The following is a 55996-nucleotide window of genomic DNA, read 5'->3' as shown; positions in this document are numbered from 1 at the left end:
CTGTTGCCGCTTCGCGCCGACGCGCTGCGGCAGGATATCTGGCTGGCGATGACGCTGCGCCTGCGCCACCGGCATGGCCGCTACAACGCCATTCAGAAACTGATGTACCTCGGCGTACTGGCGCTGGGGCTATTACTGGTGCTGTCTGGCCTGGCGATTTGGAAACCGGTTCAGCTGCAGGGATTGGTCGCGCTGTTTGGCGGCTTCGACTTCGCGCGCTACGTGCATTTCTTCGCCATGGCCGGCATCGGCCTGTTTGTGGCGATCCACGTCTTTATGGTGGCTGTCGTGCCTAAAACCCTGTGGGCGATGATAACGGGTGGCAAACATGAATGAGAAAAAACAGCGGGCAACCGCGCCGACGCTGGAACCGGACCAAAAAAAGCAGCTGGTCAATCTGCAACGCCGGCTGATGTTGCGCTCCGGGCTGACGCTGGGCGGCATCGCCATGCTGACCGGGTGTAATCTGCAAGACGGCGATCGGGTGGATAAGGTGCTGTGGGCTATGTCGCGCTGGAACGACCGGGTGCAGGCCTGGCTGTTCAGCGGCCAGCGGTTGGCGCAAACTTACCGGCCGGACCAGATCACCCACCCTTTCCCCTTTAACGCATTTTACCCGGAATACAACGTCCCCGAGATCGATCTCGCCGGCTACCGGCTTGAGGTCGCGGGGAAAGTGGAGAAAAAAGCGCCCTGGACGCTGGAACAGCTGCAGCGGCTGCCGCAGCAAAGCCAGATCACGCGCCTGATCTGCATTGAGGGCTGGAGCGCCATTGGCCAATGGGGCGGCGTGCCGCTGCGCACCTTTCTGCAGCACGTCGGCGCGGATCTGAATGCCGGTTACGTCGGCTTCAAATGCGCCGACCGTTACTACGCCAGCCTCGACATGGCCACCGCGCTGCATCCGCAGACCATCCTGGCGCTGGATTTCGGCGGCAAGGCGTTGCCGGCGGACTATGGCTACCCGCTGCGGCTGCGCGTGCCGACCAAGCTGGGGTTCAAAAACGCCAAACATATCGCCGCGATCTTCGTCAGCGACGTCAATCCGGGCGGCTATTGGGAGGATCAGGGCTACAACTGGTTCAGCGGCATTTAGTTTTGCGCGGCGCTGCGCACAACCTTCATCGGCGGCTGGAGGATCGTCTCCGCCGCGGTTAATAATCTGTTCGTCACAAAGGGGATAACTATAGGAAAAATAATAGTAAAAAGGATTTTATCATGGATATTGATGTGAGGGAGTCACACACTGGAATAGCAGACACATACAGATATCAGATTGCCGTCAGAAAAGGTGATGGTAAATCGGCCATCTATCATTTGGATTTCAAGAGAATTGGGCAAAACATGCGCCATTGGTTTGCCCCAGTGTATGTGGACACTGCTCTCCTCAATAATGCTTTCTCTCTGGAATTTTATGATGTTAAGGCGTTGAGCGACGTGAACAGGCATCGGCGCTCAGCTTTCGATACCTATACCGCAATGCATTATACCCTTCTCCAACGCGAACGCTTATTCGTTGTTGGCATCGGGGAAACTCTTCTCAAGTTTGCCTATCAGTATCATGCCAGGATCATCTTAAGTGCACCGTTAAGGCCAGCATTAGCTAAAATTTATGATTTTTTGTTGAAAAAATACGCGCACAAAGGGCATTATTTATACAAAATAGAGTTTATAAAGGACGGCCTCTATGTCATCGAAATCCCACGTAGCCCCCATAGCATCCCATACTTGCCAACAGCACGTTAAGGAACAGCGCCTGAAAGAGATGCAAGCCTTCCACGAAGAGTGGTGGGAACAAAGGCGCCGCGAATGGCGTGAACGCGGCGGCGTTGAAGCCAGTGAACCGCCCGCGCGTAGCATCGATACCGAACTTTCATCCTGATTCCGGTTCGTTCTTATTCTTCCGCCGTCAGCAATGCAATCCCCGCTTGCTCAATGGCCTCCCGCGCGGCGGCGGGCAACCCTTCGTCGGTAATGATGGCGTCAAAGGCAGCGATCGGCAGCGCCAGATAGGTGGCGACTTTGCCGTATTTGGACGTATCGCTGAGCAGAATGCGGCGGCGGCTGGCCTCGACGATGGCCTTCTTCACCATCACCTTATCTTCGTTCGGCGTCGACAGGCCGCGCATGCTCCACGAAGAGGCGGAGATGAACGCCAGATCGATAAACAGACCGCGCAGCGCCTGCGCCGCCGCCTCGCCGACGCAGGAGCGGTTTTCCCGGCACACGGTGCCGCCGGTGTGGATGATTCGGCACTGGCTATGCTCTATCAGGAACCCGGCGATGACAAAGTCGTTGGTCACCACCGTCAAATCGTCACGTTCTCCGATCTGTTTCGCCAGCGCCAGCGTGGTGGTGCCGGCATCCAGATAGATACAGCTATTGGCGGGAATTTGCCGCGCCGCCAGCCGGCCGATGGCGATTTTCTGCCGGCCGAACATCCCCTCTTTGGTCTGGTGAGAAGGTTCGCTCGCCACCCGTTCCGGCGCCTGCACGCCGCCCGAGACCGACTGCACTGCCCCCTGCTCTTCCAGCTTTTGCACGTCACGGCGGATCGTCATATGCGACACCCCCAGCCGTTCGGTCAGCTCGGCGATGCTGACGACGCCGCGTTCGGATACCAGCGCAAGAATTTGTTGATGGCGTTCTACAGGTATCACGGTTCCCTCTCGTTGCTGCGGTGATAATAATTGTGATTTTACGTCAATTTTCGTTCGCCGATAGCCCTAATTTCTCGCAGCGTGACGGCGAGCGCAGTTAGGCCAGCCAAACATAAACTTATTAAAAACATAATAGTAATGTTGCTTCAGGCCAGAAATCGCACGAAAAACCCGTTTTACGCATTGTTAATTATTGTGATATCGATCGCGGATAATCGGCCGACAAGCGCTTACATTTAACACAACAAAACAAATTATCACTAAAATTAACAGGAGTGCAGTATGACACACCCAGGGAATTATGCCGTTTGCGTCATCGGGCTGGGGGCGATGGGCATGGGCGCCGCGCGTTCATGCCTCCGCGCCGGATTGACCACCTACGGCGCCGATCTCAATCCGCAGGCGCTGGCGGCGCTGCAACAGGCCGGCGCGAAACAAGCGTCTACCAGCGCCTGCGACTTCGCCGCCGAGCTGGACGCCGTGTTGCTGCTGGTGGTGAACGCCGCGCAGGTGAAGCAAATCCTGTTCGGCGAGCAAGGCCTGGCGCCGCAGCTCAAGCCGGGCACGGCGGTGATGGTCTCTTCGACCATTTCCGCCGATGACGCCAAACAGATCGAGCAACGACTGCTGGACTACGGCCTGGCGATGCTGGACGCGCCGGTTTCCGGCGGGGCGGCCAAGGCGGAAGAAGGCCAGATGACGGTGATGGCCGCCGGCGCCGACGCCACCTTCGCGCGCCTGCAACCCGTGCTGGACGCCATCGCCGGCAAGGTTTACCGCATCGGCGAAACCATCGGCCTGGGCGCGACGGTAAAAATCATCCACCAGCTGTTGGCCGGCGTGCACATCGCCGCCGGAGCGGAAGCCATGGCGCTGGCCGCCCGCGCCAACATCCCGCTGGACGTCATGTATGACGTCGTCACCCACGCCGCCGGCAACTCCTGGATGTTCGAAAATCGCATGCGCCACGTGGTCGACGGCGACTATACGCCCAAATCGGCGGTGGATATCTTCGTCAAGGATCTGGGGCTGGTGGCGGATACCGCCAAGGCGCTGCATTTCCCGCTGCCGCTGTCCTCCACCGCCTTCACCATGTTTACCGCCGCCAGCAACGCCGGCTACGGTAAAGAAGATGACAGCGCGGTAATCAAAATCTTTGCCGGCATCGATCTGCCGCAGAAAAAGGAGACGCTCTGATGCAACTCGGCGTAATCGCGGATGATTTTACCGGCGCGACCGACATCGCCAGCTTTCTGGTGCAAAACGGCCTGCCGACGATGCAGTTGAACGGCGTGCCGCAGGACGAAACGCCGGTCGACGCTCAGGCGGTCGTCATCAGCCTGAAATCGCGCTCCTGCCCGGCAGAACAGGCAGTCGAACAGGCGTTGCAAGCGCTGGCCTGGCTGCAAAAACAGGGCTGCCGCCAGTTCTACTTCAAATACTGCTCCACCTTCGACAGCACCGCACAGGGCAATATCGGCCCGGTGACCGACGCCCTGCTCGCCGCGCTGGGGGAAAATTTCACGGTTGTTTCCCCGGCGCTGCCGGTAAACGGCCGCACGGTCTATCAGGGCTACCTGTTCGTCGGGGAACAGATGCTGTCTGAGTCCGGCATGCGTCATCACCCGGTCACGCCGATGACCGACAGCAACCTGCTTCGCCTGATGGAATCCCAGGCCGCCGGACGCTGTGGGCTGGTGACGGCGGCGGAAATGGATCGCGGCGCCGAGGCAGTCAGCGAGAAGCTGCAGCAACTGGCGCAGGAAGGCGTGCGCTACGCGGTGCTGGACACGCTCAACGAACGGCATCTGCTTACCCAGGGTGAAGCGTTGAAAACGATGAAGCTGGTGACCGGCGGTTCGGGCCTGGCGATCGGTTTGGCGCGGCAATGGGCGCAGAACGGCGATCGCGCGGCAGAAGCGGCCGGCGCGCCGCTGGGGGAAAAGGCGGCGGTACTGTCTGGCTCCTGCTCCGTCATGACTAACCGGCAGGTGGCGCACTATCGCGAACGCGCGGCGGCGCAGGCCATCGATATCGACCGTTGCTTCGATCCCCAGACGCGCGCCGCCTACGCCGTCGAGTTGGCGCACTGGGCGCAGCGCCATGCCGGAGAAGCGCTTGCCCCGCTGATCTACGCCACTGCATCGCCGGAGTCGCTGCAGCAAACGCAACAACGGCATGGCGCCGCCGCCAGCGAGGCGGTGGAAGCCTTGTTCGCCGAGCTGGTGGTGCAACTGCGCCAGTTGGGATTCAGCCGCTTTATCGTCGCCGGCGGCGAAACCTCCGGCGTGGTCACGCAGGCGCTGGGTATTCGCGGCTTCCATATCGGCCCCAGCATTTCCCCCGGCGTTCCCTGGGTGCGTGCCAGCGATCGAGCCATTTCCCTGGCGCTGAAATCGGGTAATTTTGGCGATGAAGCCTTCTTCGCGCGCGCGCAAACGGAGTTCCCGGTATGAGCATGACGATTGAACAGCAGGCGCGTGAAGAGATGGTGCGCCTGGGCGCCTCGTTTTTCCAACGCGGCTACGCCACCGGCTCCGCCGGCAACCTCTCGCTGTTGCTGCCGGACGGCGCGCTGCTGGCGACGCCGACCGGCTCCTGTCTCGGCGAGCTGCAGGCCGATCGCCTGTCTAAAGTGAGCCTGAACGGCGACTGGCTCTCCGGCGACAAACCGTCGAAAGAGATCAGCTTTCATCGGGCGCTCTATCTGAACAACCCCGAATGCAAAGCGGTCGTGCACTTGCATTGCACCTACCTCACGGCGCTCTCTTGCCTGCAGGGGCTGGACGCCGACAACGCCATCAAACCGTTCACCCCCTATGTGGTGATGCGCGTCGGCAAGGTGCCGGTGGTGCCTTACTACCGGCCCGGCGACGAAAGGCTGGCACAGGATCTGGCCCGCCTGGCGCCGACCCACCGCGCCTTTTTGCTGGCTAACCACGGGCCGGTGGTGACGGGTAAAGACCTGCGAGCGGCGGCGGACAATACCGAAGAGATGGAAGATGCGGCTCGGCTGATCTTCACCCTCGGCGATCGTCCGATCCGCTATTTGACCGCTGATGAAATTGCCGAATTACGGAGCTGAACCATGCCTAAATTTGCCGCCAATTTGTCGATGATGTTTACCGAGGTGCCGTTCCTCGATCGCTTTGCCGCCGCTGCCGCACAGGGCTTCAGCGCGGTGGAATTCCTGTTCCCTTACGAGCATCCCGCCGATCTGTTGGCCGAGAAACTGCGCGAACACGGCCTGCAACAGGTGCTGTTCAACACCGCGCCCGGCGATGCCGCCGCCGGCGAATGGGGGCTGGCGGCGCTGCCGGGCCGCGAACGGGATGCGCGCGCCGATATCGATCGCGCGCTGGCCTACGCCATCGCCCTTTCCTGCCCCTGCGTGCACCTGATGGCCGGCGTAGTGCCCGCAGGCGCGGATCGACGGCGTTATCTCGACACCTTTATCGCCAATGCGCGTTATGCCGCCGACGCTTTTGCGCCGCACGGCGTCAAGGTGCTGATCGAGGCGCTCAGCCCGCCGGTCAAGCCCGACTACCTGTTCGCCAGTCAGCATCAGGCGGCGGAAGCGGTGGCGGCGATCGAAAGACCGAACGTGTTCATCCAGTTCGATTTTTTCCACGCGCAGTTGGTGGACGGCAATATCAGCGGGCTGCTGGAGACGCTGGCCGGGCGCTACGCGCATATCCAGATAGCCTCGGTGCCGGATCGCCATGAGCCGGACGAGGGCGAACTGAATTACCCGTGGCTGTTCGACAAGCTGGATGCGCTCGGCTATCAGGGCTGGATCGGTTGCGAATACCGCCCGCGCGGCGACACCGCCGCCGGGCTCGGCTGGCTGAAGCCTTACCGCTAAAGCCGCACGCCGACACCAGGAAATCGATTTTATAACAATGAAACGCACCCGTATCGCCACGCGGCGATCGCGGTGCCCAACGCTTACCCAACGAAAGGCTTTTTTCATGTCTACCTCTCTGCTGTTGCTGATTGCCGTACTCGGCGTGGTGCTGCTGTTATTGATGGTGATTAAGGCGAAGGTGCAACCCTTTGTCGCGCTGTTGGTGGTCAGTTTGCTGGTGGCGCTGGCCAGCGGCATTCCGACCGGCGAAGTGATGAAAGTGATGACCGCCGGAATGGGCGGCGTGCTCGGCTCGGTGACCATCATCATTGGTCTGGGGGCGATGCTCGGCCGCATGATCGAACAATCGGGCGGCGCCGAGTCGCTGGCGCAGCGTTTCAGCCAGGGTCTGGGGCCGAAACATACCGTCACGGCGCTGACCCTCGCCGCGTTTATTCTCGGCATTCCGGTCTTCTTCGACGTCGGCTTTATCATTCTGGCGCCGATTATCTATGGCTTCGCCAAGGTCGCCAAAGTGTCGCCGCTCAAGTTCGGCCTGCCGATGGCCGGCGTGATGTTGACGGTACACGTCGCGCTGCCGCCGCACCCCGGCCCGGTCGCCGCCGCCGGCTTGCTCAACGCCGACATCGGCTGGCTGACCATTATCGGCCTCGCGATCTGTATTCCGGTCGGCGTTATCGGCTATTTCGCCGCCAACTACCTCAACCGCAAAACCTATCCGTTATCGATAGAGGTTCTGGAACAGCTGCAGCTGGCGGCGCCGGAGCCGCGTCCGGAAGATCACGCGCCGCTCAGCGATCGCATCAACCCACCCGGCGCCGGCCTGGTGGCGGCGCTGATCGTCATCCCGATCGCCATCATCATGCTCGGCACCGTCTCCGCCACGCTGTTGCCGGCCGGCTCGGCGCTGCGCGATGCGCTGTCGCTGCTGGGCTCGCCGGCGGTGGCGCTGATGATCGCCCTGCTGTTGGCCTTCTACTTCCTGGCGCTGCGCCGCGGCTGGAGCCTGCAACACGCCAGCGACGTGATGGGGGCTGCGCTGCCAACCGCCGCAGTGGTGATCCTGGTAACCGGCGCGGGCGGCGTGTTCGGCAAGGTGCTGGTGGAATCCGGCGTCGGCAAGGCGCTGGCGGAAGTGCTGACGGCCATCGGCCTGCCGCTGGTGCCCGCCGCCTTTATCATTTCGCTGGCGCTGCGCGCCTCGCAGGGTTCCGCCACCGTGGCGATCCTGACCACCGGCGGTCTGTTGTCGGAAGCGGTCAGCGGCTTGAATCAACTGCAGCTGGTGCTGGTAACGCTGGCGACCTGTTTCGGCGGGCTCGGGCTTTCGCACGTCAACGACTCCGGTTTTTGGATCGTCACGCGCTATCTGGGGCTGTCGGTGGCCGATGGCCTGAAGACCTGGACGGTGTTGACCACCCTGCTCGGCCTGAGCGGCTTCCTGTTCACCTGGCTGTTGTGGCTGGCGGCGTGATTTCTCTGGCATACTGAATGCCGTTGTTTTTCATCGCCTTTCACCCTGTGCAGGAGCAGCAACATGACCGTAATCAACACCGCGCCAACGCTTATCACCGAACGCCTGCGGCTGGACGCGCACACGCTGGACGACTTCGACTCGCTGGCCGCGCTGTGGGCCGACCCGCTGGTGGTGCGCTATATCGGCGGCACCCCGCGCGACCGGGAAGACTCCTGGGGGCGCCTGATGCGCTACGTTGGCCACTGGGCGCTGTTGGGATACGGGTATTGGGCGGTGCGTGACAAGCAGAGCGGCGAGTACCTCGGCAGCATCGGCTTTTCCAACTTCCTGCGCGACATCACCCCGGCGCTCGATGCGCCGGAGATGGGCTGGACGCTGGTGAGTTCGGCGCACGGCAAAGGCTATGCCACCGAGGCGCTGCGGGCGGCGCTGGCCTGGGGGAAAACGCACCTGCCGGGGGAAAAAACCGTCTGCATCATCTCGCCTGAAAACCAGGCTTCGCTGGCGTTGGCGAAAAAGGTCGGCTTCAGCGAAAGCCACCGCAGCGAGTACCATCAAAACCCGATCGTGGTGATGCACTGCCCGCTTTGAATGCCTAAGCGCGTTGCACCGCCAACGCCGTCTGAATGAAGTTGTCCCGCAGCGCGTCGGTGCGCTGCGGATCCCAGGCGATACCGACCTGCCACTCCGTCTCCTCGCCGCTCAGCGGTAAAATGTCGATGCCGGCCGGCGCGATATGCGTGATGCTGTGCGGCAGCAGCGCGACGCCGACGCCGGCGGCAACCAACGCCAACAGCGTCTGGATGTCGCCGGCCTGCTGCACCACGTTCGGCGTCAGGCGGTGAGCGGCGATAAACCGCAGCGACTGATCGCTCAGCCCGCGCCCGCGTTTAGGGGTCAATTGCAACAGCGGCAGCTGATTGAAACGCGTCATCAGCTCGTCGGCGCGCAGCGCCAGCGCGCCCGGCGCGGCCAGCACCAACCGATCACTCAACAACGCGACGCCGTGCAGCGGCGTATTGACCGGCAAGCGCACGAACCCCGCCTGCAACTCTCCCTGCAGCAACAGCTGATACTGCCGCTCCGACGGCAGATCTTCGAGGCCAATCGCCACCTCGGGAAACCGTTGGCGAAAGGCGGCCACCAGCTGCGGCGCCAGATGAAAACTGGACAGGCCAAACCCCAGCGCCAGCCGCCCCGCTTCCCCGAGCGCCACCCGCCGCGCGCGCCGCTGAAACTGCTGATACTGTTCCACCAGCGCCTGCGCCTCCGGGTAAAGCCGCCGCCCGCCGGCAGTGAGCACCGCCCCTTGTCGGCCGCGCTCGAACAGCCGAACGTCAAGCTGGGCTTCCAGCGCCTGAATTTGCTTGCTCAGCGCCGGTTGGCTGATGCACAGCAGGCTCGCCGCCTGCCGATAGTTGCCCTGCTCCGCCAGCGCCACCAGGGCGCGCAGTTGTTTTATATCCATTCCATTAGGTTATCAAATAAGGAATTTAATTGATTATACAGTAATCAATTCGCCTGCTGTAATCAATGCAGACCCCAACCGGAGAGATCCCATGACCACCTCATTACGCGCCGCCACGGTGCAATTCCAGCATCATGCCAATGACAAGAATTACAACCTGTCGACCATGGAACGCTTTATCGCGGAAGCGGCCGAACAACAGATACAACTGTTGGCATTCCCGGAAATGTGCGTCACCGGCTATTGGCACGTGCGCCATCTGTCCGACGCCGAAGTGCGGGCGCTGGCGGAGCCGATCGTGAGCAGCCCTTCGCTGGCGCGCATTCGCCCGCTGGCTGAGCGTTACAACATGGCGATTGGCGTCGGGCTGATCGAGCTGGGCGATGACGGCCGGTGTTACAACGCCTATGCCGTTTGTCTGCCGGACGGCGAACTGCATGTGCACCGCAAACTGCACGCCTTCGAGCACCCGGCTATCGCCAGCGGCGACCGCTATACGGTGTTCGATACCCCCTGGGGCGTACGCGTGGGCGTATTGATCTGCTGGGACAATAATCTGGTGGAGAATGTGCGCGCAACGGCGCTGCTGGGCGCGGAGGTGCTGATCGCCCCGCACCAGACCGGCGGCACCCATTCGCGCAGCCCGCACGGCATGAAGCCGATCCCGCAGGCGCTGTGGCAGCGGCGCGTGGAAGATCCGCAGGCGATAGAAGCCGCCTTTCGCGGCGAACACGGCCGCGGCTGGCTGATGCGCTGGCTGCCGTCGCGCGCTCACGACAACGGGCTGTTCTTGCTGTTCAGCAACGGCGTGGGCCGAGATGACGATGAAATACGCACCGGCAACGCGATGATCCTCGATCCTTACGGCCGGATCGTGGCGGAGACCTGGGTGGCGGAAGACCGGATGGTCAGCGCCGAGCTCGATCTGACGCTGATCCCGCTCAGCACCGGTCGCCGCTGGATCTACGGGCGGCGCCCCGAGCTGTACGGGTTGTTGACCGAGCCGCAAGGCTACGAGCGCGATGCCCGCAGCGCGCGCTTTTCGACGCAGCCGACGGGGCGCGGCGGTGAATGACAGATAAAAAAAATCCGCCCGGAGGCGGATTTTTTATGGGTGCGGCAAACAAGGCCGCAGGTTCATGCCCGCAGGCACGAACACACTTAGAAGCGGTAGCCTACGCCAACGTTCCAGGTGCCAACGTCAACGCTGCGAATGCGGTTCTGCTCGTAACCGACATCCAGGGCAACGTTCTCGATTGGGTTGAACTGCAGACCGGCGCCGTAGGTGAAGCCGTAGTCAGCGGTGTCGTGACGAGAAGTGCCGTTCTGAGCGTTGGTAGTGAATTTACCGTAACCCAGGCCAACCAGACCGTAGATGCTCGCCCAGTCATTGATGCGGTATGCTGGACCGGCAGAGATAGAGTTGTACTGAGCTTTGTTATAGAAACCGTCCTGAGAACCGTCCTTTTCCAGGTGGGTAAAGGAACCGATTACGCCCAGTGGGTTGTTGTCGAACTCGTAACGGTATTTCAGGTTGAAACCGTCGGCTTTGTTAGCAACGCCTTGGAAATCACCCTGCGCATAGCCAGCGGATACGGTGCTCTGACCAGCGAATGCGGTACCTGCGCTAACTGCTAATACGCAAGCTGCTACTGCGGAAAGACATGCAATTTTTTTCATAACCACCTCAAACGCGTTTTATTATTAAGTACATCCATTTGTTCATGCTTTGAAAATATAACAAAAATTAGCGTGAAACTCTGCCTTGAAATGAGTGTCTAATGCTTTATATCGTGTAACAGAAGATTTCAAGAACAGTGTATCTTCTTCTTTTCGCTCTATTTTCGGCCGTATTCTACGACTTTCTGTGACAAAAATCACCTATTTAATATCCAGATAATTCTTAAGAAAAAGCGCATTTTTTGACCAAATCCGCCACATCTCATCCGAGGATCGGCGGATTTCACCGCGATGCGCGCTTTTCTCAGACAGATTTTCGCCATTTCATTTACACTGCTCGCATCCCCGTTTCGACCGTTTTCTCAAGGCTGAGGAACGGCGCATAAAAGGCCCGTTAAGGATGTCGTTATCTACTGCCGGCAGAGCGCCCTCCGCGCTGCTGCCCATTTGTCTGTTAATCATCGCCATGGTGTCGATCCAGAGCGGCGCTTCGTTGGCCAAAAGCCTGTTCCCGATCGTGGGCGCGGAAGGCATCACGACGCTGCGTCTTTTCATTGGCACCCTGATTCTGTTCATCATCTTCCGCCCGTGGCGCATGCGCATCGCCGCCGGCAACCGCTTGCCGCTGTTGATTTACGGCCTGTCGCTCGGCGCGATGAACTACCTGTTCTACCTGTCGTTGCGCACCGTGCCGCTCGGCATCGCCGTGGCGCTGGAGTTTACCGGCCCGCTGGCGGTGGCCATGTTCTCGTCGCGGCGGCCGATCGACTTCCTTTGGGTGGCGTTGGCGATCGCCGGGCTGTGGTTCCTGCTGCCGCTTGGCCACGGCGTAGGCGGAATCGACCCGTTCGGTGCCGCCTGCGCGCTCGGCGCCGGCGCCTGCTGGGCGGTCTATATCATCTTCGGCCAGAAGGCCGGCGGCGATCACGGCCCCGGCACGGTGGCGCTCGGCTCGCTGATCGCCGCGTTGGTGTTCTGCCCGATCGGCGCCTGGCAAACCGGCAGCGTGCTGTTCAACGTTGAGATTCTGCCGATAGCGCTGGCGGTGGCGATCCTCTCCACCGCGCTGCCTTATTCGCTGGAGATCATCGCGCTGCCCAAAATTCCGGCGCGCACCTTCGGCACCTTGATGAGCCTGGAACCGGCGATGGCGGCGTTATCCGGCATGCTGTTCCTCGGCGAACACCTGAGCGGCGTGCAATGGCTGGCGCTGGCGGCGATCATCGCCGCCTCCATGGGCTCCGCCCTCACCATTCGCCCCAAACCTCGCCTCGAAAGCCTTTCCTGATGACCCGACTCGCCTGCAGACCGCAACGCCGGAATGCAGGCGGGTTAACTGTTTTCCTCGTGACAAGTCGGCATACTTCCCCTTAGCCTGTATCGCAGGCTCTTTGGACTTTCGCTCACATGGAGAATAACAGTGATTCACAACAGCCTGTTCAACCCACGCTTCGGCCGCGGACTCGCGCCGGCGCTGGTTTCAACCCTGACCGAATTGCGCCGATGCGACCTGCCAGAACTGGCGCTGGGGCATCACCCGATCGACGGCGACAACATCTTTATGGACGTGATGACGCTGACCACCGCGCCGGCGGCGGAAAAGCGCGCCGAAATGCATCAGGAATACATTGCGCTGCATCTGCTGATCAGCGGTGAAGAGCGCATCGAATACGGTCTGGCGGGCAACGGACATCGCGAACAACCCCACGCGGAAAATAGCGATCTGCTGCTGCTGGACATCAAACGCCACCCGCAAACGCTGCACATGACGCACGGCATGTTCGCCCTCTTTTTCCAGATGGAGCCGCACAAGACCGGCTGCGTGTGGCAGCGGCCACAGCAAATCAAGAAAGCGGTGGTGAGGATCCATCACCGTCTGCTGCTGTGAACCTGCGGCAGCGCCCGTAGAAAATCGGCGGCCTGGCGGGGAGAACGCAGGCGCACGAAACGGCGTCCGGCGTCGGGACGAGCCATCTCCGCCAGGTATTTTCGCCGGTTCTTCGAGTAAGTGCGGATCGTCCAGAGCACGATCGACTCGCGGCTGAAGAAAGAACGGCGGAAGCTTTCCCGATTGCCGGTGCCCGGCCACAGCTCGCTTTTGCCGGCCGCGCGTCGGCACGCGCGGCGCACGGCCTGCCACAGCGTGCGGCCGAAACCGTAGTCCAGCCACAGAATATAATCGACCTCGCGCCACTTGATCGGCTGCGTGCGGCTGTAATTGCCGTCCAGCACCCAGCCCTCCCCCGCTTCGGCCAGCGTCTGTTCAAGCCGCGCCAGGAACGCGTCATCGGGCGTTCCCTGCCATTCGGGCCGCCAATACAGCCTGTCCATCTCGATATAGGGCACACCAAGCCGTTCCGCCAGTTGACGCGCCAGGGTACTTTTACCGCTGCCGCTGGTGCCGACGACGTTAATTTTCATTATTCGCCTATAAAGAGAGAGGATAATTGCCCTACTGTAGCGGCATCAATTACCGCTATCAATATGAATGGATGAGAAATTAACACCACGATAACAAAGCGGATATTTAGCCGAAGCCCGCAGGCGAAAAAATAAAATAACCAAGGTAAATTTTCACAGCCATAAACAATAAATCAGCGAATGATAAATAACTATATTTTTCATGGTGTTGCATTAATTAAAAATTCAACCAGATCCATTATTCGTAGGCTAACCCTATTTGTGCAATAGCCATTTTCGTCCGGCAAAAATAAACAGCCCTGCTATAATTGATCCCGTAACGAAATAGGACAACGACTAATCAAGAGGATATCTGATATGAGTACCGCTAAACTGGTGAAAACGAAATCTTCTGATCTGCTGTATACCCGTAACGATCTGGACGAAAAAATCAAACTGGCCGCCATCAAGGCGCTGAACCATCAGGTCGTGCAATTCATCGATCTCTCGTTGATCACCAAACAGGCGCACTGGAACATGCGTGGCGCGAACTTTATCGCGGTTCATGAAATGCTGGACGGCTTCCGCACCGCCATCATCGAGCACCAGGACACCTTCGCCGAGCGCGTGGTGCAGCTGGGCGGCGTGGCGCTGGGCACCGTACAGGTGGTGAACGATCGCACGCCGCTGAAAAGCTATCCGACCAATATCCACAGCGTGCAAGAACACCTGAAAGCGCTGGCCGATCGCTACGGCGCGGTGGCGAATGACATCCGTAAGGCCATTACCGAAGTGGAAGACGAAGACACCGCCGACATGTTCACCGCCGCCTCGCGCGATCTGGACAAGTTCCTGTGGTTCATCGAATCCAACATCGAATAACGCCGCAGCGCGTTGCAGACCGCCCGTTGTGCCGGGCAGAACAGGCTGGGCTTCGCCCGGCCTGTTTTCTTTTGCGCGGCCGTTGAATTGTGCAAAAAACGGCCCATATTAAACGGTAGGTTTCCCTTGTCAGGAGGTCATGATGGCCAGCGGCTGGGCGGCGGACGGCGCCGTACAAGATCAAATTGATTCTACCGTCGACGATGCGGTGCAGCGCGCGCGTGATGCGCTCGGGCATGGCGAGAGCGAGCGCTATTGCCAGGAATGTGGAGAACCGATCCCCGAGGCGCGCCGCAAGGCGCTGAAGGGGGTGCGTTTTTGTGTCACCTGCCAGGCCGAACAAGACAAAAAACACGCGGCCAGCAGCCTGTACAACCGGCGCGGCAGCAAAGACAGCCAGTTGCGCTAGCATTATCTGCTCCCCTTTTTCCCCTCTCGCGGTCACGCTTGCACCGTCAATGGATCATGAAAGTTAGAGTTAGTTATCAATATTGAAGCAAAAACGTTAAAGAACGGTTGTTTCACAGCCAAAATTTGGTTAATGATAGCCCCGTGCACCAAGATAATTCTTACGCACCATTTCGGTGCCTCATTGTGGTGCATAACCATAACTATTCGCCGTCACGGCACAACATCACGCAGTAACTCTTTGTTTTTATATTAGTTGAAAACATGGCACGATTTTTTCATGGCACCAACTGCAATATAAAAAATGGGTAATCCGCAACCTGTACAGGAATTCCTCTCATGAAGTCGATTTTTAAAGTCTCCCTGGCCGCACTCTCCCTGGCCTTTGCCGTAAGTTCCCACGCAGCAGACAAACTGGTGGTCGCCACCGACACCGCTTTCGTTCCTTTTGAGTTCAAGCAAGGCGACAAATACGTCGGCTTCGACATCGACCTGTGGGCCGCCGTCGCCAAAGAGCTGAAGCTGGACTACACCCTGAAACCGATGGACTTCGGCGGCATCATTCCGGCGCTGCAGACCAAAAACGTCGATCTGGCGCTGGCCGGCATCACCATCACCGATGAGCGCAAGAAAGCCATCGACTTCTCAGACGGTTACTACAAAAGCGGCCTGCTGGTCATGGTCAATGCCGACAATAACAGCGTGAAAGGCATCGACGATCTGAACGGTAAAGTGGTGGCGGTGAAGAGCGGCACCGGCTCGGTGGATTACGCCAAGCAGCACATCAAAACCAAGGATCTGCGTCAGTTCCCGAACATTGACAACGCCTATATGGAACTGGGCACCAAGCGCGCCGACGCGGTGCTGCACGACACGCCAAACATCTTATACTTCATCAAGACGGCCGGCGCCGGCAAGTTCAAAACCGTCGGCGATTCGCTGGAAGCGCAGCAGTATGGCATCGCCTTCCCTAAAGGCAGCGATGCGCTGCGCGAGAAGGTGAACGGCGCGCTGAAAACCCTGCGCGAGAACGGCACCTATAACGAAATCTACAAGAAGTGGTTCGGCACCGAACCTAAGTAAGCGGTGAACTTGGCACGCTATTAACTTAAGCACAGGGGGTCGCTTAACCCCCTGCGCTTCGTTGTATCTGATACCCACGTTTGGGATCACCGGGAGAAATATCATGCAGTTCGACTGGAGCGCCATCTGGCCCGCCATTCCTATCTTGTTAGAGGGCGCCAAAATGACCCTGTGGATTTCGGTCCTCGGTCTGATTGGCGGCCTGATCATCGGCCTCGTCGCCGGCTTTGCCCGCACCTACGGCGGATGGATCGCCAACCACATCGCGTTGGTGTTTATCGAAGTGATCCGCGGCACGCCGATCGTGGTGCAGGTGATGTTCATCTACTTCGCCCTGCCGATGGCGTTCACCGATTTGCGCATCGATCCGTTCACCGCGGCGGTGGTGACCATCATGATCAACTCCGGCGCTTACATCGCGGAAATCACCCGCGGCGCGGTGCTGTCTATCCATAACGGTTTCCGCGAAGCCGGGCTGGCGCTCGGCCTGTCGCGCCGCGAAACCATCCGCTACGTCATTATGCCGCTGGCGCTGCGCCGCATGCTGCCGCCACTGGGCAACCAGTGGATCATCAGCATCAAAGATACCTCGCTGTTCATCGTGATCGGCGTAGCGGAGCTGACCCGTCAGGGTCAGGAAATTATTGCCGGTAACTTCCGCGCGCTGGAAATCTGGAGCGCCGTGGCGGTTATCTACCTGATTATTACTCTGGTGCTGAGCTTCGTGCTGCGTCGTCTGGAAAGAAGGATGAAAATCCTGTGATTGAATTTAAAAACGTCTCCAAGCATTTTGGCCAAACCCAGGTGCTGCACAACATCGATTTGAAGATCGACAAAGGCGAAGTGGTGGTGATCATCGGGCCGTCCGGCTCCGGCAAATCCACCCTGCTGCGCTGCATCAACAAGCTGGAAGAGGTGACCAGCGGCGATCTGATCGTCGATGGCCTGAAAGCCAACGATCCGAAAGTAGACGATCGGTTGATCCGCCAGGAAGCCGGCATGGTATTCCAGCAGTTCTACCTGTTCCCGCACCTGACGGCGCTGGAAAACGTCGCCTTCGGCCCGATCCGCGTGCGCGGCGCGAAGAAGTCCGATGCGGAAAAGCTGGCGCGCGAGCTGCTGGCCAAGGTCGGTCTGGCTGAGCGCGCCCACCACTACCCGTCCGAGCTGTCGGGCGGCCAGCAGCAGCGCGTGGCGATCGCGCGCGCGCTGGCGGTGAAGCCGAAAATGATGCTGTTCGACGAGCCGACCTCCGCGCTCGATCCGGAGCTGCGCCACGAAGTGCTTAAGGTGATGCAAGATCTGGCCGAGGAAGGCATGACGATGGTCATCGTCACCCACGAAGTCGGCTTTGCCGAAAAAGTGGCGTCGCGCCTGATCTTTATCGACAAGGGCCGGATTGCCGAAGACGGCAACCCGCACGATCTGATCAATCATCCGCCGAGCCCGCGTCTGCAGGAGTTTCTGCAGCACGTGTCCTGATCCTGACGGTTCCACGGCGGGCGTTGCACACGCCCGCCGCTTTCATTCCGCACGCTCTCCCACGCCCCATCGCGCTTCCTTTCCTACTATATTGATTGTTTTTCATCGTATTGCTCTGACATCCGCCGATCACAGAACGCCAAAGAGAGGAACCATGCCGCCAAATGCAGACTCCCGACGAGGTTCTCATCTGCGAGAACACCTGCTTTCCCTGCTGCTGTTGACCCTGAGCGTCTTCGCACCACCGGCGCTGGCGCAAAACGCGCCGCCTGCGCCCGCCGACAAGAGCGAGCAGCAGAAAGCCGCCTACGCCGCGCTGGCCGATCTGCTGCAAGACGACCAAGCGCGCGCGGAACTCATCGACCACCTGAAACAGACCGCCGGCGACGCTGCGGCCGCCGCGCCGGCAACGCCGGAAGAATCGACGCCCGTTACGCTGAGCGACAGCCTGAACTCGCTGGCGCAGGAAGGCATCGGCACCTTTAACCAGAAGCTCGGCGCGCTGCAAAAGCTGATCGATTCCGGCCCGAAGCGCGTTTTCAATCCCGCCGGCTTTTTCCGCGCGCTGGGCTACTTTCTGCTGACGGTGGCGGTCACCTTTGCGCTGTTCCACCTGATCCGCCGGCTGATCGCGCCGCTGTACAAGCGCATGGGCAGTTGGGGGCACAACGCCAGACTGCAGCGCGGCCCGTGGTATAAGCGCCCCGCCGCCATTCTCGGCGCTTTCGCCATCGATCTGCTGGTGCTGCTGCTGGCGCTGGCGGCAGGCAACCTGTTTGCCCGCCACGTCCACGCCGACAGCGCCACCATCCTGCGGCTGCAGACCCTGTTTCTCAGCGCCTTCGCGGTAATTGAATTTTTCAAGGCGGTGCTGCGGCTGATTTTCGCCCCCAGCTTCGACTATCTGCGCCCGTTCCCCTTCAGCGATCGGAGCGCGCGCTATTGGAACACCCGCCTCGCCTGGCTCAGCGGCCTGATCGGCTATGGCCTGATGGTGGTGGTGCCGGTGGTGGCGGTGCAGATCAGCTATTCGGCCGCCGCCGCCGTCAACCTGGTGGTAATGCTGGCGCTGACGCTATACGCCATTTGGCTGATCCTGCACAACCGCAAACCGATACAGCAACAGATCAACCTGCTGGCCGAACGGTCGATGGCGTTTTTCAGCGTGATCCTGCGCGGGCTGGGGCATGTCTGGCACCTGCTGGCGATCGCCTATTTTCTGGTGCTGTTCGTGCTGTCCCAGTTCGACATCGGTAACAGCCTGCGCTTTATGATGAGCGCCACGGTAAAAAGCCTGCTGGTGGTCGGCGTCGGCGCCCTGCTGTCCGGCATGCTGACCCGCTGGATTTTCCGCCGCATTTCGCTGCCGACCGACGTCAATTTGCGCTATCCGATGCTTGAGCGGCGCATCAACTCTTACATCCCCAACGGGTTGAAGATACTGCGGGTGATGGTGGTGCTGGCAGTGACGCTGTTTCTGCTCGATGCCTGGCATCTGATCAACCTGTATCAATGGGCGGGCAGCGAAAATGGCCAGCGGACGCTCGGCGGGCTGGTGCATATTCTGCTGATCCTGTTGATCGCCGTGTTCAGCTGGACGCTGATGGCCAGCATCATCGAGCACCGCCTGGCGCTGGAGCTGAGCAACGGCGTGCGGCCGAGCGCGCGCGAACGCACGCTGCTGACGCTGTTTCGCAACGTGTTGGCTATCGTTATCAGCACCATCACCGTGATGATCGTGCTGTCGCAGGTCGGACTGAACATCGCGCCGCTGCTGGCGGGCGCCGGCGCGCTGGGGCTGGCCATCAGCTTCGGCGCCCAGACGCTGGTGAAAGACGTGATCACCGGCGTGTTCATCCAGTTTGAAAACGGCATGAACACCGGCGAATACGTGACCGTCAGCGGCATCACCGGCACCGTGGAGCGCATGACCATCCGCTCGATCGGCCTGCGCGACGACTACGGCGTCTATCACATCGTGCCGTACTCTTCGATCACCACGCTGGCCAACTATGCGCGTGAGTTTGGGGTATACCGCGCCAATTACACCGTCAGCCGCGACGAGGACATCGATCGGGTCAATGAGGTGCTGCATCAGGCCATCGAGGCGCTGAAGCAGGATGAACAGGTGAAGCATTTCCTGATTGGCGAGCCGGTCTTCAACGGCGTGGTGGCGCTGGGCGATCGCTCGTTCACCACCCGCGTGACGGTGCGCACGCAGGCGCTGAAACAGTGGGTGGTGCAATACGCCCTCGACCGGCTGGTGAAAATCCATTTCGATCGGGCCGGCATCGGCATGCCGCAGCAGGCGATGCAGATTTCCCGCGCGCCGCAGCCGCATGACGAGCAGGCGCCGCCCGCGGCGATCTGAGGTTAGCGCCCGCGCCCGCAGGGCTGAGCGGCCAGGAAGGCCGCCACGTCCTGCCGGTAGGCGTCGTATTGCACCGAGCGCGGGGCAAACAGGCCCACCACGTTGATCAGCCACGGATGGCGCGCGAACAGCGGCTTGACCATCACATGATCGGCCTCGTCGATGCGCGTCACCGTCAGCAGCGAGGCCGGGATCGTTTGCCGATACACGCGCTCGGTTTCGTCCGCGTCCACGTTGACGTCGCGCCCGCCCAGGATCAGGTGCACCGGCGTGGCGAAATGCCGCAATCCCGCCGTCGCGTCGCTGGCCATGTTGGCGCGAATAAAGCGCCAGCGGCCGGCGCTCAATGCAGCGGCGGCGCCAGACTCACGGCGGTACTGTTCGTAACCGTCCGGCTGTTCGAGCAGCGTTTGGATGTGGCGCCAGTGCGCCTCGCGCGCGGCGATCGACGCTTCATCGTCCCCTGCCGCCGCCATCGCCGCCCGGGTGTTGTAGCGCCCCTGCCGCAGCCAGTTGATCGCCGGCGCCACCGCCAGCGTAAACGCGATGTCGGGGCGCAAACGCGCCACCTCCGGCATCACCCACCCCGCCTGACTGGTGCCCCACAGCCCCACGCAGCGCGCATCGAAGCGCCCGTCCCGCCGGGCCCAGTCGATGATATCGGCGGTTTCCCGCGCGCGATCCGCCATGGTCTGATGCAGCCAGTTGCCGCCGGAGCCGCCCACGCCCGGCTTATCGAAGGATAAAACCGCATAGCCCTGCTGCGCCATCGTCTCCCAAATGCCGTAATAGCCTTCGTCGCGGCTGGCGTTGGCCGGCCCATCGCCGTGCACAAACACCACGACGCCGGGCTTGACTGGCGCATGCTCCGGCAGCACCAGCGTGCCGGTCAGCCGATTGCCGCCGGCGGTCACCACGACCGGTTCGGTGACAAAGCGAAAGTCGTTGACGTAAATCACCCAGCCGAGCACCGGCAGGAGCAGCGCCACGAGACACAGCCCTATTCTGCGCATGTCGCCTCCCCGCTGCGTTTCTCCATCAACACCCAATCGGCCTGGCCGAACAGCAAGCCCAGCGAGGCGTAATGTTCTTCGCGCCGCACCTGAAAACCGCAGCGCTGATACAGACGCTGCGCATCGACGTTGCGCCGGCTGACGTGCAGGCTCAGGCGCCGGCCTGCGCCTTGTTCGGCGGCGTAGTCGTTCATCCACTGCAGCAGTCGCCTGCCCACCCCTTTGCCGCGCTGACTCTCGGCCACCGCCAGGTAGGAAAGATACAGCTCATCGGCCGCCGGGGTGTGCTGCAACACCGCAATTTGCAGATACATACGCCAAACGTTTAGCCAGCCATAGCGGCGACACAGCCGCCAAATCGGCAAGGCGCGCGGACGTGGCCCAGCGCGGTTCTCGCCATCGATGGCATTCAGGGCAAAGACCGCCACCACCTGTTCATCCTGTTTCACCACGAAGCTGCGCTCCCGGCTGCCGCTTTGCTTCCAACTCCACAGCCGATAGAACAGACGCCACTGAAGGCGGGCGCTCAGACGGCGCGCGCGCTGGAATTTGTCGCAGAACGCGGCGTAGATCAACGCCGCCGTTTGCAGGCGGTCAGCGTCGCGATAAGGCTCAATGTGCAACATATCAACCTCGACTAGGGTTGGCGGTAGAGCAGTTGCTCCAACAGCCGCACCGGCGTGATCGCCTCCGGCGAAGGCGACGCGAAGATCGCCTGCCGCCAAGCCTGGCTTTCGATCACGTCCAGCACCAGCTGCGCGAGCGGCAAGGGCGCTATCGCCGGCGCGATCTCGCCTATTTGCTGAGCCTCGGCGATCGTCGTCGCCAGCGCCTCAATCAACTGCCGCTGGTTGGCGCTGAACGGCTCGGCCAATGCCGGGTTACGCGCCACTTCAGCCACAATCTCCGCCGACAGTTGCACATTGTCCGGTTCGGCGACAAAAGCGTGATAGGCGGTGAAAAAGGCCGACAGCGCCTCTTTCGGCCGCTTTTTCTCGGCCCGCAATGCGGCGGCGAACTCGGCGAATACGCCGTTTTCCAGCAGCGCGATCTCGCCGATCAGCGCCTCCTTGCCGGAAAAATGGTTATAAAGGTTGCCCACGCTAACGCCCGCCGCTTGGGCGATATCCCGCATGCTGGTCTGGTGAAATCCCTTATGGGTAAAGCTGTGCAGCGCAGCGTCGACAATCTTTTCTCGGTTTCCCATCGGCAGCTCCCGAAACGGTGAAGGGGCGCTGGGCGCCGTAAATTGACACAAATAAATGAACGAACGTTCATTCACATTTAAGGATAGCATAGGCCGGTAAAATTGAACCGCGGCTCAACGGCGCAGAGATCGGTGGGAAGAGACAAACGCCGCCCCGCTTTCAGGGGCGGCGCCCGGCAAACTCAGTGCAGCGCGTCGCCCTGCTTCACCGACGTAAACGCCTGCATCAGTTTCACGACGTCATGCATGCCGATGTTGACCTGGTTGATCACTTCTCCGGCGTCATGGGTCAATGCCACACCGCCGCCGGCCTGTTCCACGCAGGTCGCCATGCCGGCGATCGCCGCCGCCACGCCTTGCTGGATAGACTTGGTCATGCGTTCGATCTCGGTCGCCGCCTTGCGCGACTGTTCCGCCAGCGTGCGCACCTCGTTGGCCACCACCGCAAAACCGCGCCCGTGCTCACCGGCGTGGGCGGCTTCGATGGAGGCGTTAATCGCCAGCAGATTGGTTTGCGAGGCAATTTTACGAATGGCTTCGACGATGGTGCCGATCTGCTGAGAGCACTTGCCAAGCTCGGTGACCACGTCCGACGTTTCGCGCGCCGCCGCTTCGACCTGCTGCATGCCCTTCACCGCCTGCTGCACGATGACCGCGCCCTGCGCCGCCTGCCGGTCGGTATCGAGCGACAGATGATGCGCGTTGCGCACCATCTCTTCTTCATGCTGCTGCTGTTGCATCAGCCGGGTGATGTCCTGGGCGATCTTCACCACTTTCACCACCTGGCCGTCGTTGTCGAGGATCGGGTTATAGCTGGCCTCCAGCCAGACCCGTTCGCCGCGCCGGTTGACGCGCTCAAAACGCCCGGTGATGAACTCGCCGCGCGCCAGGCGCTGCCAATGCCGCCGATAGTCGTCGGAAGCGGCGAACGCCGGTGGGCACAGCACCGCATGCGACTGCCCGCACGCCTCATCCAGCCGATAGCCCATCAGCGCCAGCATATTGTCATTGGCGCTGACAATGTCGCCCTGCGGCGTGAAAGAAATCATCGCCATCGAGCGATTCAGCGCCGCCAGCAGGCTGCGGTGTTCCTGCGCCTGGGTCACTCGCTCGGTCACTTCGCTGGCGATCTTGACGATTTCCACCACCTTACCCTGTTTATTCAGCACCGGCGCATAGGTGCCCTGCAGCCACACCGCCTCGCCGTTTTTCGCGATGCGCTTTATCGTGTCCGTGATGGGTTGCCCTTTATTCAGCGTCTCCCAATGTTCGCGATATAACGGGCTGGCGACATAGTTCGGATCGCAGAAAATACGATGATGCCGGCCTATCACATCATCGCGTTGAAATCCGAGCGTGCTGAGAAAGAGATCGTTGGCGCGCAATACCGTGCCGTCGGGCGAGAATACAATCATGGGAACGGCGTGTTCTATCGCGCTCAACTCGGCGCCTTTGTGGGTAGTTAACTGACTGAATCGTAACAGCATAGGGTGTAGTCCTTGTGGCAGATGATCGCGCTTTTCTTATTTTGTCTGGCCACATGCCGCGCCCACACGCAGACGTGCCATCGCGGAAGGAGCGGGCAGCGCCGATCCTTCTGGTTATTGCTCTTAACCGGATTAAATTTATTTATTCAGTAAAGTAATTATTCGAATTTAAATAAACCAACAACCTAAGATTTTTATTATGAACAACTGTATTGAGAATAACGTAAGTGATGAAAATTGAAAGGTAAAATGCGGATTTTTGTCGGCGCCGGCAGGATAACCGGCGCCGTTAAGCGAAAATATCGCCAGTTACGCGACCAGCGCTTCTGGCTCAACCACGATGCCATTGAGCATGATTTCCGGAACATATCGCAGTTCGTTGAGCAAACTTTGATGATTCTGCCCCAGGAGCAGGATCACGCTGTCGGCCTCATCCAGACGGTGGTCATCATTGTTATCGACGATAAGATAGCTGCCGCTTTGCCCACCGATAACGCTGCTGATCCCGACCTTGGCGCTCAATGCTCCGGGCTGACCGAGATCGAGCAACGCGGCCAACAACTGACTGGCACTGCCGCCCTGCTCGGCCGTCAGGGCGCTGATTCTCGCCTCCATGCTTTGCGCATCGCTGACCCCATAATCCGCCAGCTTACCGCCGGCGCCATGGACAATCCGCAGACCCGAAAGCACATCGTCGATACTTCCCTGTGTCAGCGAAAAGTCTTTTAACGTCACGCCTGATGCTGCCTTGCTGCTCTGCAGCGTAACGTGGCTTTTCCCTGCGTCGGCGACGATCGTCGTGTCCCCCATAACGTTAAATTGATCGCTGCCTCCCCCGCCTTTGACCAACAGCTGTTCGCCCCGTAGCCCGAGATCTTGCAGCAGCGGCGCCAATTTGGCCTGCGCGTCGCCACTCAAGGGCAGTAAATCCAGCATTTGAACGATCGTGCCGTCACCGCTGCCGCCATGAGACGACGTGAGGGTGAACCCATTTCCGGTGAAGGCCGAAGCGTCAATGTGGCGAACCTGGGTATACCCTTCGGTTAGCGTCAGATTGAAATTCGCGCCGCCGAGCAGCGTAATGTCTTGCACCTGAGCATTTTGCCCCGTCAACGTCAGCGCGCCATTTCCCCAAGCGCCGGTGCTGATGGCGATCAACGTCAATGGCTTTTCATCCCCATGCGAGTCAAGCGCCAACGAGCCGGCGTTGCCGCGCCCGGAGAAAAGCAGATCGAAACGATCGGTGGCATTCTCCAGGAAGGCAATCTCCAGCCTGCTGTCCGCATGATCGCCGATGCCGCTGATTTCAAGGCGTGCCGCATCGGCATTGGCGTTGATCACCTTGACGTTGTCCGTCCGGCCGGACAACAGCAATCCCTCACGGCCAAGCGCCTGCGCCGCCCAACTCTGCACGATCTTCCCACCGTCCGTTCCCTCTACGGTGGCGTTGCCGCTCAACACCCCGTAGTCAAACACATGAGCACTCGTCGCCAGCGCTTTTGTGCTGTAACCGTTCCAACCGATTTGCGTCAGCGTAGCTTCCGCCTGGCCGATGTAACCCGCCATATCTATCTGTTCGAAATGACTGAAATGGGCGGCATTGCTGCTCACCGTACTGATGCGCACGCCAAAAAGGTCGAGCGTCGAGGTCATTTTGACGATCAGATTAGCGGACAAAATATCGCGCCCGGCACCACCATCGGCGCTGAACATCCACCCCACACGATTGGCGCCGCCATCGGCATTGCCTCCCCATAGCAGGCTGTCATTGCCGTTGTTCAGATAAAAGTGCCCTTGGGCGGTGGCGAGATCGGCCTGCGAGGTGAGCTGCACCCGATCGTCGCCATAGGTGCCATGCACTGTCACATTGGCATTGTTTACCGTCATGTCCACCCCATACCGAGCCGCAGGGTTATTATGCAGCCAGATATCCGCCGCAGCGTCGCCATTGACGATCAGGTAAGAAAGCTGCGAGGCATAGCTCAGGTCAACCGTGACGTCCGCGTCAGCATCCAGGAACACCCTGAACAGCACGGCGGTTTCCGCATTGCTCAGCGTATGGTGAGCATGCGTATTCACCGTACTCGACGCGTTGCCGCCGCCCTCGCTGGTGGCGAGAAAAGCGGTCGTTTTATATGCCAGGCTGGCGCCGACATCGCGCGCAAACATCCACTGTTCATACTGAACGTCACCTGCCGGCGGCGCATTGATCAGATCGGCAATCACCGCCTGCGTGACCAGTGCCTTGTCGCCGCCCAACGCCCGGTAGTGGTCCAACTGCTGTTCATTCGCCGCCCGGCCATGCACCGCCTGATAGACGTGCTGAATAAAGTCGTCCCCCTGTAAACCACCGATCTGCGCCTGAAATTCCGGCGTCGCCAGAAGGGCCGTGACCAATTCGGTATAGCTCAAGGTGCCGGAGGCCAGCGTCTTGCTCCAATTGTCCAGCGAGACGCTGTCCACCGCCCGCTCAGGCAATGCACGGAACAGCGCCGCTATCTGCTCCAGATACTCGGTCGCCGGCAGTTCGCCCGGCGAATATTCCTGGCCCGCCGCATTGAAATGCTGTTGAGCCGCCGCATCTTCCGGCGCCACCACCCCGCGCAACTGCGCGATCATATCCACCAGCAGATCGCCACGCGTCGCGCCTTCCGCCAGCCGTTGCTGGTAAGCAGCCAACTCTGGCGCCGTCGGCGGCCGTTCGAATCCCTGTGCGAACAGATGCAAAATGAAGCCATGATCGGAAAGATCGTTGAGTGGCAGGGTGGCAATCTTGCTCTGCGCCAACGCAGCCAGATCGCCCCCCTGATTGAGCAGCTTGCCGTCATGCGCAATTTCATCGGTCTGCCAGGGCGCTCGCAACAGATAAAACATCGCCTGCGCGTCGCCGCTCCCGCCGGCGGCATCAGCGGCCGTGCCGGGATACAAACCTTCTGCAATGCGCTGATCGAGCGCATCACGCTGCGCCAGCATCACCGGATCGTCCCCCAGATAGTTAAAGAGATCGATGACGACGCTGGCGACAGCGCTGTTGAAATGCCCCAGTTGCAGTAAGGCATTGATGTAATCCGGATCGGGAGCGGTATTGTAAACGGAGAAATAAACCTGGCTGAGAATGTCGTATTCGCTTTGGCCGCTCATCCAACCGGCATCGGGTTGGCTCATTAAAATGCTGGCCATATAGGCGGGCGGCTGGCTGCCGATATCAAATGCGCTGTCGTAGTAATCGATTTCCGCCGCCGTCGGCAAACGCCCGAAAATGCCGATGATTAAGGCGCCGACCTCTTGTTGCGTAGCTAAAGGAATCATAATAAATCCCGTCAGTGTGATGGACTAAGTTCGCGGCATGGCTGCGCCGCGGCCTGTCTCCTACATCGTGAAGAGAGACATTGCACACTGCCTGGAGGGGTTCTTATAGGTATGACTACAGTTAAGAAATGCTGATGCGATAAGTCAATAAAACGGGGAAAACCGGTCCTCGGTATGGGACTTTGCTCCCATACCGAGGCACCTGAAGACTTAACGCCAGCGCTCGGCTGCCCAGGCGGCCTGTTGCTCGGCGTCATGGAAGGTCCAGGCGACGAAGCGGCTGATCTTCTGCCCTTGCGCCATCTCGATGGTGCGCACCTCGGCCGCCCCCGCCACTTTCAGCGCATGGTAGATGGCCGGCAACGTGGTGTTTTTCGAGATAAGCGAGGTGAACCACAGGCAGTTGTTGGCCTTGCTGACGCTCTCTTCCACCATCTTGCGCACAAAGGCTTCTTCGCCGCCTTCGCACCACAGCTCGTTGTTCTTGCCGCCGAAGTTTTGCACCGGCTTGTCGGCCACTTCCCCTTTGCCCAATTTATGCAGCTTGCGGCGGGTGCTGGCGCGCGCTTCCTGCTCGGACGCGTGGAACGGCGGGTTGCACAGGGTCGCGTCGAATTTCTCGGCCGCGCCGATGATGCCGCTAAAAATCAGCTCAGGCTGTTTTTGCAGCCGCAGACGCACGCTGTTGCGCAGCGTCGGGTTCATCTCGACGATCATTTTGGCTGCGTTCAGCGACACCGGATCGATTTCGGAGCCGGTGAAACGCCAGCCGTATTCGCGCAGGCCGACGATCGGGTAAATGCAGTTGGCGCCGACGCCGACGTCGAGGATCGCCACGCCCTTGCCGCGCGGGACCTCGCCGCCGTTGCTGGTCGCCAGCAGATCCGCCAGGTGGTGCAGATAGTCGGCGCGGCCGGGGATCGGCGGGCACAGGTAATCAGCCGGAATATCCCAGTGTTCGATGCCGTAAAAGTGTTGCAGCAACGCACGGTTGAGCATTTTCACCGCCGCCGGATCGGCGAAGTCCACCGAGACATCGCCCCAGGCGTTCGGTTTTACGAACGGCGCCAGCGCCGGGCAGCTGGCGATCAGCGCCGGGAAGTCGTAGCGCGAACGATGACGGTTGCGCGGATGCAGGCCGCTTTTCTGCTGCGGGAAGGTTTTCTTTTTTTCCACCGTGACGGGCTCTCTTGAAGGTATTTCCGGCGCGTAAGATAACACATCCGGCCCGGAATGGCGCAGCGGCGGGAAACCCGGCACAATGAAAGCTTCATCGATTGCCACAGGGGTCCCCATGAGCCGTGAATCTCGTTATTATTATGAACCCGCCGCCGGCCACGGCCTGCCGCACGATCCGCTGAACGCCATTGTCGGCCCGCGCCCCATCGGCTGGATCTCTTCCCGCAGCGCCGCCGGCTTGCGTAATCTGGCGCCCTACAGCTTTTTCAACTGCTTCAACTACCGCCCGCCCATCATCGGTTTCGCCAGCACCGGCTGGAAAGACAGCGTGGCGAATATCGTGGAAACCGGCGAGTTCGTCTGGAATCTGGCGACGCGCCCGTTGGCGGAAGCGATGAACAACAGTTCCATCAACCTGCCGCGCGGTGAGGACGAATTCGCCTTCGCCGGCGTCACGCCGCTGCCCGGGCGCCGGGTCAAAGCCGAGCGCGTGGCCGAAAGCCCGGTGAACTTCGAATGCCGCCTGACCCAATGCATTCAGTTGCAAACCGCCGCCGGGGAACAGGTGGAGACCTGGCTGGTGTTGGGCGAAGTGGTGGCGGTGCATCTCGATCCGGCGCTGCTGGATGAACACGGCGTTTACCAGACCGCCGCCGCCGAACCGATCCTGCGCGCCGGCGGCCCGAGCGCCTACTACGGCATTTCCGAGCAGCACCGTTTCGATCTGACGCGCCCGACGCGCTGATCGTCTCCCCCGTTTATACAGAAGATGAACGGGGGAATTAACAATCAAAAAATCTGAATAAAACCGTCAACACTCTCCGATTTCATCACGTCTTATCCTGCGCAATAATCTTCCCATCGAAAGGCACTCCCTTTCTCCCTAATCCGCTTTGACAGGAATGACGAACATGAAAACCATCAAAACTTTTGCTGCTGCTATCGCTCTGGCTACCGTTTCTTTCACCACTTTCGCCGCTGAACACGTCAGCGCGCAGGATGCCGCCCAATTCGAAAAAGCCGGCGTGATCGTCGCCAGCGGCGCGACCGACCTGAGCAGCCTGAAATCCCAGTTGGCCGCCAAAGCCGATGCGGCGGGCGCCAAAGCTTTCACCATCACCTCCACCAGCGGCAATAACCTGATGCACGCCACCGCGGTTATCTACAAATAATCGCCGCCCCAGACGTCAAAAAGCCCGCCGGCTATCACCCCGGCGGGCTTTTTTTATGTTCAAGTACATTAGCGCTGAATGGGTAAGACAGCGAGTTTTTTGCCGTCCGCTTTGTCAGCAACCAATGTAAATTCAGTCCAATATTTGCGCGGTGCCTCATTTGACGCATTGCCGACCGTCGCAATCTCAACCGAATAGCTATGCCCAATCTTGAACCCGTCGAAAGCCTCCGTCAGGCATTCGCCAGGCATGACCGCTATCGGCTGCTGGCCCGGCGCAACCGACGTGGACCATTCCGCCTTCCCTCCGGCCCCCGGTTGATAAATTCCGATGCCCACCAGCTCGCGTTTTCCGTCAATATCGTCCGGCACACTAATGCATACGCGATTGTTTTTAACGCTGACGTTTGCCGGATAGAACCAGGGACGTTCCTGCACACAGCCGCTCAGCAATGCCAGCGCCAATAAAAAAGTCAGTTTTTTCATTTCATCGCCTTAGGATTACGCGGCTCTCGAAGGAACAACCGTAACACGGTTTCATAGCGAGTTTTAAATAGATACGACAGCTATTTTCCTATCGTCCGCTTCGTCAGCCCCCACGCGTAAACGAGCCGGAAAATTCTGTCGCCAACAGGCAGAAACCCTGTATTCAATGGGGTTTGCACACACATTTTTTTACCTGCCCATAGCTGGACTAACGGGAGAGGATGATTATCATGTTACGCAGACTACAGATGCAGAGAGCGTTGTATGCAACATATCATTGAAGGTTTCCTCAGTTTCCAGAAAGAGATTTTCCCGCAGCGCAAGGAACTGTTCCGCAGCCTTGCCTCCAGCCAAAATCCCAAAGCGCTGTTTATCTCATGCTCTGACAGCCGTTTAGTGCCCGAGCTGGTCACACAGCAAGAACCTGGGCAGCTTTTCGTTATCCGTAACGCCGGCAACATCGTCCCTTCCTTCGGCCCGGAGCCGGGCGGCGTCTCTGCCACCATCGAGTATGCAGTGGTGGCGTTGGGGGTTACCGATATCGTGATTTGTGGCCACTCGAACTGCGGCGCCATGAAAGCGATAGCCTCCTGCCAGTGCCTCGATCCCATGCCTGCCGTGGCCCACTGGCTGCACTATGCCGATGCGGCAAAAGCGGTGGTCGAGAAGAAAACGTGGAATAGCGAAACAGACAAAGTTAACGCTATGGTCGAAGAGAACGTTATTGCTCAGCTAAATAATATTAAAACCCACCCTTCTGTGGCGGTGGGTCTGCGCAACAGCGGGCTGCGCCTGCACGGCTGGGTGTACGACATCGAAAGCGGCGAAATTCGCACGCTGGATAGAAACACCAAGAGCTTCGTGTCTTTGGCCGATAATCCCGACGTCTATTTCGAATAAAATAGCGTCCGGTTTAGCCATTAAATAAAATCCACGCCGCGGCGTGGATTTTATTATCCGCCTTAAGCCAAGCGCGCCTCTATCGCCGCAGCGAAGTCGCGGCACATCCGTTCGTCACCCTCAGCGTTGTCCGCCAATACCGTCTCGCCATCCACCACCCGGATGTGCGCCTGCAAATCGAAATCTGCCGGCGGCTGCGGGCGCTTGGCCGCGGCGGCCATCGTCTGCTGCGCCTCGTGCCACGCCTGCGCCACCGTCTGGTTGCAGGCCTGCGCCAGATAGTCCGGATTAAACCCTTCGCCGGTCAGGCTGCGCAGCGTGTCGTCATGGCTGACGCTGTTGCCCGGCAACCAGTAGTGTTGCGCCAGATCCGGGCCGATGGCCGGGTTGTCCGTCAGGTAACCGTCGCGTTGCAGGAAGAAGTGACGGGTTTGCTCCACCGCCATCATCGCCAGCAGATAGCCCTGATAGGAACAGGCGGACTCCAGCGACAGCAGGTGCGGGATCGCCAACGTCGGGCGCGGGCTGCCGCTGATGCCGAGGATCTTTTGCTCGACCTCGCGCGCCAGCGCGGTGATGGCTTCCGGCGTGCGCTGCTCGTCATCCCACTGATACAACGCCCACTCGAAGTACGGCACCAGCAGGATATGGCGTTCGTTGAACGCGCGCATCGGCTGGCGCGCCGCGATGCCGGCCTCAATCAGCGCATCGGGCACCGCTTCGCCGGCGGCGTTTTTCGCATAGCGTTTCAGCCAGTCGGCATCGTCCAGCAGGCTGTCGCAGAACATCGACTGGGTTTCGGCATAGGCCATCGAGGTCGGCGGAAACTCCTGCGAGAAGCACGGCGCATTCTGGCGGATGTTGGCGAAGTGCGCCGCGTGGCCGCCCTCGTGGAACAGGGTGTTGAGCCCGGAAGCGCCGCTGCCCACCTGCCCCGGCTGCGCCAGGCTGGTGAAGTTGATGCGCGCCGGCACCCATTCCTCCTGGCGCACAAACGGCGGCACCGGGCCGTGCATGAAGCCGTTCTCAAACTTGCCTTTGCGCACCAGCAGATCGAGATTCATCTCGGCGCCGCCAAAACCGATGTGCAGGCGTTTGAAGCTGTCGACCCAGCGTTCCAGCGAACGAGAAAACGGGAAGTAAGGATCCAGTTGACGGGTAACGTCGCCGGCGCTGGCGAAGCGTACGTTCCACGGCTCCAGCGCCTGGTCGCCCTTGTCGGCCGCCAGCTGCCGCAGGCTGCGCACGTTGGCCGCGCGGGTTTCCCGCTCGAAGCGATCCAGAATGGCGAACAGCTGCTCAGGCGTCATGCGCTCGGTTTTGTTCACCTTGTAATCGAAGTAGTTGCGATAGCCCATCTGGCGCGCAAAGCGGTTGCGCAGGCCGATCAGCTCCGGCAGGCCGTTATGCAGCAGCCATTGCTCCAGATCGCGCAGCGCCTGCTGCGAGCTGCGGCGAGAGTCTTCGTTCGGGTTGGTCGCCTGGTTGGTCAACAGCTCGCCGAGCGAGGCCGCCACCCGCCGCCCGTCGGCGTTCAGATGCGTGACCTGATAGCCCTTGCGACGCGAGTAGAGATCGGACTCGGCGTGGATGATTTGATCCAACAGCGCCTGCGCCTGCGAGTCTTCAATGGCGTTGCAGTCGAAGAAACGCAGCCAACCCTGCAGGCCATGGATCAGCGCATCGCGCTGCGCCTCCTGCGGCAATGCTTCGAGCCCGGCAAGCAGACTGCGGATCTCGGCCAGCCGGCGCGGTTCGGCGACGAAGCGCTTATAGGCGCTTTCCGCGGCGGAAAAGCGCGCCGAGACGTCTTCATCGCCGGTGCCCATGTAGTTTTGCCAGAACAGCTCTTCTTTGGCGCGGTGAACGTCGAGGTAATCCTGGTTCAATTGATTGAAGTAATCGAGAGCCTGTTGCATAACCGTCCTTCTCAGCCGATGAGGAAATATCCCAGTATAGTCGCGCTTAGGCCTGACGCAGGCGCTGCAGCCCCTGCTCCAGCGTCTCGCTCTCGCCGGCGGCCACCAGGCAACAGGCGACCTGCCGCTGGATGGCCTGCGGGATCGCCACCTCGCCAGCCAGACAGCGTTCAGTCCAGCGCGCGGTGGTTTCCGCGTCTTTCGCCGCCGGCAATGCCGGCGTTTCGTCCGGCAAGGTGCGCTCCAGCAGCACCTGCTGTTCGCCGCCAACGATGTGGTGAATCTGCGGACAGCGCAGCGGGTTGGCGTAGGCCTCGCCTTCCGTGCCGTGCATCAGCAACCCGCGGGCGCCAATCTGGCGGAAAAACGACGCCACCCGGCCAACATACTCCGGATGAGAGACGCTGGCGAGGCGCAACGCATCCTGTTCGCCAAACGGCGTCGCCAGCTTGGCCAGCGTATGGGCGCTGTTGCGCACCCCCATGCGCCAACGCAATCCGAGCTGCCGTGCCAACGGCGCCGACAGCGTGGAAACCGGCATGAATACCGCCTCGCCGTTATCGAGACGCCGCTGGGCGTGAGCGGCCTGTTCCGACCACGGCAGCCCCAGAGCGCGGAAAATCTCGGCGCTGGTCACGCGGGTGCTGTCGTCCAGGACGCCGTGCACCACCACCGGCAGGCCCACTTTCGCCAGCAGCAGCGCCAGCAGCGGCGTCAGGTTGGCCTGCTTGCGCGCGCCGTTGTAGCTCGGCAGCACTACCGGCAGCGGGCGCCCTTGCGGCGCCTGCAGCGACAATACCTGCTGCTGCATCGCCTGGTAGAACCCCAGCATCTCCTCTTCGGCTTCGCCCTTGATGCGCAGCGCGATCAGAATGCCGCCAAGCTCAAGTTCGGGGACCTCCCCGGCCAGCATCGCCTGATACAGTTGAAAAGCGGTCTGTTGATCCAGGTCGCGCGCATGATTTTTGCCGCGGCCTATTTCTTTGATAATTTTGGTGTAATCCATCCGAAGGTTCCCCTGGCTGCCCTTCAGTTAGCATACCCTATCCGCGCCGCCGCTCAACCTCCTGCGCCAGTCGCCGCTGCGCGTCATCGCCCTCGCGCAGCCCGGCGATGACCCCGCCGGCGTCGTCGGCGCGGCGGTTTTGGCTCATCTTCCATTTGCCTTCACGCCGGGTGACGGCGATCTCGATGCCGACGATGCCTTTAAGCTGCGCGGCGATGTAGTTGGCCGGTGCATCATCGAGTCGCCAGGGTTCCGGGCGTCGCCCTTCCTGCTGCGCGGTAAGAGCGATCAGTTGGCGGCGCAGCCAGGCCGGATCGTCCGTCACCGTCGGCACGCCATACAGCTGCACCACGCTGTAATTCCAGGTCGGCACCACCTTGCCGGTCTGGCGTTTGCTCGGGTACCAGCCTGGCGACACATAACCTTCCAGACCTTGAAAAATCACCAGGCATTCCGCGGCGTGCCGCAACCGCCGCCAGTGCTCGTTGGCGCGCGACAGGTGCGCCCGCAGCCGCAGCTGCCCCTGCTCGACATCAGCCACAAACGGCAGCGGGTCGGCCGTCAATCCGTGCTGGCCGTGGCTGACCAACAGCCCCAGCGGGTGGGCGCGGATCAACGCCAGTTGGGCATCCAGATCGTCTTCGCGAAATGCGGCGGGTTGAAACATCAGTGGGGCTCCTTATCGCTCTCTCATGATGACGACAGTAAAGCACCCGCCGGCGGCCTACTTAAGATCCGCTTTCTGAGTATTTCGAGTGATCCGCTTTAACAACAACAGGGCCACGCCCATCGCCAACAGATTAAATACCATGGCGCCGGCAAAGGCCTGGGCATAGCGCTCCGCCGCGCCGCCGCTCGCCAACAGCGGCACAAAACCGACGCCGCTGACCACGATGCCCAACGCGCCTCCCACCTGCTGCACGGTGGCGACCAGACCCGCCGCCATCCCCGCTTGCCGCTCCTGCGCCAAACCCAGCACCAGATTCAACAGCGGCGTCATGCTCAGCGCCTGACCGAATCCCAGAATCACCAACCCCGGCAGCAGCCGCAGCGGATGCGCCAGCGCCTCACCCCACAGCGCCTGCGCCATCAATAGCGCCAACCCGGCGGCGTAAATCGCCACGCCCACGCTCAGCACGCCGTTGCCCCACCGCTGCGCCAACCGGGGCGCCAGCATCGAGGCCAACATAAAGGCCGCGCTGGCCGGGGCGAACAGGCTGCCCGCCTGAAAAGGCGTCAGCCCCGCCCCCGCCTGCAGCAGCAGTGCGAAACACAAGAAAAACGAGGAGGCGGTGGCATAAATCGCCAGCACCACCGCCATACCCGGCGCGAAACCCGCCTGGCGGAACAGCGCCGGATCGAGCACCGCATCGTCACCGTGCTGCGCCAGACGCCGCTCCCAACGCAGGAAGCCCCACAGCGTCAGCATCGCCAACGCCAACATCGGCGCTATCCACCACGGCCAGCCGCGCGCCGGCCCCTCCAGCAGCGGCAGCAGCAACAGCGACAGGCCGGTCGCCGCCAGCCACAGGCCAACGCCGTCCAGCCGCTGCGCCTGCGCCACCCGCGATTCGGGAATGCGCCGCACCGCCCACAGCGCCAGTGCACCGATCGGCAAATTGATCAAAAAGATCATGCGCCAGCCGCTGCCGAACAGGTTGGCCTCGATGATAAATCCGCCGAGGATCTGGCCGAAGATCGCCGCCAATCCCAACGTCATGCCCAGCCAGGCGAAGGCGCGTCGCCGCTGTTGCGGCGCGTACAGCACCCGCATCAAGGCGTAAATTTGCGGGAACAACAGCGCCGCCGTCGCCCCCTGCAGAATACGCGCGGCGATCAGCAGGCCGAGCGATCCCGCTAGCCCGCACAGCAGGGAGCTCAACGTGAATCCCAGCATGCCGAGGCTGAACAAGCGCCGACGCCCGAAGCGATCGCCCAGGCGCCCACCGGCGATCAACAGCACCCCAAACGCCAGCTCGTAACCGGCGACGATCAAACCGACCCCGGCGAAATCGGCGGCGAACTGCCGCTGGATCACCGGCGCCGCCACGTTGACCACGAACAGATCGAACACCGTGACAAAACCGCCCAACAGCAGCACCGGCAGGCCGGGCAGCCCTCGCCGCTCACCAGATAATGAATGTTCCATACCACCTCCAGAGATTATGATGGCCGCAGTATGGAACAAGGTTTAAACTGTTACTATATAGCCATTTATACTACTACTGACAGCAACAGGACGGCCGACATGCCCCCACGCACCCTCGAACGCACCCGCCACGAACTGGGGGGTTTTCTGCGGCAAAAGCGAGAACAACTGTCGCCAGAGGCGGTCGGCTTGCCGAGCGGCAGCCGCCGCCGCACGCCGGGCTTGCGGCGCGAGGAGGTGGCGGCGCTGGCCGGCGTCGGCCTCACCTGGTACACCTGGCTGGAGCAAGGCAGGGAAATCAATGCGTCGGTGACGTTTTTGGAAAATCTGGCGCGGGTGCTGCAGCTCGACGCCGCCGGCCGCTACCACCTGTTCTTATTGGCGCATCAGCGCCCGCCGGTGCCGGTTGGGCATCAGTGGTGCCAGGTCTCGCCGTTGGTGCGGCGTCTGCTGGACGATTTGGCGCTGCGTCCGGCCTACGTCATGAACCTGAGTTGGGACATCATCGCCTGGAATCCGGCGGCACAGCGGCTGTTCGCCATCGGCGAGCGCCCGGCGCAAGAGCGCAACATGTTGTGGATGCTGTTTGCCGATCCGCAGCTCAATGAGCGCCTGCTGGAGTGGCAAGCGCAGGCGCCGCAAATCCTGGCCAGCTTCCGCCGCGACTACGCCCGCGCGCCGGAGGATGAGGTGATGCGCCAACGGGTGCAGGCGCTGGAGCGGGTGTCGCCGCCGTTCCGCCGGCTCTGGCGGCAGCATGACATTCACGGACGCTGTCAGGGACGGCGCAGCTTCGTCGTCCCGGAGATCGGCCCGGTCACCTTTGACCATGCCTCTTTCATCGTCGACGAAGAGAACCATCTGCGGCTGGTGATGTACAGCGCGCTGCCGGACGAACCGGCCAGCGCGGCGTTTGAAGCGCTGCTGCGCGAGGATTAACGACGGCTGTCGAAAATGAGTTTGCAGGCCAGCCCGGCGAACACGCCGCTCAGCAGGTAGTTCGGCCAGCGGGCGCTGAAACGGCGGCCGACGAAACGGCTTTTCATGCCGCTGACCGCCAGGATCACCCCGCCGTTAATCAGCAAGCCGACCAGATTCAGCACCGTCGCCAGCGCCAGCATCTGCACCACCACCGAGCCGGCGCGCGGATCGATAAACTGCGGGAACAGCGCCAACACGAACAGCGCCATCTTCGGGTTGAGGATGTTGGTCAGCAGCCCCTGTCGGAAAATGCGCGCCGTCGGCACCGCCTGCAACCCGGCAGAAGCCTGCAGACTGCTGCCGGATCGCAACGTTTTCCACGCCAGATAGAGCAGATAAGCTGCGCCCAACATTCTCACCGCGTCGTAAGCCAGCGGCACCGCGACGAACAGTTGCGACAACCCCAGCGCCGCCGCCAGCGCATGGCAGTAAGTGCCGAGTTGAATGCCCGCCAGCGAAGCGAAACCGGCCCGCCGCCCCTGGCTGACGCTGCGCGAAGCGATCAGCAGCATATCCGGGCCGGGGGTCAGCGCCAGCGCCACGCAGGCACCGGAAAACAACAACAGCGTTGCAGCATCAATCATGAATCACCTGATAAGAAGACGGACGGGGATGGCGCGTCCATCATAGCGACGCCGACGTGGCTTGTCAGCGCCGCTCGCGTCAGATCACCCACAAATCGAGATACTCGTTGACCGGCATCTGCGCCAGCCGCTGCCGGTCCAGCGACACCTCAAGAATGCGCTGCTGCTGCAGGGCCGGGAACTGGCGCGCCAGGTTGGTTTTGAACTTCTCGATCAGCAGCGGGATGCCCTCTTCGCGCCGCCGCGCATGGCCGATAGGATACTCCACGGCCACCTCATCCAGACGGCTGCCGTCGGCGAACTCCACCGTCAGCGCATTGGCGATCGAGCGTTTTTCCGGATCGTGATAATCGCGCGTGAAGGCGGGATCTTCATGGCAATGTATCTTGCTACGCAATGCGTCGATGCGCGGATCTTCGGCCACCCGGTCCTCGTAATCCGCCGCCGTCAGCCGGCCGAACAGCAGCGGGATCGCCACCATATACTGAATGCAGTGATCGCGATCCGCCGGGTTATCCAGCGGCCCCTGCTTGTCGATAATGCGCAGGCAGGCCTCGTGAGTGCGGATGCTCACTGCGGCGATGTCGGCGGCGGTTTTGCCGGCGGCCTGCATCTGACGATGCAGCGTCATGGCCGCCTCCACGGCGGTCTGGGCATGGAACTCCGCCGGGAACGAAATTTTAAACAGCACGTTCTCCATCACATACGCGCCGTACGGCCGCTGGAAGCGGAAAGGTTTGCCGTTGAACGAGACGTCGTAGAATCCCCAGGTCGGTGCCGTGAGCGCCGAGGGATAGCCCATCTCACCGGTGGCGGCCATCAGCGCCAGCCGCACCGCGCGGGCGGTCGCATCCCCCGCCGCCCAGGATTTGCGGGTGCCGGCGTTCGGCGCGTGGCGGTAGGTGCGCAGCGACTGCCCGTCCACCCACGCCAGCGACACCGCGTTCAGGATCGCCTCGCGGCTCAGGCCGAGCAGCTGCGCCACCACCGCGGTGGACGCCACCTTCACCAGCAGCACGTGATCCAACCCTACCCGATTGAAGGCGTTTTCCAGCGCCAGGCAGCCCTGGATCTCATGCGCCTTGATCATGGCGATCAGCACCTGCCGCATGGTCAGCGGCGCTTTGCCCGCCGCCACCGCCTGGCGAGAGAGCCAATCGGCCACCGCCAGGATCCCACCCAGGTTGTCCGACGGGTGGCCCCACTCCGCCGCCAGCCAGGTGTCGTTAAAGTCGAGCCAGCGGATCATGGCGCCGATATTGAACGCCGCCTGCACCGGATCCAGCTGGAAACGGGTGCCGGGCACCCGGCTGCCGTTCAGCACCTCGGCGCCCGGCACCACCGGTCCCATCAGTTTCTTGCAGGCCGGGTAGCTCAGCGCCTCCAGCCCGCAGCCGAGGGTATCGAGCAGGCAATAATGGGCGGTGCGGTACGCCGCCGGGGTATCGACGGCCTCTTTCATCACATAATCGACGATATCGACCATTTCGCGATCGAACGGCGGACGGCGGGTATTGGCAGACTCAAGCATCATGATTCCCAAAGGCTCCAGAGTGAAAACGACACGATAACGATCGGCGCTCAGCGCTGATCCAACGGTACGAAGGCTCGCGCTTCCGGCCCGGTATAGTTGGCGGACGGGCGAATGATTTTGTTGTCCTGCCGTTGCTCGATGATGTGCGCCGACCAGCCGCTGACGCGCGCCATGACGAACAGCGGCGTGAACATTTCGGTGGGCACCCCCAGCTGGTGGTAAGACACCGCCGAGAACCAGTCGAGGTTGGGGAACATGTTTTTGGTGTCGCGCATCACGCTTTCCAGCCGGTCGGCGATGTCATACAGCTTCATCGCGCCCGCGTCCTGCGACAGGCGCAGCGCGATCTCTTTGATCACCTGATGGCGCGGATCGGAGACGGTATACACCGGGTGCCCGAAGCCGATCACCACCTCTTTGTTGTCGATGCGGCGGCGAATGTCGGCTTCCGCTTCGTCCGGCGTTTCATAGCGTTGCTGGATCTCCAGCGACACCTCGTTGGCGCCGCCGTGCTTCGGCCCGCGCAGCGCGCCAATGGCGCCGACGATCGCCGAATAGACATCGGATCCGGTGCCGGCGATCACCCGGCCGGCGAAGGTCGAGGCGTTGAACTCATGCTCGGCGTACAGGATCAATGACGCGTGCATCGCCTGCTCCCAGCTGGCGGAAGGCGCTGCGCCGTGCAGCAGGTGCAGGAAGTGGCCGCCGATGGAATCGTCGTCGGTCTCCGGCTGAATGCGCTCGCCGTTGTGGCTGTAGTGATACCAGTAGAGCAGCATCGATCCCAACGACGCCAGCAGCCGGTCGGCGATGTCGCGCGCGCCGGCCGCGCCGTGCTGCTCTTTTTCCGGCAGCGTGCAGCCGAGGGCCGAAACGCCGGTGCGCATCACGTCCATCGGGTGAGATGCCGCCGGCAGCGCCTCCAGCACCGTGCGTACGCTGGCGGGCAGGCCGCGCAGCGCTTTGAGCCGCTGCTTGTAGGCATGAAGTTCGTCGCGGTTGGGCAACTTGCCGTGGATCAGCAGATGGGCGACCTCTTCAAACTCGCAGTGGCGCGCGAGGTCGAGAATGTCGTAACCGCGGTAGTGCAGATCGTTGCCGCTGCGCCCTACGGAACACAGCGCGGTATTCCCGGCGGGCACGCCGGATAACGCCACGGATTTTTTCGGCTTAACGCCAGTCGGGCTTTGCGGGGGGATCGCTTGGCTCATACTGTCCTCATTTGGCTTCTGCGTGAATGGCGCCTATTCGTCGCGTTGGCGAGCGAACAGAGCGTCGAGTTTCTCTTCGAACAAATAGTAGTTGATGCTTTCATACAGCTCGTTGCGGGTCTGCATGGTGTCGATGACGTTTTTCTGCGTGCCCTCTTCGCGCAGGGCGCGGTACACCCGCTCCGCCGCCCGATTCATCGCCCGGAAGGCCGACAGCGGATACAGCGCCATATCCACCCGGGCGCTGCGCAGCTCCTCGGTAGTGAACAGCGGCGTCGCGCCGAATTCGGTGATGTTGGCGAGGATCGGCACCTGCGTCGCTTCGGCGAAGCGGCGGTACATGCCCAGCTCGGTAATCGCTTCCGGGAACAGCATGTCGGCCCCGGCCGCCACGTAAGCCTGAGCGCGCTCGATGGCCGCCTCCAGCCCCTCCACCGCCAGCGCATCGGTGCGCGCCATGATCACGAAGTCCGGATCGCTGCGCGCATCTACCGCCGCCTTGATGCGATCCACCATCTCTTCGGTGGAGACGATGGCCTTATTGGGCCGATGGCCGCAGCGCTTGGCGCCGACCTGATCTTCGATATGCAGCGCCGCCGCCCCGGCCTTGCTCACCGAGCGCACCGTGCGGGCGACGTTGAACGCCGATGCGCCGAAACCGCTGTCGACATCCACCAGCAGCGGCAGCGGGCAGACATCGGTGATGCGGCGAATATCGGTCAACACATCGTCCAGCGTCGAAATACCCAGGTCCGGCAGCCCCAGCGAACCGGCCGCCACGCCGCCGCCGGAAAGATAGATGGCCTGGAACCCCGCCCGCTGGGCCAGCAGGGCATGGTTGGCGTTGATCGCGCCGGCGATTTGCAGGGGTTTTTCTTTACTCAGGGCCTGACGAAAGGCGAGCCCGGGTGAGCGCAGCGTCATGTCGTTCTCTCCGATTAGCTAGATGAAACAGACAGAGCAAGGGGCGGGCCAGGTTGCACTTTGGCGAGGAAAAAATTAAAAGCGATAAAAATAAGTGAGTTATAAAATTCGCGTCGCCATTGGGCAGACCAAGCGATAAAAAACGTTTCAGTTAACGTTTCAATCGCGGTTTCAATCGGCATATTTGAAACATGACTGAAACAAGGCTACACCTAATGCAGCCACTTCCATTCGGTAACCCACCATGAGCGATCACATCACGCCGTCCCGCACGCCGGACAAACCGGTGATCTGGACCGTCTCCATCACCCGCCTGTTCGATCTGTTCCGGGATATCAGTCTCGAGTTCGACCATCTGGCGACCATCACCCCGATCCGTCTCGGCTTCGAGGAGGCGGTGCAGCATATCCGCGCTCGCCTGGCTACCGAGCCTTGCGACGCCATCATCGCCGCCGGCTCCAACGGCGCTTACCTGAAAAGCCGCTTGTCGGTGCCGGTCATTTTGGTCAAGCCCGGCGGCTTCGACCTGCTGCAGGCGCTGAGCCAGGCGCGCAGAACCGCCGATCGGATCGGCGTCATCACCTATAAAACGCCCCTGCCCGCGCTGATGGAGTTCCAGCAAACCTTCGATCTGCCGCTGGAGCAGCGCAGTTACGTCACCGAAGAGGACGCGCGCGGCCAGATCGCCGAGCTGAAAGCTGCCGGCATTCAGGCCGTGGTCGGCGCCGGCCTCATCAGCGATCTGGCGGAAGAGGCCGGGCTCACCGCCATTTTTCTCTATTCCGCCGCCACCCTGCGCGCCGCCTTCAGCGATGCGCTGGACGTAACGCGCCTGATGCTGGGCGGCGCCAAGCGCGGCGGCGATTACGCCGCTCGCGATACCCTGCAGCCGCGCTATGGGCTGAGCGATTTACAGGGCGATTCCCCGCAGATGGAACAGACCCGGCGCACCATCATGCTGTACGCCCGCTCGCCGGCGGCGGTGTTGATCGAAGGCGAAACCGGCACCGGCAAAGAGCTGGCGGCGCAGGCGATCCACCGCGAATACTTTTCCCGGCGCGGCGCGCCGTCCAGGGGCGCGACACCGCCGTTCGTCGCCATCAACTGCGGCGCCATCGCCGAATCGCTGCTGGAGGCGGAGCTGTTCGGCTATGAGGAAGGCGCCTTCACCGGTTCACGGCGCGGCGGCCGACGCGGGCTGCTGGAAACCGCCAACGGCGGCACCCTGTTTCTGGATGAGATCGGCGAAATGCCGCTGCACCTGCAAACCCGGCTGCTGCGGGCGCTGGAAGAAAAAACCATCACTCGGGTCGGCGGGCAACAGCCGGTAAAGGTCGACTTTCGCGTCATCAGCGCCACCCACACCCGCCTGGAGCAGGCGATTCAACAGGGCGATTTTCGCGCCGATCTGTTTTACCGCCTGAGCGCCCTGCGGCTGCAGCTGCCGCCACTGCGGGCGCGCGGCGACGATATCGCGATGCTGGCGGAACACTTTCTGAAACAGTCGCTGGCGGCGCTCGACGCGCCGCTGACGGAGCCGCTGCGCGCCGCCCTGGCCGGGTGTTACGCCGCGCTGGGTCATTACGCCTGGCCCGGCAACCTGCGCGAGCTGCGCAACATGATGGAGCGGGTGGCGCTGATGCTGAGCACCGGCGTCGCGCCGAGCGGCGAGACCCTGCAGTGGCTGCTGCCGGAGCTGGCGGTGGCGCCGCCGCCCGAGACGCCGGCGCGCCCGTCTCCGCCCACGAAGCCCTGGCGCGGTGCGGAGGCGACCACGCCGCCGCCGCCCGGTTGCTCGGGATCAGCCGCACCACTTTATGGCGCCGGCTGAAAAAACCGCACTGAGCATCAGCCGGCGCGCGGCCGTCCGAGGCCGGCAGCAGTCGCGCTCGCCGATCGCCCAGCAGGTTCATGCCCGCCGCCGCCAGCAGGATGATCGCCGTCCCCAGCAGTTGCCATGCCGACAGCCGGTGGCCAAACGCCAGGCGATCCACCAGCATGGCGGCGATCGGGTAGATGAACGACAGCGAGCCGATCAGGTGGGTCGGCAGCTTCTGCAACGCGCCGTACATCAGCACGTACATCAGGCCGGTATGCAACACGCCGAGCGTCGCCAGCATCCCCCACTGGCCAACGCTGGCCGACGCATGAAAATCCACCAGCGGCAGCAGCATCACCGCCCCTACCGTCACCTGAATCAGCGCAATAAGATGCGGCGGCGTGCCCTTCAGCCGCTTGGCCGCCAGCGCCATCAGGGCGTAGAAAAACGCCGCGCCGAGCGCCAGCGCGATGCCCGCCAGATAATGGCTCTGCTCCCCCGCCTGCCGCGGCTGCGCCAGCACCACCAGCATCATGCCGCCGAACGCCAAGCCCAGCCACAGCAGCTTGCGGGCGGTCAGCCGTTCCCCCAGAAACAGCGCCCCCAGCCCCACCAGCATAAACGGCTGGGTGTTGTACACCGCGGTGGCGATGGAAATAGAGGCATAGGAATAGGCGGCGAACAGCAGCAGCCAGTTGATCACCAGCGCGACGCCGCCGGCGATCGCCAGCAGCAGCGTGGCGCGCGTCAGCGCATCGCGGCGCAGCTGGCCCAGCGCGCCGCACACCGCCAGTAGCACCAGCGCCCCCACCGCGCAGCGCCAAAACACCACGTTGACCACCGGCTGGCCGGACATCAGCACAAACCAGCCGATGGAGCCGGAAATCAGCATCGCCGCCGCCATCTCCAGCGAGCCGCGTTTTATCTCTGCATTCATTCTGCGTTCCTCAAAGCTTGCCCAGAGACATAGCTTGCGGCTTCGCAGGGCGGCTTTCCATAGCATAAAAAAGGCAGATGTGCTTAACTGCCTTTTTCTCGCAGCTACAATCAAGGAAACACCTAACGGAGGCGTTATGGATGATATCGATCGCCAAATCCTGACCATTCTGGCGGAAGATGCGCGCGCATCGTTGAAGACGCTGAGCGCGCAGGTGGGCCTGTCGTCGCCGAGCACGTCGGAAAGATTGCGGCGGCTGGAGGAAAGCGGCGTGATCCAGGGCTATACCCTGAACGTCAATCTGCAAGCGGTGGGTTACGCCTTTCAGTCGCTGGTGCGCATCAAGCCGCTGCCGGGCATGCTGAAGAAGGTCGAACAGCTGATTCAGGCGATCCCCGAAGTGGTCGAATGCGATAAGGTGACCGGCGAAGACTGCTTTATCGTGCGGCTGGTGGCGCACTCGATGGAACAGCTCGACCACACCCTCGATCGGCTGGCCGAACACGCGCAGAGCAACACCTCGATCGTGAAAACCACGCCGGTCAAGCGCCGCCTGCCGCCGCTGCTCTGATCAACGCCGCCGTTTGCGGGCGAACGGGTTGCCGCGCTTCTTCTCCTTTTTAGCCGCGTCGGCGGCGGATTTCAGCGCCGCCAGATGCGCCTTGTCGGCCTCCGGCACCGCGCGCTGCTCAATCGGGAACACCGGCAACGACGCCAACAGCCGCGAACCGTAGTTTTTGGTCAACAGCCGGCGATCGTAGATCACGATCTCGCCGTAACATTGGTTGCTGCGGATCAGGCGGCCGACCTGCTGGATCAGGTTGAACGAGGCGCTCGGCAGGCTCTGCACTTCGAACGGATAACGCTTCAGCGATTTCAGCCACTCGCCTTCGGTGATGATCACCGGGCTGTCGATCGGCGGGAACGCGATTTTGTGAATATGCACCTGGGTCAGCAGTTCGCCTTTCAGATCCAGCCCTTCGGCGAACGATTGCAGCCCCACCAGCACGCTGGCGACGCCCTTCTCCACCCGCTTGCGGTGTTCTTCCACCAGCCGGTAGCGCGGCTGGTCGCCCTGCACCAGCAGCATCAGCCGCAGATCGGTCACGTAGCTGAGGAAAGTCTGCATCGCCCGGTGGCTGCTGAACAGGATCAGCATGCCTTTGTGCTTGCCGCTCGCCTGCTCGGCGCGGAAAAACCGCGCCATTTCCTCGAGGTGCTCCGCCTCATTGGCGAGCGCCGGTTCATAGCGCATCTGCGGAATGACAATCTTGCCCTGTTCGACGTGATTGAACGGCGATGAGAGCGTTTCGAAGCGATCGCCGGCCTTCTCGCTCAGCCCGCTCATCTCTTGCAAACGCGCGAAGCTGTTCAGTGAACGCAGCGTGGCCGAGGTGACCACCACGTGCGGCACCTTGCGCCACAGCAGCTTTTCCAGCTGATCGCTGACGCGAATGCCGACGCAGTGCAAATACAGATGGGTGACGTTATCGCGCAGTTCGCGCGTGACCCATTTGGAGATCGGCGCGTTGGACGACTTGTCGAGCGCCGCCAGCCGCCACAGCTTGCTCATCGCCTCCAGATAGCCCAGCGTGCGGCTCATCTGAATGATCGAGCGGTGCAGACGCATGATGTCGTGCTTGCCGGTCTGTTCGGTAAGATCGTTAAGCACGAACTCCGCCAGCCCGCGCAGCGCATCGGTCAGTTTGAACAGCCGCGCGCAGCTCTCCACCATCTCCGCGGGCAGCTCGCCCATTTCAAAACGGTGCTCGGCCGCCACGCTGTCGCCGGGCAGATAGGCGCTGACCTGATGCTCGAAGATCTGCACCAGCTCGCGCAGCTCCTCGCAATGGTTTTTCAGCCGTTCGCTGTTGGCCAGCCCCGGCGGATTCTTCGGCCGGTACTGCGTCATGCACTGTTCGACCTGGCGCACGATCATGTCCAGCTGCAGGTTGGTCGACAGCGCGGTGATTTCCCCGTCGATCTCCAGCGCGTCGCGCGCCACCTCCGGCAAATGGTGGCCTTCGTCCAGCACCAGCAGCAGCTCTTTCGGGTTCGGCAGCACCGATTCCGTCTCCAGCGCCGCCATCACCAGCGCGTGGTTGGCCACCACCACGTCGGCGCTCTCGATCTCTTTGCGGGCGATATAGAACGGGCATTCGCGAATGTAGTGACAGTTGCGCCCCAGGCAGTTGGCCTTGTCGGTGCTCAGCTTGGCCCACAGCGGATCGTCGATGCTCTGCTGATAGTGATCGCGCAGCCCGTCCCACTCAAAGCGAGCCAGCGCCTTGGTCAGCTTCTGACACAGCGCCTGCTCTTCACCGCTGGACGGCGCCAGCTCGTCGTCGAGAAACAGCGTCAGATCGCCCTGTTGGCTAACGTCGGTGCTCATCGCCGCCAGATTGCGCGGGCAGACGTAACGCCCGCGGCCAAAGGCGCCGGTAAATTTCAGATCGGGAATAATCTTCTTCAGCAGCGGCAAATCCTTGCTGTAGATCTGATCCTGCAGCGCCACGTTGGCGGTGCTGACCACCAGCGGTTTGCTCTCCGCCCGCCCGACGGCGATGCCCGGTATCAGGTAAGACAGCGTTTTGCCGACGCCGGTCGGCGCCTCGATCGCCAGATGGCGCGGGTAGTCGCCGGCCAGCGTCTTCGCCACCTCGGCGATCATCTGACGCTGGGGCGCGCGGGAAATGAAATCCGGTATTTGCTGCTGCAGGGCTTTGTACCACTGGCCAATCTGATCTTTAACTGCGGAGGAGAGCGCCATTCAACTCTTATCTAAACGAAATGATGGCGCTATTGTCCCACAGACCGCCGGCGGCGTCAGCCCGAGTTACGCCTGCGGATCGATCATCGAGGCGCGACCGCCGCCGAACGACCACTCGTCCAACTGGGTGGTGGCGATCACCACCATCACATCCTCGGGGTTCAGCCGCAGGTTCTCCGCCAGCAGCGTCGCCAACCGCCGGTAAAAACGCCGCTTGGTGTCGCTGTCGCGCGGCCGCCCGGCGGTGATGTAAAACAGCACGAAATCCGCGCTGCGCGGCCCGCCGAGATAATCGCGATCGTAGATAAGCTCACCGGGGCGGTATTGATCGATCGCCTGAAATTTGTCCGCCGGCGGCACCTCGAAGGCCTCCACCAGCGCCTGATGCAGGCTGTCGGACAAGGTTTGCAGGTAGTCGGCGGATTTGCCCTGATGCAGGGCGATGCGGCTAAACGGCATGGGGCGCCTCCGGTTCCAGCTCGCGCAAGCGCGCCACGGCCGACGCCGCCGCGGGCCAGCCGGCGTAAAACGCCAGGTGGGTGATGAGCTCCGCCAATTGCGGGCGATCGACGCCGTTGCGCTGCGCCAGCTGCAGATGAAACGGCAGTTGCTCCAGGCGGTTAAGCGCCACCAGCGCGGCGACGGTGATCAAGCTGCGCTCGCGCGGGCTCAGCTCTGGCCGCTGCCAGACATCGTCAAACAAGACGCTGTCGCTGAGCTGCGCCAGCTTGGGGGCGATATCGCCGAACGCCTGTTGTCCGGCCCGGGATTCTGATTGCATCACACTCTCCTGTCAGTTGCAGATAGCCTTACGCTACCCGCCGACGAGGCGAGTGAAAATCGGGATTTTCGGCAGTCTCGGTTCAGAAAAACGGGAGGGTTCCCCGCTGGCGGCGGGGAGATGTCACGATTCCAGCGGCGCAACGCCGTCGAAATGGGCGCTCAGCAGCGCATTCAGCTCCGGCCGCTGCTCCACCCGTTCGGCGATGGCGTAAAGCCGCGGGCAGTGTTGCCGGAACCACGCGCGCCCCGGCCGCCAGTTGCACATCACCGCCACGTACAGATCCAGCGCGCTGAAGCTCTTGCCGAGAAACCACGGTCCGGCGGCGCCGGCGGCGGCGTTCAACTGCCGCAATAAACGCTCGCGATAGCTCATCACTGCGTTTTTCAGCTGTTCCGCCCCTTCCGTTTTCGGCTGCCAGCGCTGCGGATGGTCGGCGTAGGTGAAAGTGGGATAAATCTCCGCGTTGATGAACAACAGCCAGCGCAAAAAGCGCGGCAACAGCGGCGAGCCGCCGGGCGGCGCCAATTCGGCGTGCGGCGCGCGATCGTGCAGCAGCAGGATAATCGCCGCGCTCTCCGTCATCACTTCGTCATCAGGCAGCACCAGAGTGGGGACCTGGCCGAGCGGGTTCAACGCCAACAGGCGATCCCGCTCCGGGCCCTCCTGGGTGTAATCCACTTCCTCGTAGCCCCAGGGGAACGCGGTCAGCACCAACGCGGCGGCCACGATGGTCGAGCCACACCCCTGCGTACCGAACAATGTATAAGTATCGTGCATGATTCCTCCGGAAACCGATCAGGCTATCGGTAACTGTAGACCAGCCGCAGACCGTCGGTTGCAGAAAAAATTCACCCTTTGCGCGACTTTTTTAATCGTTCGACATGAAAATGAATTTTTTGTCATAAATAGATCACATTACTACGGTAAAAATTCTCCGCCGCCAACAACCGGACGGCACAGTAAAGCAGCAATGCAACTGATGATAGCGTCTTTTAATCGAATAAAGCAGGGTAACCCATGAAACGTAATCTTCTGGCCGTTATTATTCCGGCACTTTTACTTGCGCAAGCGGCACAGGCAGCAGAAATCTACAATAAAGACGGCAACAAGCTCGATTTTTACGGTCGTGTGAAAGCCCTGCATTATTTCTCCGATGATGCCGGCAACGATGGCGATAAAACCTACGTCCGTATCGGCTTTAAAGGCGCGACTCAGATTAACGATATGCTGACCGGTTACGGCCAGTGGGAATATCAGATCGCCGCTAACCATTCTGAATCCGACGGCACCAAAGACACTAAAACGCGTCTGGGCTTCGCCGGTCTGAAATATAAAGACCTCGGTTCTTTCGACTACGGTCGCAACTACGGCATTATTTACGACGTCGGCGCCTGGACGGATATGCTGCCTGAATTCGGCGACGACGCATACGTCAAAACCGACAACTTCATGAACGGCCGCACCAACGGCGTCGCCACCTACCGCAATAACAACTTCTTCGGTCTGGTCGACGGCCTGAAATTCGCCGTCCAGTATCAGGGCAAGAACGAAAACGACGGCCGCTCCGCCAGCAAGGCGAACGGCGACGGCTGGGGCCTTTCCTCCAGCTATGAAATCATCGACGGCCTGAGCGTGGGCGCCGCCTATGCCTCTTCCAACCGCACCGCCAGTCAGAAAGCGGGCACCTTCGGTAAAGGCGACAAGGCCGATATCTGGGCCGCCGGTCTGAAGTATGACAATAACGATGTCTACCTGGCCGCGACCTACTCGGAAAGCCGCAACATCGCGCCAATTTCCGGTACCGCCACCATCAATAACCGCTCCACTTCCGTCAGCGGCTTCGCCAATAAAGCCGAAGGCCTGGAACTGGTTGCGCAATATCAATTCGACTTCGGTCTGCGTCCATCGCTGGGCTACGTTCAGCAGAAGGGTAAAGATATTGAAGGCATCGGCGATGCCGACCTGGTGAAATATATCGACGTCGGCGCGTACTACTATTTCAACAAGAACATGTCGACCTATGTGGATTATAAAATCAACCAGCTCGACAGCAATAATAAGCTGGGTCTGAAAGACGACAACGTGATTGCCGTCGCCCTGACCTATCAGTTCTGATGTGATGAATGAATAACCACCACTGCAAACTTTAGCGTCACTTGATACCCAGAGTTTTATTTCGCCGGGCGGCTGCGTCCGGCTTTTTTGTTTTTATTTTCCCCGCCGGCGAATGCCCCCGCTTGCCTTGCCAAACAAACGGGTCTACATGTATAGCTTTCCCCCGAGCGGAATCAGCCATGCATAACGACGGTCGGTTTAACTATCACAACGCCGTGCGCTACAGCAGCGACGAACTGGCGAACATCCTCAACCACTGTTTTGAAAACTACATCGTGCGTTTCGTCCTCGACGGGCCGACCTTCGCCGCCCGTTTCGGAGCCGAAGATCTCAGCCTGAACGACAGCCTGATCGTCACCCATCGCAATGAACCGGTGGCGGTGGCGCTGATCGCCCGCCGCGGCCGGCACAGCCGGATCGCGGCCTTTTCCGTACGCCCCGAGATGCGCGGTCAGGGGCTGGGTAAGGCGCTGATGCAGCGGGTAGTAGCGGATGCCCGTCAGCGCGGCGATCATCGGCTGTCGCTGGAAGTGATCGAAGGCAACGAAGCCGCGCTGGCGCTGTACCACCGCGCCGGGCTGCGCATCGTGCGCACCCTGACCGGCCATCAGGCGCCGGCGGCCGTGCCGCCAGGCAAGGCGGTGCTGCAGGCGGTCGATCCGCTGACCGTCAGCCATCGCCTGACGGCGGAAGGCGCCACCGACCTGCCCTGGCTGATCGCCCCCGAGTCGTTGTTCAAACTGCCGGGCAAACCGCGCGCTTATACCCTCGAACGCCAAGCCTACGCCGTGGTGATGCCCGGCGCCGAGCACTGCTGGCTGCGCCTGATCTACGTGCCGCCGCAGCATCGCGGCCAGGGGCATGCCCGCGCCTTGCTGGCCGCTCTGCAAGCGCAGTTCGCCCCTTTGCCGCTGACCGCCAACGTTTTTGTGCCCGAGGTGGCCGCCCCCTTCTTTACGCATCTTGGCTGGCGGCAGGATCCCCTGCGTCAGTTCGAGATGGATATGCTGCTGGACAGTCCACAATAAAAAAGAGAGATAACAATGGCAGGAAAACAGGTACGCACACTCACCCTCGGCGCGGCGATGGGCGTCGCGCTGCTGGCCTTGACCGGTTGCGCGCAGCCGCCGCACGCCGACGCGCAGGCCCAGCAGCGGTTGGCGGATCAATCGGTGCTGGCGGTCAACTGGTTCCAACAGTCCGGCGAATACCAGGCGCTGGCGCATCAGGCGTTCAACAGCGCGCAGCGCGCCTTCGATCAGGCCAGGGCCGCGCCAGGCCGTAAAAAGGCGGTGGTGGTCGATCTGGATGAAACCATGCTGGATAACAGCGCCTACTCCGGCTGGCAGGCGCAGCAGGGCCGACCGTACGACGGCGCGACTTGGGCCAAATGGACGCAGGCCGAACAGGCCGCCGCGGTGCCGGGCGCAGTGGCGTTCGCCCGCTATGTTAACGCCCATCAGGGGACCATGTTCTACGTGTCGAACCGTAAACAGAGCGACTACGCCGCCACGGTGGCCAACATGCAGAAGCTCGGTTTCACCGGCCTGTCGGCAAAAACCGTGCTGCTCAGCACCGACACCGCCAATAAACAGGCGCGCTTCGACGCCATCAAACAAGCCGGCTATGACATCGTGGTGTACGCGGGCGACAACCTGAACGACTTCGGCGCCGCGACTTACCACCAGGACAATGCGCAGCGCCGGGCGTTCGTCAGCAAGAACCAGGCCAAGTTCGGCACCGAATTCATCGTGCTGCCCAACCCGATGTACGGCGACTGGGAAAGCGGCCTGGCTCGCGACTACAACAAGCTGACGCCGCAGCAAAAGCTGCAGGTGCGCCAGCAGGCGATCAAAGCCTGGCGCGGGCGCTGACTCAGGAATAGGGAGAAATGCCCCATATAACCTAATATTTTGTCAAAAAGGGATTAGCGGAGCATGCCGCCGAACCAATGGGGACGTTAGTTCGGCGGCATGAAGATGAAGAAATGTGGATGCTCACATTTTGGGTTGCGGGCATCAGAAATGTGAGAAATCGGTATCGGCACCGCCCTGTGAGTTAATCCAACAACGCTTCTCGGTGAAACGAGCACTTTCACATCCTTTCAGCAATATCAGAGTAGCTAATCCGTTAATTCTCTCGATTTTAATCGCCCGAACCGCGTAGCAGCATCCGCTCTTTGATGTAATCTGAACGTAACCTAAGCAGGCAAGGCACGGATCTTCAATGTCAAATGGCTATGGGGACTTGCAACATCATTACAGAACTTTCTCGAAACAGACCGCCTGTGGATTACCTCGATAACGGCCATAGTTTTCGCGTATCCGATACCCCTGAGCCAGATAAAACTTGATGGCACGTTGGTTCACTCTTCGAGTTTCCAGCCACAGTTGTCGATACCCCAACCATCGAGCCTGCTGTTCCAAAGCATGCAATAATTTACGGCCAATGCCGTTGCCAGGCTCCCGCACATACATTCGTTTCAGCTCTGCAACGCCAGAAGTTAATCGACGAAGCGCCCCACAAGCTACAGCTTCATCGTCAGCATTGCGTACCAACATAAAACAACCTCCATCCGCTTCTATAGAAGCAGGATCAAACGAGGACGTACCGCTATCGCCGGTGATCTCAGCCAACTGCACCGACAACTCCGCCATCAGTGTCAGTGCGTCCAAGCTATCGACTTCACTTAATAGTATCCGAAGAATCACAGCAGTTTGTACATATAGCAGGTGGCCTCCAACGCCCCGCCGTCGCTGGCGCGGGCGTATTGCGGGATGTCGCCCGCCGCCTCGAACCCCAATTGACGGTACAGCCCCTGCGCCGCGCTGCCGCTCAGGGTATCCAGCACCAACAGGCTGCGGCGATGACGCGCCGCCAGCGCCTGCACTTCCTGCATCAACAGCCGGGCGACGCCCTGCCGCCGCGCCTGCGGGTGCACCATCAGCTTGACCACTTCCGCCCGGTGACGGCCGTTGTCCGGCATCGCCAACAGCAGCTGCACGGTGCCGACCGGCCGGCCGTTCGCGAGCGCCACCAGCATCGCACGCTCTCCCCGCGCGATGGCCGGCAGCAACCCCTGCCAAAACGCCTGCGCCTGCGTCAGCGTGAAAGGCATGACAAAACCGATGCTGGCGCCGTGCGCCACGCTGGCGTGCAGCATTTCGGCCAATTCGGCAATGGCGCTTTGCGCCGCGCCGGCGTCCCACTGTTGCAATTCAATCATGGCTATGGCCTGCAAATAACGAGGGTGTAATGGGCCGGCTCATCGCCGGGGACATGGAAACGGGAGGCGCCGAACAGGCGGTAGCGCAGGCAGTCGCCGGATGATAACCGGAAAACGCGCCCTTCCAGCGTCAACTCCAGCTGCCCGGACAGCAGCCAGAGATGGTGCTCCAGCGCCGGAATCGACGGCAGGTCGTAATCGATCTGCGCGCCGGCATCGAGCCGGGCTTCGATAAATTCAGCCTTATACAACGCAGCGGGGGGAGAAACGGAGCGACGGTGAAAACCGCTGGCGCGATCGACCCACACCGGTTGCTGCTGCGGCCGCAACAGCTCCGGCGGCTCGTCTTCGATCTCGCTCAGCAGGCGCGACATGGTCAACCCATAGGCGGCGCACAGCCGGTTCAGCAACGACGCCGTCGGGCTGGTCTCGGCGCGCTCCACCCGCGAGAGCGTCGCCCGGCTAAGGCCGGTGCGCTGCGCCAGCTCCTCCAGCGACCACGCCCGTTGCTGGCGCAAATCCGCCAGCCGCTGCGCCAACCTCAGGTCGGCATTGTCCAGACCGTTATCCATCGTTCACACTCCGCTTAAAAAAATCCCATATAAGAGAAATAATCTCAAATTAGAGATATAGCAAGCGAATTTTAACAATGTCGCGCAGGAATAACGCCAGGATCACCGCAAACATCGCCGAATGAGGAGAAGCGTTCTAGCACTCGCGCGAGGACGGGTTGGGTACAAAATTGCCCGTCTCGGCGGCCGGCGGCGCGATTGCGGCGCAGCGCCAGGCGCTGAATACCGCCAGCAGCGGCGCCAGCGCGAACGCCAGGAACAGCCAACGCGCCGCCGATGCCGCGCCCGCCGCGCCGCCCGGATCGTTCAGCCCCGCCAGGTTGGCGATCATCCCCGCCAGCGCCGCGCCGAATGCGGTGGCGAACAGTTGCACCGTGGTGATCGAGGCGCCGGCGATGTCTTTGTCCGCTTCAGGCGCCACCTGCAAAATGCGCGTCAGCAGATGCGGCCAGCCGAAGCCGATGCCGAATCCCACCAGCGACAACGCGATGACGATCGGGGTCAGCGCCTGCCAGTGACCGCCGGAGGGCGTCGGCATCAGGATCGCCAGCGCCAGCAGGCCCACCAGCACGAACAGCGGCCCGCTGACGATCGCCCGGCGAATGCCCGCCCCGCGCCAGCCGGAGCTGAGGATTTCGGACAACGTCCAGCCGGCGGCCATGGTCGCGGCGATATAGCCGGAGATCAGCGGCGACTGGCCGTGCAGCAACTGCAGGAAATAGGGCACGAAGATTTCGCTGGTCATGCCGATCACCAGCAACGACACCGTAATATAGAGCGCCGCCAACGATGAGCCGCGCCGCAGCGCGCCATGCGGCAACAGGTGCGCGCGCGAGCGCGCCTCGCGCTTCATCAGCCAGGCCATCAGCGCCAGCGAAAGCGCGATGCCCGCCAGGTTGATCCAGACGCTGTGCGCCAGGCTGCCGGCGGACACCACCAGCACCGCCACGGTCAGCAACAGCAGCTGCGCGGTCGGCAGCGGCGCGGCTGCCTGCTGCGCCTGGCCCTTGGGCAGGATCAGGAAGGTAAACGCGGCGTACAGCGCCATGATCGGCAGCAGAATGCCGAAGGCCCAACGCCAGGCGTGCAACTCGGCGAAAATGCCGCCTACCGCCGGGCCGACCAGCGTGGCGATGCCCCACATCGCCGAGATAAGCGCCATGGCGCGCGGCCACAATCGCTGCTCGAACACCAGATTGATCATCGCGTAGGAGAGCGCAAAGATCAGCCCGCCGCCGAATCCCTGCACCGTGCGGCCGATCAGCATCACCGGCATGCTCGGCGCCAGCGCGCACAGCCCCGCTCCGGCGATGAAAAACAGCGAAGCGACCAGATAGGCGTTGCGCGCGCCGTAGCCGCTGAGCAAGCGGGCCGACAGCGCGGAGCCGAGGATCGACGCCACCACGAACAGCGTGGTGTTCCAGGCATAGAGCTCCAGACCGCCAATATCCTGCACCACCGAGGGCAGAATGGTGGTGGCGACCAGAATATTGATGGCATGCAGCGCCACGCCAAGCGAGAGCGCGATCGCACTGGCCGCATTTTTGCCGGAGAAAAGGTCGCTCCAGCGGCTATCGTCATGGGTTATCACGGTTGTTGTCCTGTTTTCAGAGGAATGGCATTGAGTTGGTCATGAGATTGCGTTAAATTTAACAAGAGTTATCTTGGAATAAGTTAGGGCGAGGCGGAGAAATATGTCAAGAATAAACTTGGAAAATGGCGGCAGCACCGCACAATCGGTCAGTGACCGTTTGCTGACGCTATTGAAGACCCGCGGCCCGCAGCAAGCCTCAGACGCAGGAAAAGTGCTCGGCACCACCGGTGAAGCGGCCCGCCAGCAGTTCGTCAAGCTGGCGAAAGAGGGGCTGGTCGAAGCGATCGCGGAAACGCGCGGCGTGGGCCGCCCGGTGCAGCTGTGGCATTTGACTGCCGCCGGTAACGCACGCTTTCCGGACACCCATGCGGATCTGACGGTGCAGCTGCTGCGCACCGTGCGTGACAAGCTGGGTGAACAGGCGATCGACCTGCTGATCGAGACCCGTGAGCAGGAAAACCGCATCAACTACAAGCAGGCGATGATCGGCGCCACCGATCTGCGCGAACGCGTGGCGCGCCTCACCGAGATCCGCTGCCGCGAAGGGTATATGGCCGAATGGCGTCAGGAGGAAGACGGCGCCTATCTGCTGGTGGAAAACCACTGCCCGATCTGCGCCGCCGCCACCGTCTGCCAGGGCTTCTGCCGCGCTGAGCTGAGCATCTTCACCGAAGTGCTGCAGGCGCAGGTGGAGCGCGCCGAACACATTCTGGCCGGCTCTCGCCGCTGCGCCTACCGGATTTCTCTCTTGTAACACCGGTTTTTGCCCGCGTTTTCAACCGGTACAGATTATTCTGCTTGTGCACCCCGCACCTTCCCTTCTAAGGTTGAATTATCGAATATTCAGGCAAACAACGGGCCCCGCGCCCGTTCTGACACCTCCGTCGGCGCGCTGCGCACGGCGGCAGAGTAACCCCACGGGAGTTGAACGATGAAGAAGCCGCATGCCGGATTCTGGCTGGCGACGCTGGGGCTGGGCGTCTGCTGGCTGCTGGCGCTGCTGACTCGCGATCGGCTCAACGGCATACTGCTGGCCGGTGCGGCGCTGGCGCTGATCTTTACCCCCGCCGCCCGCCGCAAGGGCGCCGCCCTGGCCGCCTTGGGCGGCATCGGCATGGATGGTCTGTGGAGCTACAGCGGCGTGCTGCATTACAGCGGGCAACACGGCCTGCCGCTCTGGACCATCGCGCTGTGGATCGGCTTCGGCTGCTGGTGGTATTGGCTATTGGACGTGGTCAGAGCGGCGCCCTGGCCGCTGGCGGTATTGGGCGCCGCCCTCGGCCCCTTCGCCTACGCCGTGTCCTGGAAACTGGACGCCCTGCTGCCCGGCATGCCGCCGG

Annotated in this window: 55 protein-coding genes and 2 pseudogenes (2 of these 57 only partly in view); 29 read left to right on the top strand and 28 right to left on the bottom strand. The window is 61.4% G+C overall.

Going from position 1 to position 55996, the window contains the following annotated elements:
• The 3 genes from ITX55_RS13295 to ITX55_RS13285 all read left to right on the top strand — a co-directional run.
• Positions 1–336 carry the 3' portion of a cytochrome b/b6 domain-containing protein gene (locus tag ITX55_RS13295; protein ID WP_033650566.1) on the top strand. The gene continues 270 nt to the left of window position 1, outside the view, so 336 of the gene's 606 nt are visible here — the last part of the coding sequence; the start codon falls outside the window, past its left edge; it ends in the stop codon at positions 334–336.
• Complete coding sequence (locus tag ITX55_RS13290) at positions 329–1096, top strand: molybdopterin-dependent oxidoreductase (RefSeq protein WP_033650565.1); 768 nt, start codon at positions 329–331, stop codon at positions 1094–1096. Before ITX55_RS13295 ends, ITX55_RS13290 begins: the two co-directional genes overlap by 8 nt.
• 122 nt (positions 1097–1218) lie before the next feature.
• Positions 1219–1746, top strand: coding sequence for a hypothetical protein (locus ITX55_RS13285; RefSeq protein WP_072628054.1), 528 nt, complete (start codon positions 1219–1221; stop codon positions 1744–1746).
• 149 nt (positions 1747–1895) lie between these two features.
• Here ITX55_RS13285 and ygbI read toward each other — a convergent pair whose 3' ends face one another.
• Positions 1896–2660: a DNA-binding transcriptional repressor YgbI gene (gene ygbI / locus ITX55_RS13280; RefSeq protein ID WP_197760127.1), complete on the bottom strand. Its 765-nt coding sequence runs from the start codon at positions 2658–2660 to the stop codon at positions 1896–1898.
• 282 nt (positions 2661–2942) lie between these two features.
• Between ygbI and ltnD the strand changes: the two genes are divergently transcribed.
• The 6 genes from ltnD (at position 2943) to ITX55_RS13250 (ending at position 8596) form a co-directional block, all read left to right on the top strand.
• Positions 2943–3857, top strand: a complete 915-nt coding sequence (gene ltnD / locus ITX55_RS13275; protein WP_223085129.1) for an L-threonate dehydrogenase — start codon at positions 2943–2945, stop codon at positions 3855–3857.
• Complete coding sequence (gene otnK, locus ITX55_RS13270; RefSeq protein ID WP_304622132.1) at positions 3857–5116, top strand: 3-oxo-tetronate kinase; 1260 nt, start codon at positions 3857–3859, stop codon at positions 5114–5116. Before ltnD ends, otnK begins: the two co-directional genes overlap by 1 nt.
• Positions 5113–5745, top strand: a complete 633-nt coding sequence (locus tag ITX55_RS13265; protein ID WP_089191378.1) for an aldolase — start codon at positions 5113–5115, stop codon at positions 5743–5745. Before otnK ends, ITX55_RS13265 begins: the two co-directional genes overlap by 4 nt.
• A gap of 3 nt (positions 5746–5748) precedes the next feature.
• Complete coding sequence (gene otnI / locus ITX55_RS13260; RefSeq protein ID WP_046686680.1) at positions 5749–6525, top strand: 2-oxo-tetronate isomerase; 777 nt, start codon at positions 5749–5751, stop codon at positions 6523–6525.
• A 106-nt stretch (positions 6526–6631) separates the two neighbouring features.
• Complete coding sequence (locus ITX55_RS13255; RefSeq protein WP_223085127.1) at positions 6632–8002, top strand: GntP family transporter; 1371 nt, start codon at positions 6632–6634, stop codon at positions 8000–8002.
• A 63-nt stretch (positions 8003–8065) separates the two neighbouring features.
• Positions 8066–8596, top strand: a complete 531-nt coding sequence (locus ITX55_RS13250) for a GNAT family N-acetyltransferase (RefSeq protein ID WP_033650561.1) — start codon at positions 8066–8068, stop codon at positions 8594–8596.
• Between the two features lie 4 nt (positions 8597–8600).
• Here ITX55_RS13250 and ITX55_RS13245 read toward each other — a convergent pair whose 3' ends face one another.
• Positions 8601–9473, bottom strand: a complete 873-nt coding sequence (locus ITX55_RS13245; RefSeq protein ID WP_197756027.1) for a LysR family transcriptional regulator — start codon at positions 9471–9473, stop codon at positions 8601–8603.
• 91 nt (positions 9474–9564) lie between these two features.
• On the opposite strand from ITX55_RS13245, the gene ITX55_RS13240 reads away from it, so the two are divergent.
• Positions 9565–10548 (top strand): nitrilase family protein, encoded by a 984-nt coding sequence (locus ITX55_RS13240; RefSeq protein WP_047025034.1) that lies wholly within the window; start codon positions 9565–9567, stop codon positions 10546–10548.
• Positions 10549–10634: 86 nt separating this feature from the next.
• On the opposite strand, the gene ompX is transcribed toward ITX55_RS13240, so the two are convergent.
• Positions 10635–11153 carry an outer membrane protein OmpX gene (ompX, locus tag ITX55_RS13235; RefSeq protein ID WP_019454480.1) on the bottom strand — a complete coding sequence of 173 codons (519 nt, stop codon included), beginning with the start codon at positions 11151–11153 and terminating at the stop codon, positions 10635–10637.
• Positions 11154–11553: 400 nt separating this feature from the next.
• Between ompX and rhtA the strand changes: the two genes are divergently transcribed.
• Positions 11554–12441: a threonine/homoserine exporter RhtA gene (gene rhtA / locus ITX55_RS13230; RefSeq protein WP_108680344.1), complete on the top strand. Its 888-nt coding sequence runs from the start codon at positions 11554–11556 to the stop codon at positions 12439–12441.
• A gap of 132 nt (positions 12442–12573) precedes the next feature.
• Positions 12574–13041 carry an N-acetylneuraminate anomerase gene (gene nanQ, locus ITX55_RS13225; protein WP_033642391.1) on the top strand — a complete coding sequence of 156 codons (468 nt, stop codon included), beginning with the start codon at positions 12574–12576 and terminating at the stop codon, positions 13039–13041.
• On the opposite strand, the gene ITX55_RS13220 is transcribed toward nanQ, so the two are convergent.
• Positions 13023–13574 carry a shikimate kinase gene (locus ITX55_RS13220; RefSeq protein WP_047025035.1) on the bottom strand — a complete coding sequence of 184 codons (552 nt, stop codon included), beginning with the start codon at positions 13572–13574 and terminating at the stop codon, positions 13023–13025. The genes nanQ and ITX55_RS13220 overlap by 19 nt on opposite strands.
• Before the next feature lie 357 nt (positions 13575–13931).
• On the opposite strand from ITX55_RS13220, the gene dps reads away from it, so the two are divergent.
• The 6 genes from dps (at position 13932) to ybiO (ending at position 19779) form a co-directional block, all read left to right on the top strand.
• A complete protein-coding gene (gene dps, locus ITX55_RS13215) occupies positions 13932–14435 on the top strand; it encodes a DNA starvation/stationary phase protection protein Dps (protein ID WP_016928514.1) in 504 nt (167 codons plus the stop codon).
• A 142-nt stretch (positions 14436–14577) separates the two neighbouring features.
• Positions 14578–14844 carry a DksA/TraR family C4-type zinc finger protein gene (locus tag ITX55_RS13210; RefSeq protein WP_033642389.1) on the top strand — a complete coding sequence of 89 codons (267 nt, stop codon included), beginning with the start codon at positions 14578–14580 and terminating at the stop codon, positions 14842–14844.
• 338 nt (positions 14845–15182) lie between these two features.
• On the top strand, positions 15183–15926 hold the full coding sequence (gene glnH / locus ITX55_RS13205) for a glutamine ABC transporter substrate-binding protein GlnH (protein ID WP_016928516.1): 744 nt from the start codon (positions 15183–15185) through the stop codon (positions 15924–15926).
• A gap of 103 nt (positions 15927–16029) precedes the next feature.
• Positions 16030–16689: a glutamine ABC transporter permease GlnP gene (gene glnP, locus ITX55_RS13200; RefSeq protein ID WP_004939229.1), complete on the top strand. Its 660-nt coding sequence runs from the start codon at positions 16030–16032 to the stop codon at positions 16687–16689.
• Entirely contained in the window at positions 16686–17408 is a 723-nt protein-coding gene (gene glnQ / locus ITX55_RS13195; protein WP_004939230.1) for a glutamine ABC transporter ATP-binding protein GlnQ, read from the top strand. Before glnP ends, glnQ begins: the two co-directional genes overlap by 4 nt.
• Before the next feature lie 154 nt (positions 17409–17562).
• Positions 17563–19779 carry a mechanosensitive channel protein gene (gene ybiO, locus ITX55_RS13190; protein WP_108680343.1) on the top strand — a complete coding sequence of 739 codons (2217 nt, stop codon included), beginning with the start codon at positions 17563–17565 and terminating at the stop codon, positions 19777–19779.
• 2 nt (positions 19780–19781) lie between these two features.
• On the opposite strand, the gene ITX55_RS13185 is transcribed toward ybiO, so the two are convergent.
• The 6 genes from ITX55_RS13185 to rlmF form a co-directional block, all read right to left on the bottom strand.
• Positions 19782–20792 carry a S9 family peptidase gene (locus ITX55_RS13185; protein ID WP_042783984.1) on the bottom strand — a complete coding sequence of 337 codons (1011 nt, stop codon included), beginning with the start codon at positions 20790–20792 and terminating at the stop codon, positions 19782–19784.
• Entirely contained in the window at positions 20780–21418 is a 639-nt protein-coding gene (locus tag ITX55_RS13180; RefSeq protein WP_042783983.1) for a GNAT family N-acetyltransferase, read from the bottom strand. Before ITX55_RS13180 ends, ITX55_RS13185 begins: the two co-directional genes overlap by 13 nt.
• Positions 21419–21429: 11 nt before the next feature.
• Entirely contained in the window at positions 21430–21999 is a 570-nt protein-coding gene (locus tag ITX55_RS13175; RefSeq protein ID WP_042783982.1) for a TetR/AcrR family transcriptional regulator, read from the bottom strand.
• Positions 22000–22181: 182 nt separating this feature from the next.
• Entirely contained in the window at positions 22182–23486 is a 1305-nt protein-coding gene (locus ITX55_RS13170; RefSeq protein WP_033633761.1) for a PAS domain-containing methyl-accepting chemotaxis protein, read from the bottom strand.
• Between the two features lie 309 nt (positions 23487–23795).
• Positions 23796–26795 carry a DUF4214 domain-containing protein gene (locus ITX55_RS13165; protein ID WP_197756029.1) on the bottom strand — a complete coding sequence of 1000 codons (3000 nt, stop codon included), beginning with the start codon at positions 26793–26795 and terminating at the stop codon, positions 23796–23798.
• Positions 26796–27005: 210 nt separating this feature from the next.
• Positions 27006–27971: a 23S rRNA (adenine(1618)-N(6))-methyltransferase RlmF gene (gene rlmF / locus ITX55_RS13160; protein WP_170853332.1), complete on the bottom strand. Its 966-nt coding sequence runs from the start codon at positions 27969–27971 to the stop codon at positions 27006–27008.
• Positions 27972–28089: 118 nt separating this feature from the next.
• Between rlmF and ITX55_RS13155 the strand changes: the two genes are divergently transcribed.
• Both ITX55_RS13155 and ITX55_RS13150 read left to right on the top strand, forming a co-directional pair.
• Positions 28090–28719 (top strand): flavin reductase family protein, encoded by a 630-nt coding sequence (locus tag ITX55_RS13155; RefSeq protein WP_033642382.1) that lies wholly within the window; start codon positions 28090–28092, stop codon positions 28717–28719.
• A 166-nt stretch (positions 28720–28885) separates the two neighbouring features.
• The gene (locus ITX55_RS13150) at positions 28886–29146 is read left to right on the top strand and encodes a YdgH/BhsA/McbA-like domain containing protein (RefSeq protein ID WP_015377148.1); all 261 of its coding nucleotides are present in this window, start codon (positions 28886–28888) and stop codon (positions 29144–29146) included.
• 68 nt (positions 29147–29214) lie between these two features.
• Here the strand turns inward: ITX55_RS13150 and ITX55_RS13145 are convergent, their stop codons facing one another.
• Positions 29215–29631 (bottom strand): putative T6SS immunity periplasmic lipoprotein, encoded by a 417-nt coding sequence (locus tag ITX55_RS13145; protein WP_047572179.1) that lies wholly within the window; start codon positions 29629–29631, stop codon positions 29215–29217.
• 264 nt (positions 29632–29895) lie between these two features.
• Between ITX55_RS13145 and ITX55_RS13140 the strand changes: the two genes are divergently transcribed.
• The gene (locus tag ITX55_RS13140) at positions 29896–30531 is read left to right on the top strand and encodes a carbonic anhydrase (protein ID WP_004939270.1); all 636 of its coding nucleotides are present in this window, start codon (positions 29896–29898) and stop codon (positions 30529–30531) included.
• 62 nt (positions 30532–30593) lie between these two features.
• On the opposite strand, the gene ITX55_RS13135 is transcribed toward ITX55_RS13140, so the two are convergent.
• The 4 genes from ITX55_RS13135 to ITX55_RS13120 are packed head-to-tail and all read right to left on the bottom strand — an operon-like array spanning position 30594 to position 35605.
• Positions 30594–32450, bottom strand: a complete 1857-nt coding sequence (locus ITX55_RS13135) for a M3 family metallopeptidase (protein WP_223085125.1) — start codon at positions 32448–32450, stop codon at positions 30594–30596.
• Between the two features lie 46 nt (positions 32451–32496).
• Positions 32497–33456 carry a DNA-binding protein YbiB gene (gene ybiB, locus ITX55_RS13130; RefSeq protein WP_033642380.1) on the bottom strand — a complete coding sequence of 320 codons (960 nt, stop codon included), beginning with the start codon at positions 33454–33456 and terminating at the stop codon, positions 32497–32499.
• Positions 33457–33493: 37 nt separating this feature from the next.
• Entirely contained in the window at positions 33494–34123 is a 630-nt protein-coding gene (locus tag ITX55_RS13125; RefSeq protein WP_223085124.1) for an FMN-binding negative transcriptional regulator, read from the bottom strand.
• A gap of 57 nt (positions 34124–34180) precedes the next feature.
• Positions 34181–35605 (bottom strand): MFS transporter, encoded by a 1425-nt coding sequence (locus tag ITX55_RS13120; protein ID WP_223085123.1) that lies wholly within the window; start codon positions 35603–35605, stop codon positions 34181–34183.
• A 99-nt stretch (positions 35606–35704) separates the two neighbouring features.
• Here ITX55_RS13120 and ITX55_RS13115 point away from each other — a divergent pair, with 99 nt between their 5' ends.
• A complete protein-coding gene (locus tag ITX55_RS13115) occupies positions 35705–36544 on the top strand; it encodes a helix-turn-helix transcriptional regulator (RefSeq protein ID WP_223085122.1) in 840 nt (279 codons plus the stop codon).
• Here ITX55_RS13115 and ITX55_RS13110 read toward each other — a convergent pair.
• The 4 genes from ITX55_RS13110 to prpB form a co-directional block, all read right to left on the bottom strand.
• Positions 36541–37170, bottom strand: coding sequence for a LysE family translocator (locus ITX55_RS13110; protein WP_060444218.1), 630 nt, complete (start codon positions 37168–37170; stop codon positions 36541–36543). The two genes, ITX55_RS13115 and ITX55_RS13110, sit on opposite strands and share 4 nt — an antisense overlap.
• 79 nt (positions 37171–37249) lie before the next feature.
• The gene (locus ITX55_RS13105; protein ID WP_033644225.1) at positions 37250–38701 is read right to left on the bottom strand and encodes a bifunctional 2-methylcitrate dehydratase/aconitate hydratase; all 1452 of its coding nucleotides are present in this window, start codon (positions 38699–38701) and stop codon (positions 37250–37252) included.
• 50 nt (positions 38702–38751) lie between these two features.
• A complete protein-coding gene (gene prpC, locus ITX55_RS13100; protein ID WP_101453369.1) occupies positions 38752–39915 on the bottom strand; it encodes a 2-methylcitrate synthase in 1164 nt (387 codons plus the stop codon).
• A 33-nt stretch (positions 39916–39948) separates the two neighbouring features.
• Positions 39949–40839 carry a methylisocitrate lyase gene (gene prpB, locus ITX55_RS13095; RefSeq protein ID WP_043137053.1) on the bottom strand — a complete coding sequence of 297 codons (891 nt, stop codon included), beginning with the start codon at positions 40837–40839 and terminating at the stop codon, positions 39949–39951.
• Between the two features lie 244 nt (positions 40840–41083).
• On the opposite strand from prpB, the pseudogene prpR reads away from it, so the two are divergent.
• A pseudogene (gene prpR, locus ITX55_RS13090) lies at positions 41084–42684 on the top strand (propionate catabolism operon regulatory protein PrpR).
• Between the two features lie 14 nt (positions 42685–42698).
• Here the strand turns inward: prpR and ITX55_RS24165 are convergent.
• Positions 42699–43595: pseudogene (locus ITX55_RS24165) on the bottom strand (DMT family transporter); the annotation flags it as partial.
• Positions 43596–43731: 136 nt separating this feature from the next.
• On the opposite strand from ITX55_RS24165, the gene ITX55_RS13080 reads away from it, so the two are divergent.
• Positions 43732–44166, top strand: a complete 435-nt coding sequence (locus tag ITX55_RS13080; protein WP_042783967.1) for an Lrp/AsnC family transcriptional regulator — start codon at positions 43732–43734, stop codon at positions 44164–44166.
• Here ITX55_RS13080 and dinG read toward each other — a convergent pair whose 3' ends face one another.
• From dinG to ITX55_RS13060, 4 genes are all read right to left on the bottom strand, one after another.
• The gene (dinG, locus tag ITX55_RS13075) at positions 44167–46365 is read right to left on the bottom strand and encodes an ATP-dependent DNA helicase DinG (protein WP_033642371.1); all 2199 of its coding nucleotides are present in this window, start codon (positions 46363–46365) and stop codon (positions 44167–44169) included.
• Positions 46366–46431: 66 nt separating this feature from the next.
• A complete protein-coding gene (locus ITX55_RS13070) occupies positions 46432–46824 on the bottom strand; it encodes a tautomerase family protein (protein WP_042783965.1) in 393 nt (130 codons plus the stop codon).
• Positions 46814–47146: a carboxymuconolactone decarboxylase family protein gene (locus ITX55_RS13065; protein WP_089194442.1), complete on the bottom strand. Its 333-nt coding sequence runs from the start codon at positions 47144–47146 to the stop codon at positions 46814–46816. Before ITX55_RS13065 ends, ITX55_RS13070 begins: the two co-directional genes overlap by 11 nt.
• A gap of 123 nt (positions 47147–47269) precedes the next feature.
• Complete coding sequence (locus ITX55_RS13060) at positions 47270–47926, bottom strand: glutathione S-transferase family protein (RefSeq protein ID WP_042783963.1); 657 nt, start codon at positions 47924–47926, stop codon at positions 47270–47272.
• Between the two features lie 240 nt (positions 47927–48166).
• Here ITX55_RS13060 and ompC point away from each other — a divergent pair, with 240 nt between their 5' ends.
• The 3 genes from ompC (at position 48167) to ITX55_RS13045 (ending at position 51138) form a co-directional block, all read left to right on the top strand.
• On the top strand, positions 48167–49264 hold the full coding sequence (gene ompC, locus ITX55_RS13055; protein ID WP_033650535.1) for a porin OmpC: 1098 nt from the start codon (positions 48167–48169) through the stop codon (positions 49262–49264).
• 179 nt (positions 49265–49443) lie between these two features.
• Complete coding sequence (locus ITX55_RS13050; RefSeq protein ID WP_033650534.1) at positions 49444–50292, top strand: GNAT family N-acetyltransferase; 849 nt, start codon at positions 49444–49446, stop codon at positions 50290–50292.
• Between the two features lie 15 nt (positions 50293–50307).
• Entirely contained in the window at positions 50308–51138 is an 831-nt protein-coding gene (locus tag ITX55_RS13045; RefSeq protein WP_049866662.1) for a 5'-nucleotidase, lipoprotein e(P4) family, read from the top strand.
• A 384-nt stretch (positions 51139–51522) separates the two neighbouring features.
• Here the strand turns inward: ITX55_RS13045 and ITX55_RS13040 are convergent, their stop codons facing one another.
• The 4 genes from ITX55_RS13040 to ITX55_RS13025 all read right to left on the bottom strand — a co-directional run bounded on the left by ITX55_RS13040 (position 51523) and on the right by ITX55_RS13025 (position 54653).
• Positions 51523–51939 (bottom strand): GNAT family N-acetyltransferase, encoded by a 417-nt coding sequence (locus ITX55_RS13040; protein ID WP_335704521.1) that lies wholly within the window; start codon positions 51937–51939, stop codon positions 51523–51525.
• 32 nt (positions 51940–51971) lie between these two features.
• Positions 51972–52490: a GNAT family N-acetyltransferase gene (locus tag ITX55_RS13035; RefSeq protein WP_033642367.1), complete on the bottom strand. Its 519-nt coding sequence runs from the start codon at positions 52488–52490 to the stop codon at positions 51972–51974.
• Positions 52491–52492: 2 nt separating this feature from the next.
• Positions 52493–53062, bottom strand: a complete 570-nt coding sequence (locus tag ITX55_RS13030; RefSeq protein ID WP_033642366.1) for a helix-turn-helix domain-containing protein — start codon at positions 53060–53062, stop codon at positions 52493–52495.
• Between the two features lie 136 nt (positions 53063–53198).
• Complete coding sequence (locus ITX55_RS13025; RefSeq protein WP_108680334.1) at positions 53199–54653, bottom strand: MFS transporter; 1455 nt, start codon at positions 54651–54653, stop codon at positions 53199–53201.
• A 103-nt stretch (positions 54654–54756) separates the two neighbouring features.
• On the opposite strand from ITX55_RS13025, the gene ITX55_RS13020 reads away from it, so the two are divergent.
• Both ITX55_RS13020 and ITX55_RS13015 read left to right on the top strand, forming a co-directional pair.
• The gene (locus ITX55_RS13020; RefSeq protein ID WP_033642364.1) at positions 54757–55410 is read left to right on the top strand and encodes a metalloregulator ArsR/SmtB family transcription factor; all 654 of its coding nucleotides are present in this window, start codon (positions 54757–54759) and stop codon (positions 55408–55410) included.
• Between the two features lie 177 nt (positions 55411–55587).
• Positions 55588–55996: the 5' portion of a DUF2878 domain-containing protein gene (locus tag ITX55_RS13015; RefSeq protein ID WP_033642363.1), read on the top strand. 86 nt of this gene lie beyond the right edge of the window; only the first 409 of its 495 coding nucleotides appear in the window; it begins with the start codon at positions 55588–55590; its stop codon lies beyond the right edge, outside the window.

It is taken from the genome of Serratia sp. EWG9, from assembly GCF_019913725.1.
Taxonomy (GTDB): domain Bacteria; phylum Pseudomonadota; class Gammaproteobacteria; order Enterobacterales; family Enterobacteriaceae; genus Serratia; species Serratia ureilytica.
The sequence above is the reverse complement of the archived record's forward strand: the minus strand, read 5'-3'. Positions and strand labels throughout refer to the sequence as shown.

Coding starts and splice junctions, on each gene's coding strand:
- ITX55_RS13250 (WP_033650561.1), top strand. CDS start 8,066: ATGACCGTAATCAACACCGCGCCAACGCTTATCACCGAACGCCTGCGG.
- ITX55_RS13255 (WP_223085127.1), top strand. CDS start 6,632: ATGTCTACCTCTCTGCTGTTGCTGATTGCCGTACTCGGCGTGGTGCTG.
- ITX55_RS13110 (WP_060444218.1), bottom strand. CDS start 37,170: ATGATTGATGCTGCAACGCTGTTGTTGTTTTCCGGTGCCTGCGTGGCG.
- ompX (WP_019454480.1), bottom strand. CDS start 11,153: ATGAAAAAAATTGCATGTCTTTCCGCAGTAGCAGCTTGCGTATTAGCA.
- ITX55_RS13170 (WP_033633761.1), bottom strand. CDS start 23,486: ATGCTGTTACGATTCAGTCAGTTAACTACCCACAAAGGCGCCGAGTTG.
- ITX55_RS13135 (WP_223085125.1), bottom strand. CDS start 32,450: ATGCAACAGGCTCTCGATTACTTCAATCAATTGAACCAGGATTACCTC.
- ITX55_RS13210 (WP_033642389.1), top strand. CDS start 14,578: ATGGCCAGCGGCTGGGCGGCGGACGGCGCCGTACAAGATCAAATTGAT.
- ITX55_RS13020 (WP_033642364.1), top strand. CDS start 54,757: ATGTCAAGAATAAACTTGGAAAATGGCGGCAGCACCGCACAATCGGTC.
- ITX55_RS13265 (WP_089191378.1), top strand. CDS start 5,113: ATGAGCATGACGATTGAACAGCAGGCGCGTGAAGAGATGGTGCGCCTG.
- ITX55_RS13030 (WP_033642366.1), bottom strand. CDS start 53,062: ATGGATAACGGTCTGGACAATGCCGACCTGAGGTTGGCGCAGCGGCTG.
- ITX55_RS13165 (WP_197756029.1), bottom strand. CDS start 26,795: ATGATTCCTTTAGCTACGCAACAAGAGGTCGGCGCCTTAATCATCGGC.
- ITX55_RS13065 (WP_089194442.1), bottom strand. CDS start 47,146: ATGCAATCAGAATCCCGGGCCGGACAACAGGCGTTCGGCGATATCGCC.
- ITX55_RS13035 (WP_033642367.1), bottom strand. CDS start 52,490: ATGATTGAATTGCAACAGTGGGACGCCGGCGCGGCGCAAAGCGCCATT.
- ITX55_RS13150 (WP_015377148.1), top strand. CDS start 28,886: ATGAAAACCATCAAAACTTTTGCTGCTGCTATCGCTCTGGCTACCGTT.
- ITX55_RS13105 (WP_033644225.1), bottom strand. CDS start 38,701: ATGCTTGAGTCTGCCAATACCCGCCGTCCGCCGTTCGATCGCGAAATG.
- dinG (WP_033642371.1), bottom strand. CDS start 46,365: ATGGCGCTCTCCTCCGCAGTTAAAGATCAGATTGGCCAGTGGTACAAA.
- otnK (WP_304622132.1), top strand. CDS start 3,857: ATGCAACTCGGCGTAATCGCGGATGATTTTACCGGCGCGACCGACATC.
- ITX55_RS13175 (WP_042783982.1), bottom strand. CDS start 21,999: ATGGGAAACCGAGAAAAGATTGTCGACGCTGCGCTGCACAGCTTTACC.
- prpC (WP_101453369.1), bottom strand. CDS start 39,915: ATGAGCCAAGCGATCCCCCCGCAAAGCCCGACTGGCGTTAAGCCGAAA.
- ITX55_RS13140 (WP_004939270.1), top strand. CDS start 29,896: ATGCAACATATCATTGAAGGTTTCCTCAGTTTCCAGAAAGAGATTTTC.
- ltnD (WP_223085129.1), top strand. CDS start 2,943: ATGACACACCCAGGGAATTATGCCGTTTGCGTCATCGGGCTGGGGGCG.
- ybiO (WP_108680343.1), top strand. CDS start 17,563: ATGCCGCCAAATGCAGACTCCCGACGAGGTTCTCATCTGCGAGAACAC.
- ITX55_RS13125 (WP_223085124.1), bottom strand. CDS start 34,123: ATGTTTCAACCCGCCGCATTTCGCGAAGACGATCTGGATGCCCAACTG.
- ITX55_RS13070 (WP_042783965.1), bottom strand. CDS start 46,824: ATGCCGTTTAGCCGCATCGCCCTGCATCAGGGCAAATCCGCCGACTAC.
- ITX55_RS13185 (WP_042783984.1), bottom strand. CDS start 20,792: ATGCGCAGAATAGGGCTGTGTCTCGTGGCGCTGCTCCTGCCGGTGCTC.
- ITX55_RS13155 (WP_033642382.1), top strand. CDS start 28,090: ATGAGCCGTGAATCTCGTTATTATTATGAACCCGCCGCCGGCCACGGC.
- rhtA (WP_108680344.1), top strand. CDS start 11,554: ATGTCGTTATCTACTGCCGGCAGAGCGCCCTCCGCGCTGCTGCCCATT.
- ITX55_RS13060 (WP_042783963.1), bottom strand. CDS start 47,926: ATGCACGATACTTATACATTGTTCGGTACGCAGGGGTGTGGCTCGACC.
- ITX55_RS13220 (WP_047025035.1), bottom strand. CDS start 13,574: ATGAAAATTAACGTCGTCGGCACCAGCGGCAGCGGTAAAAGTACCCTG.
- glnH (WP_016928516.1), top strand. CDS start 15,183: ATGAAGTCGATTTTTAAAGTCTCCCTGGCCGCACTCTCCCTGGCCTTT.
- prpB (WP_043137053.1), bottom strand. CDS start 40,839: ATGACGCTGCGCTCACCCGGGCTCGCCTTTCGTCAGGCCCTGAGTAAA.
- glnP (WP_004939229.1), top strand. CDS start 16,030: ATGCAGTTCGACTGGAGCGCCATCTGGCCCGCCATTCCTATCTTGTTA.
- otnI (WP_046686680.1), top strand. CDS start 5,749: ATGCCTAAATTTGCCGCCAATTTGTCGATGATGTTTACCGAGGTGCCG.
- ITX55_RS13045 (WP_049866662.1), top strand. CDS start 50,308: ATGGCAGGAAAACAGGTACGCACACTCACCCTCGGCGCGGCGATGGGC.
- ybiB (WP_033642380.1), bottom strand. CDS start 33,456: ATGGATTACACCAAAATTATCAAAGAAATAGGCCGCGGCAAAAATCAT.
- ITX55_RS13080 (WP_042783967.1), top strand. CDS start 43,732: ATGGATGATATCGATCGCCAAATCCTGACCATTCTGGCGGAAGATGCG.
- ITX55_RS13145 (WP_047572179.1), bottom strand. CDS start 29,631: ATGAAAAAACTGACTTTTTTATTGGCGCTGGCATTGCTGAGCGGCTGT.
- ITX55_RS13285 (WP_072628054.1), top strand. CDS start 1,219: ATGGATATTGATGTGAGGGAGTCACACACTGGAATAGCAGACACATAC.
- dps (WP_016928514.1), top strand. CDS start 13,932: ATGAGTACCGCTAAACTGGTGAAAACGAAATCTTCTGATCTGCTGTAT.
- ITX55_RS13115 (WP_223085122.1), top strand. CDS start 35,705: ATGCCCCCACGCACCCTCGAACGCACCCGCCACGAACTGGGGGGTTTT.
- ITX55_RS13120 (WP_223085123.1), bottom strand. CDS start 35,605: ATGGAACATTCATTATCTGGTGAGCGGCGAGGGCTGCCCGGCCTGCCG.
- ITX55_RS13180 (WP_042783983.1), bottom strand. CDS start 21,418: ATGTTGCACATTGAGCCTTATCGCGACGCTGACCGCCTGCAAACGGCG.
- ITX55_RS13290 (WP_033650565.1), top strand. CDS start 329: ATGAATGAGAAAAAACAGCGGGCAACCGCGCCGACGCTGGAACCGGAC.
- ITX55_RS13050 (WP_033650534.1), top strand. CDS start 49,444: ATGCATAACGACGGTCGGTTTAACTATCACAACGCCGTGCGCTACAGC.
- ompC (WP_033650535.1), top strand. CDS start 48,167: ATGAAACGTAATCTTCTGGCCGTTATTATTCCGGCACTTTTACTTGCG.
- ITX55_RS13240 (WP_047025034.1), top strand. CDS start 9,565: ATGACCACCTCATTACGCGCCGCCACGGTGCAATTCCAGCATCATGCC.
- ITX55_RS13245 (WP_197756027.1), bottom strand. CDS start 9,473: ATGGATATAAAACAACTGCGCGCCCTGGTGGCGCTGGCGGAGCAGGGC.